Consider the following 56,603-nt stretch of genomic DNA (forward strand, 5'->3'; position numbering starts at 1 on the left):
CTTTCCACGGCATCTACACCTCCCGCAGAACAAAAGCGGAAAGTGTAACCCATGTGTCCGGTACGAACTGTCACCTATGTCTCGGGTCGCTCAGGGACTGCGGTGCGGATGGCCTTCGCCACAAACCCGAACCGCTCCGCGATACCACGAGTATTCCCATTCGCGAACGACCAAAATCCGTAAAAGTCGCCACAAAAACATCAAATGAAACATAGCCGCCGTCCGTTCAAAATTGAAGTGGACCCCATCCGCGGGGCCCGGGGGACCAATCTGTTAGTTGGATTCTTGGCCGCTCCGATCTCCTGATATCACGCTGCGAACAGCGCCGTCTGCTGTTGTTGCGGCTGTGGGCATGTGGGCGACGCGGCAGCGTTGTCCAAGCGCAGCGTCATGTCCACAGCCAGACCCGGCGGCCATGCCTTCGTGCCACACCGTCATCGGCGTGGCCAGGGCTTGGTGGGGGCGCACGGTGTTGTAAAACGCGAGCCATGAAGCGACCCCGGCATGAGCCTCGCGGCCGTCGGCGTAGCCTTTGAGGTAGATATCCTCATGCTTGAGCGAGCGCCATAGTCGCTCGATGAACACATTGTCCATCCAACGGCCACGACCGTCCATCGAGATGCGAATGCCGGCTGCCGCCAGCATGCCGGTGAAGGCCGCGCTGGTGAACTGGCTACCCTGGTCGGTGTTGAAGATCTCCGGGATGCCGAAGCGAACGAGCGCCTCCTCGAGCGCGTCGCGGCAGAACGAGACGTCCATGGTGTTCGACAGCCGCCACGCCAGCACCGCCCGGCTCGCCCAGTCTATGATCGCCACGAGATAGAGGAAGCCGCGGCCGATCGGGATATACGTGATGTCCGCACACCAGACCTGGTTCGGCCGCTCGATCGCAAGACCGCGCAGCAGAGAGGGAAAATCTTGTGCTCCGGCGCCGGCTTCGTGGTGCGCGGCTTCGGCCCGAGCGCCGCAATCCCGATAGTGCGCATCAGCCGCTGCACCCGTTTGCGGTTGATCCGCATGGACCTCGGCCCGCAGCATCGCCGTCATCCGCCGGAAGCCAAAAACGGCCAGGTGTGAACAGCTCGTCGATCCGCCGGAACAGCGCCGGATCGTCATCATCATTCAAGGCAGGTCGCAGCCGATAGATGCCGGAGCGGGCGAGTCCGAGCAGCTGGCACTGCCGGCGAACCGACAGTTCACTATGGCCGCGGTCAACGAGCGCGCGGCGGTCCGGGGTGCTCATCTTCCGGACCTCTTCGCTAAAAAATCCCGCTCCACAATCAACTGGCCGATCTTGGCGTGCAGCTTCTCGATCTCGCGCCCGTAGCCGGCTCCGGCATCGCCGCTGCCGCTTCAAAGGCCCGCGTAGCCTGCTCCAGCAGCTGCTTCTTCCAGGCATAAATCTGGTTCGGATGAACCTGGTAACGCTGCGCCAGATCAGCCACCGTCGCATGCTCGCGCAACGCCTCCAGCGCGATCTTCGCCTTCAGCGCCGCGTCAATCTTCCGTCTCGTCCTCTGCGTCATTCTCCGCTCCGTCTGTTGCGACGGAACGGCCCAAAATCCACTTAGTCAACCGGTCCGATTTTCGGGGTCCACTTCAAAATGTCGCAGACGCCTTCGGCGAGACTGTATCGTCGAACACTGCGGCTCTGGGAGCGCCCAAGCTTGCGTGGACCATTTCCCAAATCGAAAAACCATCGAACGTACCAAGCTGGGCGGTAAATCCGGCACATGGAACCAGGCGGGGCTTGCCGTAGCGCGGTGAATACGGGAGCGACTTGCCAAGGCTAACGCGAAATATTTTTCGGGTTAATTTATTTAATTGTTGTTATCATGTATTAAATGGCTTAGTTTTTATTTTGATATCGGGGTCCGACCCTGCCCTGCAGTGGCCAATCGTAACGGCAAAAGAGGTGTGCGTGACCATCCAGGATAGACTGGTTTCGGCCTGCTGGGGCCCTGGCTTCGATCATCTCGAGCTGGGTTCATCGCAGAATAGGTCAGCTTCTTCCGTCGGGTGCGAGCAGGCGATCGGCCTCAGCCATCGGCCGCCGAATGAGCAGATCGGTAAGTCCATTTAAGGCAGGGAGTGGTTGGTGAGCCGCGGCATTTACGGGGTTTCATCGCAATCGGCGTATCATCGTAGCGCCGACATGGTGATCGCCGCGTCGAATCCGCAATCGAGCCGTGCGAACACGCTCGTCGTCTGGTTGGTTCTGATCGGCCTCATTATCCCTGCAGCCGAAGTTCAGGTTTATATCGCCGGCGCCAAATTCACGGTCGCACGGTTGGCCATCATCCCGCTCGTTCTTCCTGCGCTTTTCATGTTGTTTGGGCGAACTCGTCGGTTCGTGTTGTCCGATCTTTTCGTGTGGGCTACGGCAATGTGGATTGTGGCCGCAGCTGTTTATGTAAATGGCTCGGAAGCGCTGTCTTCGGCGGGCGCGCAAGCCATCGAGATTATTGGCGGCTATATGGTGGCGCGCGCATATTTTTTTGGTCCCAACGGCCTGCAAGGCTTCTTGAGCGTGCTGAAAGTATTCACGTTAGCCGCGATTGTGCTCGCGATGGCAGACTTCGCCTCTGGACGACTGGTCACCCACGGTCTCTTCAGCTCGCTCCTGGGCGTTCCAGCGATCGTAAACCAGGCCAGGATGGGGACTATACGAGCCGCCTCCACATTCGATCATGCGATATTGTTTGGCGCATTCTGCGCGGTGGTCGCGGCGATGCTGCTCTACTCCGAGACCAACGTAGTCAGGCGCATCTTGTGGGTTGGGTTCTGTTTCTTCGGCGTTATGCTGTCGCTGTCGTCATCCAGCCTGATGGGATTCGCGATCATGTTAGGCACGTACTCGTACGGTGCATTGACGAAGCAATTTCCGTGGCGATGGTGGGTGTGCTGGATCGTCTTGGCGATATTCGTGCTGGCGGTGATGGGTGTCATCAATAATCCGCTGGGCTGGATTCTTTCGCACCTGACGTTGGAGCCTGAATCGGGATATTTTCGCCTTCTTGAGTGGAACTCGGCATTCTTCCAGATATCTCAATCACCATGGACCGGATATGCGTTTTTCGACTTCGGTACAGTCGAATTACATTCTATCGATTGTGTCTGGCTCGCGTTGTCCTTGAGGTACGGACTCCCGGTGATTGTATTTCTATTCCTGGCAAATGTAACTTCGGTGTTGCCGGTCAAAAATTCCAGGAATCGGACCGGAGATCCGTACATGACCAAGATGAGCACTGCATTCTCTCTCATCCTGGTGATGTTCATGTTTATCGGGCTTACCGTTCATTATTGGAACTACATGTGGATTTTTTGGGGGGTATGCATCGGCATACGCGCTTCGCTTCGAGAATATTCGATGGGCGCCGCCGCTCAACCAGTTAGGTATTCTCGATCAATGCCGAATGAAAGTGCGAATGGCCGATACCGCTCACCCGCACAAGCTTAACTGGAGAGCATGATGATTGCTGAGAAACTGGATAAGATGAATGTCGTCACCAGCGTTCGAGAAGGTGACTCGCCCGATGTTGCGTTGCGCGAAGTGCGCGAGTTTATCGCCGACAAGTGTCGCGGAAAGTCCGTCCGGATTTACGAGGCCGGCGGCGGATCGCTATCGGTATTGCCGTTATCATCGATGAACAAGCCTACTATTTCTGTCGTTGACATCGACGAAGTCCAGCTTCGCCACAATAGCTACGCCAACAATAAGATTCTCGGCGATATACAGACCTATGTGTTCCCTCCCAACAGTTTCGATCTCGTGGTCTGCTACAACGTCATTGAACATTTGCCGGCAGTCGATCAGGCGATCAAACAGTTTCATCACGCCCTTGCGCCGGGAGGTCTTGTTTTTATTGGTGCTCCAAATCCCCGATCATTCTTTGGTCTTGTGACAAAGTATTCGCCGCACTGGTTTCACGTCTGGTTCTATCGCGCCATCTTGCGACACAAGAACGCGGGCAAGCCGGGTCACCTGCCGTTCAAGACCTTTTATCACCCCATCGTCTCACCAAAAGCGCTGTTGAAGTTTTGTGAACAGGCCGGCTTCAAACCGATCTATTTCAATTTGTATATTGGAAGCAATTATGCGACCCTGCGGCAGACGAGGCCTTTCATCGGCTCGCTGGTGACGGCGGCAGTGGGCCTGATGAACGCGCTGACGTTTAACCGGTTTAAGCTTGCACATGGCGACTACCACGTGGTGTTGCAGAAAACGGCCTAAGCGCGAGCGCCGCAGTACGCAAATAGAGCGGGGCGCGCGCTAGACTAGGTCTCGCCCAGTTTGCCGGTGGCCGGCCTTGTGTCTGCGTTGATCCTCGGAGAGTAGCCCCGGATCCATTCTCGGCGCTCGGACCAGAGCGTGGCCCAGCCATCGGCCTTTGGCTGATTTGACCTCGGTCCGACTTTGGCGAGTAGGGCACGTAAGCCCACGCCTGCGATAAGTTCCAGGAGAACGAGATGTTGACGCCAACCGGAGAAATGGTCGCGCATAAGCGTCGCCTTGCCCTTGAAAAGCAATAGCAGCTTGTCGGCCCGGGTCGCGGAAGCCTTGCCGACGTCGTGCACGATGCAGGATTCGGGGCAAATGATAGGCCGAAACCCGGCCCGGCGAGCGCGAAAGGCGAGATCGGCATCCTCGCCATACATGAAGTAACGCTCGTCGAAGCCATTTAGCTCTTGCCAGACATTGTGGGGTGCCAGTAGTAGACAGCCGGTGACGATGCCGACCTCTCGAACGGTATCGCGACGCCAGTCGGCCATGGACTCGGGATCGAACCACGGTGAGTGACGAAAGGCCGTGGTTAGGCCGAGAGCGAAGCAGGTCATGCTCCAGACCGTAGGGAGCGCCCAGCAGGAGGACAGTTCGAGCGTACCGTCGCGCTTCACGGCACGCCCACCGTATAGCCCGTGCCCTGGACGCAGGCGGGCGAATTGCACCAAGCGCTCGATTGCACGGTCGAGCACGACCGTATCGGGGTTCAGTAAGAGTAAGAATTCAGCGCTCGCCCGAGTCGCAGCAAGGTTTACTCCCCGTGCGAAGCCGAGATTTTCTTTAGCTTCGATCAATTCGACTTCGGGGAAACGCGAGCGGATCAAATCTACCGAACGGTCGACTGAACCATTATCGACCACGATCACTTGCTGCTTGAGCGAGCCTCGCTGGTCGTACAAGGTTTGCAGGCATTCACCGAGCAAATGCTCGGTATTATAGGACACAATGAGGACGGCGACGTCGGCGGGCGCGGTGGTCAAGTGAGCGATCCTGCGGGTTTCGGACGTGGTTTGATCGGACGGGCAGGTACACCTCCGCAGATCATGTTTGCCGGGAGGTCGCGTGTCACCACTGATCCGGCACCGACGATGCAGCCTTCCCCTAATGTAACGCCCGCAGTAACAACTGCGTTGGCACCGATCCATACACCGTTGCCGATCACGACATCACGCTCGTTTTTGGGCTGGAAAGCCGGCGGGGTGCCTTCTTCCAAACCGTAATCCGACGCGGTGACAACGGCTCCGGGTCCGATCATGACGTCATCGCCAAGTGTTATGCGACCGGTCGCATTGCCCGCCCAGAGGCAAACCCGCTCGCCGACGTGGCACCGGTTTCCAAGGCTAATTCGCTCTCCGTTCGCGATCGACACATTGGGCCCGAAGACCTGGCCGGTCCCCATGGTCATCTTTCGCTTCTCCCGAACATGCGAGTAATTATAGTAATGGAGGATGCGCAACGAATGCAGCCACGTCATCGGGTCCAGCATCGATCTGGCCCCGTTGGCCATCTTGAAAAAAATGCCCGGCATTGGCTGCTCCTCTGCTACCGGCAGCTTGGGCACGGGAGCGGTGCGGCTGGTTTCGTCACGCTCCCACGCACGATCGCCCCGCAATTCCTTACAAGCGGCAGCGAAGGTTGCTGCCTTCGCTACGGCGGCAAAGACCATCAGATCCCATAGGCTCGCTCGTCGTTGCCGCAGCAGTTCGAAAAGGGACATGCGGCGTGCGCGACCGGGCAACTGGCCGAACCGTTTATCGAGTTCGCGCTGTCCGATCAGCGTGCGGGTACGTCGCTTGATGAGCCCTGCGAACGTGCGCGGCGGTCGCACGAGGAACTGGTGCGAATTCGCAGTTACGCGTTCGGGAGTCTCGAACAGGTCGTGCACGTATTGGTCGTCATTGGTGATATCGGGAAACGCACCAAGGCGAGCATGGCCGGCTGCGGATAACACGTATATGCCGGAGCCAACGAGATTGTCGGTGAACCAGGGCAGTTCACACCATATGCGGTAGAAGGATCGAACAATGGCTGGACATCCCTGGAAATCCATCACGGCCCGCGGCGCTCCAACCAAGGCGCCGGTGCGCTCCAACTCGGCCGCCACGGCCCGGATGGCGGCAGCGCCTATCGTGATATCTGCGTCCAAATATGCGCGGGGAAGGGCAGTTGCGGCGGCGTCGCCGGCATTGAGGGCAGCGTGCTTCGAGGCTTCGACAATCTCAACGACGCGAACCGGATCGCCGTAGCTGCGCGCGATTTCAATGGTACGATCGGTGCAGCCATTGGCGGCGACGATAACTTCCAGTTCAGCGGGGTCGGCATCCGCCAATAAAGCGTCGAGGCAACGCCTTAGCACGTTTTCCTCGTTATGGGCCGGGATGATGACACTGAACGCAGACGCCGACTTCGGCAGCTTGTCGGCAGTGTGGTCGGTCATACTTTCGTCGCGAGCGGATGGCCGTTCCTGTGTTGAAGATAGGTCGCCAGGACTCACACTAGGCCCCCGTTTGGTCACTTCGAATGATTTCACCACAAATAACCTGCGAGATCCCTGTTCACGCAACTCGATTGGCTGCTCTAAAATTGGTCGAAAAATGCAATACAGTCAATTGCTTAGGTTGTGATAGAAGAGAGTAGTTTAGTTATTCAATTCGACATTGTCAAAACATCGAAGGTTTAACATTGCCCTTGTTCAAGCTTACTTGGATATCGTTGTTGTTACCATACAGTGTGCCGCCACTTCCGAAACACAATTTAATTGGTAGGTGGGTTGGTAACCTTATCGGCAGGATGACTGCCGGCGCAGCGAGATCGACAGAACATGACGATAGTCTCACCCTTGAGTGCCGGCGAACCCGCCCCTTGGTTTTCCGCGAAGACCGGAACCAACGATTCCGAAGCGGCCACCTTTGACGAACTTGCCGGCCGCTACATTGTGCTGTTCTTCTTTGGCTCTGCCGCTCGGCCTGGCATCGCTGGAGGGCTGGACTCGCTTGGTCGTCGCAACGATCTGTTCGACGCAAAGCGCGCATTGTTGGTCGGTATCAGCAACGATCCCAGCGACTTCAGTCAAGGACGGTTGCAGCAGCATGGTTCGGGGCAGCTTTTCCTCCTTGACCCGAGCGGAGTTGTCGCGCGGCAATATGTTTCGGCAGACTCAGTCACGGGGCCGGTCCATATGGCAATAAGGCCAGTCGCCTTCCTGTTGAGTCCCGCCCTGCAGATCATCGAAATCATCCCTATGGCTGAGCCGACAGCTTTTGCCGGACGGATCACGTCACGGCTGGAGGGCCTTTTGGCCGGCCCGGCCGGTTTGCAGAGCGCCCCGGTGCTGGTGGTGCCCCAAATATTCGACCGCGCGTTCTGCAACAAACTGATCGAGCTCTATGAGGCGGCGGGCGGGCGCGAGATCGGCTCGATAGAGAATGCCGGTACGGTCGTCGAGCAATTTGACCCCAAATTCAGAAAACGGCTTGATTGGCATATCTCCGACGAACCGGCGCTGCTCCGGACAAGGCAGTTGCTTGGCCGTCGGTTGTTGCCGATGGTCTATCGTGCGTTTCAATTCCGGACCACCCGTATCGAGCGATACCTCGTAGGGTGTTATGATGCGCAAACGGGCGGATATTTTCGGCCGCACCGCGACAACACGGCGCCTATCGTGGCTCACCGCCGTTTTGCCGTAACGATAAACCTGAACGATGGTTACGATGGCGGTTATCTTTCCTTCCCCGAATTTGGACATCAGACCTATCGTGCTTCGCCGGGTGACGCGATCGTATTCTCGTGCTCGCTGTTGCATGAGGTAACGCCGGTGAAGCGCAATCGTCGTTATGCGTTCTTGTCCTTTTTTTACGACGAGCAGTCTCAACAGATGCGTGACGAGTTCAGGAAGCAGTGGGTCGAGTCTCAGAAATCCGCCGCCGGTTAGCGGGCGCCACCTTTCTTGGTGGAAGGGCGTATCGTCAACTGAAGTGATGAGGGCGTCGCCAGCGATCGAGCGGTTAGCCCCGCACCAGCACGCGCCTCAAATGGTCCTCGGTAAGGTACCAGGTGAATGTCCGCGGTCTTGGAGCAATTCCGCGAGTAAAGTACCCCTGCCGGTAGTCGTAGGGTCGATAGTGCCAACCACCGAGAAGCGTATCAACTTCGGGCGTTGCAAAGGCTAACATAAGCGCGGGCCGATATTGCTCGATAGTCGCCCGAGAGCCTTTCAGGATATCGAACTCGGCTCCCTGCGCATGCACTTTGACGAGGCAAGGGGTCAAGGCGAGTGAATCCAGGGTTCGGCACTCAACTGGGTGTTCCTTGACCGAAAGCTTCGCTTCATTGAAGATCAGCATGCGGCCAGGATCGCGAAGCCATTCCGTGGCGTCCTTGTAATTGGTGGCGGACATTCCGTCGCAGTCCCATTGCCCGTACTTCGGGACAAAGAAGGTCAATACACCAGACGCGGCGCCTAGGGCGTATCTATATGTGGTGACCCTTGAGTCGTGACCGTATCGTGCTTCAAGGTGGGTAGCGCATTGAGGCTCGGGTTCGAAAGCAACTATCCGTGACGCTGGAGCGAGCCGCTTGAATGCTTCGATGCTCTGGCCGCGGTTGGCCCCGATATCCACGATTAGACCATTACCGAGCGAGAGTCCGGGAATGCCTCCAAATTCGGGCTTCGCGAAGTAGGGGGCAGTGAAGTCCTTTGCAGCGAACCTGACCGCGGCCAGGCCGGGAATGCTGGCATAGAGGAAGCGTGCGAGCGCCTTTGCATTCATCATTTCGGTCCGGCGGCAATATTTAATTGATGATAATGTCGGGGGCGCTCAAACAAAAGGGGAGATTATGATTTGCCAATACGTTTCGGGCTTGTAGCTAGCGGTAATGTAGGCGAATATTAGCGAGAGCAAGCGGCGGCCGATGACCATTAGTCGGCGGGACGGATCTAAGGGTCTCTGCCGCGTCATCTTGGTGACGAGGTTATTAATTATCGCCTGCGAGGCGGCGGCGGAAAACGATTATCATGCGAAGCATTTCCTTGTTCCGGGCACCGGAGGCGGCGGTGGTGGGTACGAAGAGTATCGCGGAAGTCACGCTTCGGCTCCTGACGCATCACGCCCGGGAAGCTTCCTTGCGACGCTTGGGGGGCGTGCTGGCAGGGGTTAAGGGTGAAACGGGCCAGTCGACCTGGCACCGGAGGCCGTTATGAGGCGCCCGAGTTACCTATTGCGCTTGCATCAATTGGCGTTTTGCCTGTGTAGCCCATTTCTCCTGATTTCTGGAGTTGCAAGTGCGCCGGTCTCCGCCGACCCAGTAGCGAATGACAAGGGCGCGGCTGTCCCAGCTGCTGGTTCGTCTGAAAAGGAAAGTTGGCCGGATGCAACAAATACCGGTGTGCCGGCGGGTGTAACGTTGCGGCCTTCGGGCAAGCTAGTTGTGAGCGAGGCAGGCGCAGTGATCTCTGGTCTCAACATTCAGGGCACTGTAACCATCGAAGCACCGAATGTGACGCTGGAGAACTGCAAGGTCACGTCCGACAGCTACTGGATTGTCAATACTAACGGACAGACGGGGGCGGTCGTCCAGAATTGCGAAATCAACGGTCTCGGCGGCACATCCGGCAACGTCGGAATCAATGGCCAGGGCAGGTTTGTCGGCAACAACATCTATAATGTTGAAAATGGCATCAACGTAGCGGGCAGCAATTCCGGAAGTACGGTCATTCAGAACAACTATATCCACGACATGAAGGCGGCCGGATCGCCCCATTATGATGGCATCCAGATCGACGGCGGCGTGTCCAACGTAACCATCGAGCACAACACGGTCATCAATGAAAATGGATCGGTCTCCGCTATCATGATCGACAACTATTGGGGGCCGATCTCCAATATCAGTGTCGACAACAACCTGCTCGTGGGCGGCGGCTTCACGGTCTACAATTCGGCGCAATTCGACGGCGGTCCGGTGACGGGCGTTTCCTTCACAAATAACCGATTGGGCAAAGGCAGTTATGGATATAGAGCATTTACGAAGACCAATACTGTGTGGCGGGGAAACGTCGATCATATCACAGGCCGAGACCTCGGATCGAAATAGGGGCGTGCGGAGAGCGTGCACAAAAGCTTTGCTCGATCAGCAGGCACCTGCGTTGCATCGATAGCGGAAATATCGTTGGGCATGCTTGGTCCAGAGCATTCCTCCTGATCAGTGCGCCAGTCCCTCATGCGCTGGTGTCAGCTCTGCGCCGGAACCAAAACGAGCCCGGTTCTCGCCATGGTTCTTTCATCAGAATTGGACAGGCATCGTGCAACTTTTCTAGATGATTGTGAGCAAGCCAATTGAGAGCGCTTATCACTTCAAAGCATGAATTGAAGCTCAGGAAAGCCTCCAGGAGATATTGCTCGTTCCACATCCAACGGTCACGCAGCAACCATTCGGAGGGATAGTCGCAGGGCGTGAAGATATCATGGACATGAACGATCACATTGGGCCGTAGCAAGCCAAGCAGATGCAGGTATTCATACAAGACGTCGCCTTGCGGTCGAATAATATGAGATGAGTCGATAAACAGAATGTCATTTTCTGCCAGATCTTCAAAATGGCTGGTCGGGCAACATTCAACTCTTTTGCGCACGACATTCACCCCGATGGATTCAAGCCACGGCTGTTCGAAGGGCTCGATGCAGATATGTTCGCACCTATAGTCCCGGTCCTCTTTCCCGTTTTTTTCGATAGCGAGCCGAGCCATTAGAGTCGAATTTCCACTACCGACCTCAACGATACGGCGCGGCTTGAAGTGGCGTATCATGTTGTAAAGGAATTCGGCATCCCCTGGCTCAAATGAGCGGTTATGGTACGCAAACTTGGTTTGACCCGTCTGTTTAATGGGAATGGCGAGTAGTTCATCGCGGTATCTAAATTGGTTTATCAGGTCGAACTGACCCTGTTCGTTCAAATTTAGCCCGGTGATTTGTCGCGGCAAGCGAAGATCGCGTTTTAGATCCCCAGGAAAAACGATCGGTTCATAGTAGTGATGCCGGACGACGGCGACCTGGAACTTGTCGAGAATAGATCGGGATAGGGGAGCGCGCTGACGAAGGCGAGCCAAACCCGACGCAAGCGGCGCTAGGATCAACACGGCCGGAGCCAAAATAATATCGATGAATTTGAATAATGTTTCGCGCAAATGCTTCATTGATCAATATTTCCTGCGACCGGTGTAACCCGTGGGACATGCAGCCTAAGAGAGTTTAGTATTATGCGGCGCGGATCGCGAACTGACAACTACCTGCTTGGCCCGAGCGTGGTCGTCAACTTGCGTGCACAGACCCCCTCCGCTGTGATGACTACAAAAATGTCTGTTTGATTCGGTTTTCGATGCTGCGGTCGATAATAATAAGCTGATTGGCGGCGACTACACGGTATCTTCCGACAGGCAGTTCAGGGATGCGACGATTAGGTTGCTTCGTTAATAACGGATTGGCAAGGGGCTAGCGGCCTCCGTCCTTTGAGGAAGGACACCGGGCTAGCGCGGTAATGTTAATAATGATGTCACGGGCAAGCCACTCTGCCGAAATTGCCGCTCGGCCACTGAAGGCTCGCGCCCGTCCGACGGAGCTTCTGCCGGGTCAGGGTGCATAATCAAATAATCAGATAGGTTGCAACATGTCGCATCAGTCGATTTGGCGGCGCGCTCGCGGTTGGGCAACGCCCTGCTGAAATTGCATATTATCGTCATTTGAGTAAGCATACGCCATGGACCGCGTAATTGACTCGAGCGCGCGTAGCGGCGAAGAGCTATGGATCAGGCAGCCTGGGCGGCTACGGGTGTTCCTGCGGTATCCGGGCCCAGGGCAGGATCTCGTGCAGACGGGTCTGACGCCGATTGCTTAAACATCAGATATCTCGACGGTTTTTCAAGAGTGTCCAACGCAGCCCGGTTGAAACAAAGTAACCGGTATGAGCTTCCACGTCCGCGATGATCAGCGGTCGCGTGCGTATCGTCGGCATCCAGTACTGGCGCAGCGCCTCGGCGGCCGCTGGGATTTCGAGGTAGGCGTTACGGAGAAAATCCTCGGTTTCGCGACCGCTTTGTGGCGGTCCAAGCAGTGGACGGTCCTGATCGTCGCGACAGTGCCGCAGGATGGGCAGCAGCAGGCCGTGATTGACGTTGTTGGCGTCGAGCAACGGCGCCCCTGACATCCTAAGCCGCCCTGGAGGCGGTCAAACGCACGATGCCTCGGCGCTGGTTTTTCTGATTTAATTACTGACTTTGGCGAAGGCTGCTGGAAAATGACCTTAGCCAAGCCGCGGTGTCGTCTCAAAAAAGCCTGCCGCCATCGACCATTTTCAAACCTACTACAGTGCAGTTTTGGTGCTGCCGATGTCGCTCGGGGACAAATTTAAGTTTGAGCGCGAGTCGAAGTGCCAGTTTCTGCTGAACCCATAAGGAGAAATGCTTTTGGCTACAACGACTCCAAACGGTGGATGGCCCGATGCGACGAACACGGGTTTACCCCCAGGCGTGACGCTTACGGCGTCGGGAAACCTCGTGATTACACAAGCCGGAACGGTGATTTCTGGTCTCAACATTCAGGGCACTGTAACTATCGAAGCACCGAATGTGACGCTGGAGAACTGCAAAATCACGTCCGACAGCTGGTTTATTGTCAATACCAATGACCAAGCGGGCGCGGTCGTCAAGAATTGCGAAATCAACGGTCTCGGCGGCACATCCGGCAACGTCGGAATCAATGGCGAGGGCACGTTTGTCGGCAACAACATCTATAATGTTGAAAACGGCATCAACGTAGCGGGCAGCAATTCCGGAAGTACGGTCATTCAGAACAACTATATCCACGACATGAAGGCGGCCGGATCGCCCCATTATGATGGCATCCAGATCGACGGCGGCGTGTCCAACGTAACCATCGAGCACAACACGGTCATCAATGAAAATGGATCGGTCTCCGCTATCATGATCGACAACTATTGGGGGCCGATCTCCAATATCAGTGTCGACAACAATCTGCTCGTGGGCGGCGGCTTCACGGTTTACAACGCCGACATATTCAGCGGAGGCTCAGTTACCGGGGTTTCGTTCACCAATAACCACATGGCGTCGGGTCAATACGGCTATACCTCCTTTTATACGACCAACCCGACCTACACCGGCAACGTCAATGACGGATCGACTTTGTTGGGGACGCTCAATACGTCGGCGAATGCCGGTACGTCGACGGGCTCGACTGGCTCAACTGGTTCGACTGCCCCAGCCGCACCCGTCATTTCCTCGTTCTCGGCCGACAGCGGCGTCGCCGGTGACGGCATCACGAACGACAATACCCTCGACCTCAAGGGCACCGCTGCTGCCGGCAGCACGGTCAAGATCTACGACGGCTCGACCCAGATCGGTTCGACGACTGCGACATCAACCGGGAGCTGGGATTACATCACCCAAGTTCTGACTGATGCGAAGCACACGCTGACGGCGACCGCGACCAACTCATCGGGCAAGACCAGCGCCACATCGGCCGCGCTGGCGGTGACCGTCGATACCAAGGTGGCGGCCCCGACGATCTCCAGCGATACCGTCAACAATGCCAATCAGGTGGTGGCGTCCGGGAATGCCGAGGCGAACAGCACGATCAAGGTGTATGACGGAACCATGCAGGTCGGTACCGCAACGACCAGCACAAGCGGGGCGTGGACAGTAACAACCGCTGCTCTGGCGGCCGGCGCACACGCTCTCACGGCGACGGCAACTGACGTCGCGGGCAACGTAAGCGCCGTGTCAGCGGCTTTTGATCCTATCATCGGATCTTCCGGCTCGTCCGGGTCGGGTACGTCCGGATCGGGCTCGTCGTCGCCAACGCCGACTCCTGGTAAGCTAATCGAGTCGGCTGGTGCGACAAGTCTCGTTGAGAGCGGCGGTAAATATTACCTCAACGGCAGCACGGGATCAGGCCCCTCGCTGAAGAATCACGGTATTGATTTTGTCGACGGGACAGATGGCACCTGGGCGCCGATTGGTGCGGAGAAGACGGCGACAGGCTATGAGGTGGTCTGGAAGGAGGCGAGCACCGGTCAGTACACGGCCTGGAACACCGACAACAACGGCAACTACGTTTCCCATGTCAGCGCCCTGACCGGCTCCACGTCGGGCGGCTCCGTGTCGGGTACGAACTCCGGCCTTAAATTGCTTGAGACCAGCTTTCACCAGGATCTCAACGGTGACGGGCAGATCGGTACTTCCAGTGCTTCCACACCGACGTCGCCAACGCCAACTCCTGATAAAGTAATCGAGGCGGCTGGTGCGACCAGTCTCGTTGAGAGTGGTGGCAAATTCTACCTCAACGGCAGCAGCGGATCGGGCTCCTCGCTGAAGAATCACGGGGTGGATTTTGTGGACGGGGCAGATGGCACCTGGGCACCGATTGGCGCGGAGAAGACGGCGACGGGTTATCTGGTTGCCTGGAAGGAGGCGAGTACCGGTCAGTACACGGCCTGGAACACCGACAGCAACGGCAACTACGTTTCCCACGTCAGCAGCCTGACCGGCTCCACGTCGGGCGGCTCCGTGTCGGGTACGGACTCCGGCCTTAAATCGCTCGAGACGAGCTTTCACCAGGATCTCAACGGTGACGGGCAGATCGGTGCTTCCAGCGTAGCTACGTCGTCCACGAGCACCAGTCAGGTCGTTCCTACTTCGAGTTCGACAGGCAGCAACATCCAGACGAGCACTTCAGGCAATGACGTCTTGGTTGGCACCAGCAAGGCCGATACTTTCTCGTTTGCTGCGAATTTCGGCAACGATGTCATCAAGAGCTTCACTGCCAGCGGTCCTGCGCACGACACGATCGAGTTCAGCAAAAGTGTGTTCGACAGTTTTGCGAGCGTTCTCTCCCACGCAGCCCAATCAGGCTCCGACGTCGTGATCGCGACGGGGAGCGACACGCTCACGCTGAAGAACACCAAGCTGGATGCGTTGAACAGCCACGACTTCCACTTCGCGTAAGGAGCGGGCCAACCACACAGACTAGTACTCAACAACTGCCTCGGGGATCTCTTGGGGGATCTCCCGAGGCATGTTTTAAGGGCGGGTGCCATGACTGACTTTGGACGGCGGGGGGTGATCCCCCCGTCTGCGAATCTTTATCGAATCCCACTTATGCATTTGGCGGGACTATGGTCGGCCGGACGACAGTGGGCGAATGACGCCGAACTGCGGACGCCGCAACTGATCGGCTGGGCAAGGCGCCCGGTCGAAGCCCTGCGGCAGCGGATATTCACTGGTCGACCCCGGTCGGCGGAGGACTATCACGAGCCGCAGTCGGAGATGTCGGCTTTCCTGCGGTCGTGCCGCCGGATTTTCTGGGCTCTCGCGGCCTTCAGCGGCATGAGCAATCTCCTTATGCTCACCGGCTCGTTTTTCATGCTGCAAGTCTATGATCGGGTGCTGCCCGGGCGCAGCATACCGACGCTGATCGCCTTGATGGTTTTGGCCACGGTTCTTTACCTGTTCCAGGGTGGGCTCGACCTCGTCAGGAGCAGGATCAGCGCCAGGGTCGGCCGGTATTTCGATGAAAGGCTCAGCGTTCGCATATTCGACGCGCTCGTTCGCCTGCCTTTGAAGACCAGAGCGGATGGCGATGGCTTGCAGCCGGTGCGGGATCTCGATCAGGTCCGCAGCTTCCTGTCGAGCGGAGGGCCGACGGCACTCTTCGATCTGCCCTGGATGCCGATCTATCTCGGCGTCTGCTTCCTCTTTCACTTCTGGATTGGCGTGACTGCGCTGGCCGGCGCGCTGGTCCTGGTCGGCATTACTATGCTTACGGAAACACGCACGCGAGGGCCGGCAAAGGCGTCCTCGCGTCTCGCCGTCTCGCGAACTGCACTGGCGCTGGAGGGGCGGCGAAATGCCGAGGTCCTGCAGGCCATGGGCATGCGGCAACAGGCGGGCTTACGTTGGCGCGATGTCAACGCGAAGTATCTCGCGGCCCATGAGCAGGCCAGCGATGTCGCAAACGGACTCGGTGGCGCCTCCAAGATTTTCCGGGCGATCCTGCAATCGCTGGTTCTCGCCGTCGGCGCCGTCCTCGTCATCAATCAGGAATCGACGGCCGGTATCATCATTGCCGGATCGATCCTCACGGCGCGGGCACTGGCGCCTGTCGAAATGGCCATCGCGAACTGGAAAGGATTCGTCACCGCGCGGCACTCCGGGCAACGGCTCGATCGCTTGCTGAAGCTTCTGCCCAGCGAGGAGGAGCGGTTGGCATTGCCTCCGCCTGTCGCAAACCTCACGGTCGAAAACCTGTATATCGGCGCCCCAAACTCGGAGAGGCCCACCGTCAGTGAAGTGTCGTTCCATTTGCGGAGCGGGCAGGCGGTTGGAATCATTGGTCCGAGCGGATCCGGCAAATCGACATTGGCACGTGCGCTGGTGGGGGTGTGGCCTTGCGTTCGAGGCAGGGTCCGGCTCGACAACGCCGCGCTCGATCACTGGCCTTCGGACGCTCTGGGCAAGCACATCGGCTATCTGCCCCAGGACGTCGAGTTGTTCGACGGCAGCATTGCGATGAACATTGCACGGTTCGACCCGGAGGCAACGGCCGCCGCAGTTCTGGAAGCATCGCATGCCGCGGGCGCACACGACCTCATCCTCTCCCTTCCGGACGGCTACAGCACGAAGATCGGCGAGGGAGGGCTGGCGCTGTCGGCGGGTCAGCGGCAGCGTATCGGGCTCGCGCGCGCCTTTTACGGCAAGCCCTTCCTGGTCGTACTTGATGAGCCGTCGTCCAATCTCGACGCCGAGGGCGAGGAGGCCTTGACCGAAGCGATCCTGAACGTGCGCCGTCGGGGCGGAATTGTCGCCGTGGTTGCGCATCGTCCGAAGGCGTTGGAAAGTGTGGATCATGTCTTGTGCCTCGGGGAAGGCAGGGTGCAGTCCTTCGGTAAAAGAGAGGAGGTCCTCAAGAGAGTGTTGCGAAATCCCACACCGCTCAAAGTCGTCGCGGAAGCTCAAGGAGGCGGTCGATGAGCGGCCTGGTGACACCGGCGATGCATTCGATCCAGCGTTACATGATCGTCGGTATGATCTTGTTCGGTTTGGTAACCTTTGGGATCGGCGGTTGGGCGACAACGACCCAATTGTCGGGCGCGGTGATCGCCCAAGGCGTCGTTGTGGTGGATTCGAGCGTCAAGAAGGTTCAGCACTCCACCGGCGGGATCGTGGGAGAGTTGCGCGTCCGGGAGGGGGCCCGGGTCAATGCAGGAGATGTTTTGATCCGCCTCGATGAGACTCAGACGCTCGCGAATGCGACCATCGTCACGAACAGCCTCGATGAGTTGTTCGCGCGGCAGGCTCGTCTGGAGGCCGAGCGCGATGGCGCCGAGCAGACTGTCTTTCCCAAGGTGCTGCTCGACCGGGCCAAGGAGAGCAACTCCGAGGCGAGCCGTGCGATCACTGCGGAGCGAAAGCTGTTCGAGCTGCGTCGTCAGGCGCGAAGCGGCCAAAAGGCGCAGTTGCAGGAGAAAAGCGCGCAGCTGGAAAACGAGATCAAAGGCCTTACAGGGCAGACCGAGGCCAAGCAGAAGGAAGTCGAATTTATCCGGCAAGAGCTGGAGGGCGTGCGCAGTCTCTGGCAAAAGAATCTGGTGCCGATCACGCGGCTCAATTCCCTCGAGCGCGATTCCGCCCGCCTCGAAGGCGAGCGCAGCCAGCTGGCAGGAATGATTGCTCAGTCGAAGGGCAAGATCGCCGAAATCGGACTCCAGATCATTCAGATCGACCAGGACCTGCGGACGGAAGTGGGCAAGGATCTGATCGAAACGCGATCGAAGCTATCCGAGCTGAGCGAGCGCAAGACTGCGGCGGTGGATCAATTGAATCGGATCGATATCAGGGCACCGCAAACCGGCCGCGTCCACGAGCTGAGCGTCCACACGGTTGGAGGTGTAATCTCTCCCGGTGAGCAGATCATGCTGATCGTGCCCGATGCTGACTCGCTTGCGGTTGAGGTCAAGATCGCACCACGCGATATCGACCAGGTCTATATGGGGCAGACAGCGACAATGCGATTCGCGGCATTCAACCAGAAGACCACGCCCGAAATCGACGGAGAGGTCAGCATGGTCTCGGCAGACATCACCCAGGATCAGCGTGCCGGCACGAGTTACTACACGGGTCGCGTCCTGCTGAAACCGGAAGAGCTGGCGAAACTCGGGTCGGCCAAGCTGTTGCCCGGCATGCCGGTCGAGGTCTTCATCAAGACGGCAGGTCGGACCGCGCTATCCTACCTGCTCAAGCCGCTGCGGGATCAGGCGGGGCGCGCGTTCAAGGAACGCTGATTCTTCGCGGGAAGATGGTAGCGCTCGACTGCGCGAATTCGGGGCTGGCGCCCAATCCGTGGGCGCCAGCGTTGCGATTAGCCTCTGAAGGCACGGCTGGGCCGGATGCATCCGCCGCGGGCGTGGCTCGCCGACGAGTGCGCGTCACAAGCCAGGACAGAGCCCGCGGTCTGGTTTGAAGGCTCGGCCGCGCCGTTCTGGTGATTTCGGGTCGTCGCAAGAGATTTGGTGGGGCGAGCGCGGTGAGATCGACCCACCTCCTGATCAACCGCAATAGATCGCGCGGCTTTCGACGGGTCGACCGGAGCGGATGCCTGTTGTCTGTGGACGAGACTACGGATCGCTCGAACGACCGTCCGCTCAGTACGTCCATGCGCTTGGCGTACAGGGTCATCGCGGCGACGAAGACAAGTATTGAAGCTTCAGCCCCCAGGATGACGAGTAGCTCACCTGGCATATGAAACTGTCCTGCTCGAGGAAGCGCCGTTTGACGATCTGGCCTCGGTGAATAATTAAATCAACAATTAAAATCATGGTGCGACGTTAAATTGTTACTGGTGCTGGGGGCGCGAAGCACGTTCCGTGCGGCGCTTGACGGGCCTCTCCACGGCGACACCCGCGCCGACCGTTCTTCCCGTCCTCCCGCGGCAGCGCCCTTGGCGCGACGACGGCTCCTTGCAGGCGAGTTCCGCATCTATTTAATTGTTTATTTTATTGTTGCGGACCGAATTAAATATAAATAGGATTAAATATTAATAGGAGAGACGATCGTTCCCGCGGCCGCGGCGGCGGCGCTGGGCGGTGAATCCGGGGCCCTCAATTTGGCGTTCGCAGGGGAATCGGCAGATGCAACGAACCTCTGGGCCAGTCGTCGCAGCAGCCATAGCTGTGATCATAGGAGGCGTTCAGTGGGCGCGTGCGGCATTGTTGACCATGCCGACGGCCCCGCAAGCGGCTCTTGCGCACATCGAGCTGGGACGCCCGACGCTTCCGCCGCTCACTTACACGGTGTTTTGCCTGCGTTATGAGGCCGAATGTCGCCTGCGGCGCTTCTTCCGCGGCGGACCGGTCCGGCTGACGGAGAAGCGATGGACGGACCTGCGGGAGATCAATCGCGTGGTCAACCTGGCGATCGCGCCAGTTCGCAACGAGCTCGGTCTTGCCGGCGAGGCGTGGATCATCAACCCCGCTCAGGGCGATTGCAGCGGCTACGCGGTAAGCAAGCGCCACGAGCTGCTTCGGCGCGGGTGGCCGGCGCGAGTCCTGTTACTGAGCGAAGTCGTCGTCGGTTCCGGAGAGCATCACTTGGTGCTTCTCGTGCGTACCAGGAACGGCGATGTCGTCCTCGATAATCTCACGCCGCAGATCATGCCATGGTCGCGGACGCCCTATCGCTGGGTTCGCGTGCAGAGCCCGGGTCGCGATGGGCTGTGGGCGGCGGTTGGGCGGGAAGGGACATGAGCGCCGGTGCCCTGAGCCTCCCGCCGCCGCAAGGCGCGAGCTACGCCTCGGCGCACTTAAGCTGCTCGATAGCTGCTCGATCGAAGCGAGCCGGTCTGCGAGCACATGATCTAGCCGAGGGGATCCAGAGAGGAACAGGCCAAGTCACAGGGGGAGGGCGCCAACATACACCGCTAACGGCTCGAACCTGGTCGGTGACGACGTCTAGCGAGATGGCCAATTGGCGCGGCAAAAAGGGTGAAGCAAGGGACATTCAATGGCTTTCTTTCGCTCGGTCGAGCTGAGAAATCAGGAGCCTCACAATACTGAGGCCGCTCCGTTCTCAAAAAAGAGTCGTGCTTCACCGGTTGAGTTCGTTCACCGCGTCGAGGCTAAAGTAGAACCGGGTAGGCGCGAACGGCCGTCGTCGCGGTATGCGGTTTTGTGGTACGCCACTTGTGTTGCGTTGCTTTTCCTGTCGCCAGCCTTCAATTTCGGCGTCCCTCCGTGGCAGGTCCCCGCTGCCAAATTGCTTCCCCCGGGTTGCCTTGTGGCGGCTTTCGTCCTAAGCGCCGGCTGCGCGCTTTCCATGCGGCCCCCGCGAGAGTCATACGTGAGGCGGACAGTGGTGTCCACCATGGCGATTTTTGGCGCGGTCTTCCTTGGATTTGTGCTCGCCAAAACCACCTATTCCCGCGCCATCACGTTTGGCGTTTTCACGTCCGCGTTGGTCTTTGTCCCGGCCCCGTACCTCGTAGGCGCGTCGGGGCTGCGTCAGGCCCTGGCACTTGTCGGCCTGATAGCTTCAGCGCTGGCGGGTTTGGCGGTGGTGCGCTTTACGCCCGAGGTGCCGGCTAGCACGTCGGGCGTGATAAAGACTGAGTTCTACAACCTCGATGTCCACACTTACTCGAGAGCTTTCCCAAAATCTGCGGTAGCCGGCGGCTCGCTGGCACGGATCGAGGATCGTTATCTTCTGTTGAGTGGAGATGGTCATCTCCACCTCTTCTCTCGGGAAGCAGGTGACAGCCTGACCATCAAGACGCTTCCGTATCGCGTGCCGATTAACGGCGATGCATTTTCTGCGGCTGCCGGGCGCCCCTGGAGCGCAGGAGTCGGTTGGGGGCCGGAAGAGGCGCAGAGGAGGCAGGCCGGACACGAGATTCTTAATCCGGAGTGGTTCCGGACGTATGGCTTACTGGTTCAGGAGGTCGGGGCGAGCACGCGCATCTTTGTTTCGCACGCTTTCTGGCATGTCGCTGAGGAATGTTGGACGGAGCGGATCTCCGTCCTGGAGTCGAACCGCGCGGCAATTCTTCGCGGCGAAGTGGGGCTCGAGTGGAGAGCCCTCTACGAAACGACACCGTGTCTACCGGTGCGCGGCGAATACCGTCGCCGCGGCATTCCGTTCGTCGGTTATTTTGGGGGAGGGCGGATGGCTCTCCTCAATGCAGATACGTTGCTGTTGACCGTTGGTGACTTCGGTTTTGACGGGCTCGCCTCGGTTCACGCCTATGCGCAGGATTCGTCTGCCTCTTATGGTCAAACGGTGGCGATCAATATTGCTGATGGGCGAGCCAGGACTTTCACCATCGGTCACAGGAATCCCCAAGGCCTCTACATCGATCCGTCTGGGACAGTATGGTTGACCGAGCATGGCCCCCAAGGCGGCGATGAGCTGAATCGACTGCTCCCGGGCGCAAATTACGGTTGGCCATACGCGACCTATGGAACGGACTATGGTGCATTCGCGTGGCCGCTGAATAAGCCTGAACCGGAGCAGAAGGGCTATGAAGCTCCTGTGTTCGCTTGGGTCCCGTCGATTGGGGTTTCCAATTTGCTCGTCGTGGAGCGCGGATTACTTCCGGAATGGCGAGGTGATCTGTTGATCGCTTCCCTCAAGGCTGCGGCGTTGTTTCGTGCGCGCGTGCGGGACGGCCAGGTCAAATACCTCGAGCCCATAGCGATAGGAAGCCGCATTCGCGACCTCGTCGAGGGGCATGATGGCACCCTGATGTTATGGACGGACGATCAAGAGATGATTTCGCTTCGCCCGAAAGAGGGTGTTACCGGTGAGACACTTTTTGCGGAGAAGTGTGGTGGCTGTCACCAGTCGAGCTTGACCAACGGCAATCGGATCGGCCCAGATTTGCTCGGTATCATCGGTCGTCAAGTCGCGTCCGTCGGGAGCTATCCAGATTATTCCCCGAGTTTGCGTCGGCTGGGGGGTATATGGACGGAAGAGCGCCTGGAGGAGTTCCTCAGAGCCCCAAGCAATTTCTGTCCCGGGACTATGATGGATTTTGCAGGTGATGCCAGCGCGACAGAGCGCCGGGCTATACTCAGTTATCTGCGTACGCTTTGACAAAGGTTTCGTGGCGCGAACCGGGCTTTGAAATTTTGCCATGCGTTTGCCGCGTATGGTATTCGGCCTGGTCTTCAAACTCAGGTGCGATCCCGATCATGTCAATGCGGCGCAGCGCGGCTTCAACGGCCTTTTGCCGATAGACCTCGAGAAGTTTGTGGCGCAACACGCGGCAGCGCTGGATCTCCCAAGAGAGTTCGGCCACATCGATCGCGAGCAGCCATTCGATGGCCGATCTTGGCGCGAGGTCGGCGAAGACCGCCTGCCGCAGCGCCTGGTAGTGGTCGAGATTCTCGCCTGGCAGCAGCAGGGGCGGTGCCAACACCTCGAACTCGATCGGCAGCGCGGTCGCGGTCGGCTGCTGCGCCGTTTGGAATGGCCCGTTCATCGCGGTGAGGCCTCCGATCCAAGGTTTGCGGGCAAGGCCGCGCGCATCAAGTTGGCCGTATCGTGGACGGGGCTCGCCGCCCACAAGTCCTGCGCCACCAGCAAGGGCGCGATCTGCAGGTTGGACCACCACGCGCGCTCGTTACCTTGCCGGTGCAGTTCCTGGTGATGCGCGCGGCACAACGGGATCGTGAACTCGTCGCTGACCTTGCGCCCGAGCGCGCGGGGCTGGGCAAACTTCAGATGGTGGGCATCGCACGGGGTTTGCTGGCAGACCAGGCAGGGCTGCCGGCAGACGAATAGCAGGTGCGCCTTGCTGCGCTTGCGCGGCGGCTCCTTGGGATAGGCCAGTCCAGTGTCCTGCACCGCCGGTTGCAGCGGAGCTTCGGCAGCCGCTCCCGCGAGCGGCTCTGCCGACAGGCTTGGCTCGGGATCTAAGGGCGCGTGTTCGCCCCTGCTGCCCGCGAGCCGGCCGACCTCCTCCCGGCGGGTCTGGTAGGCGGCCTCGACGATCCGGGCGTCTGCCGCCGGCAGGGTGTTCTTGAGCGGCAGGCTGGCCTTGGTCCAGGCAAGCAGGCCCTCACCCTCGTGCAGGGCGGCGAGCTGGCGCAACAGCCGCTCCCGGAGCTCCGCGGACTCTGGCGGCCCCAGCACCGGTGCGCGGTTGAGAACGTCCTTGGCGAGCTTGGCTTTCGCGCCAGAGGCTGCGTGCGGCGCCGCGGCCGGCGGGCCGGCGACCACATCGGGGGCGTCGAGATCATCCTCGCCGGTAATCCCGACCAGCGCGAACAGGGCATAGCGCCTTGCGTAGGTCAGCGCCGCGCCCATGCGGTGCGGCGCCTCGACGTCCTTGAGTGCGCAGACCGGCCAGTCCGAGGAGATCCATTCGCCGGAGGCATGCGCGAGCAGGGTGGTGAGGTGAATGATGCCGGTGGCCGGCTCGACCCGGGTGGTCTGGATGGTGGCGATCTCCTGCGCGCTGAGGGTCTTGCGCACGATGTCGAGGCCCGAAGCCAGCGAGGCGTAGCGAAACGTCCGATCGTCATCACGCAGAAAGGGGCGAGCGGATCTGAGCCGTTAGGGTTTTCTCCGGGTTGGTCAGTTCGGCCTGGGCGCGGGCCAGCGCCGCTGCGATCGCCCCGATATGCTCACTGGCCTGGTGCATGGACGGCCTCCATCTCCACCGGATCAAAGCTGATGGCGCCGGATTTGGCGCGCTTGGCGCGAAGGCCGTGGCCGATCGCCTCTTTGGCGTCCTCGGGCAGCAGCTTCTTCAGCTCGGCCTTGGCCAATTCGTGCTCGCCATGGGCGGCGCGGGTGCGCAGATAAGGTCGCCGCGCAGTCGGCCCAGAGATTGGACGCGGTCATGTCGACGACCTTGACGGCGGCCAGCCGCGGCCGCGGCGTCTCGATCCCGAACAGGAGCGGCGGCTCGCCCCTCTGCACGCAGCGCCAGAACTTCTTTTCGGCCGTGAGCAGCAGGTGCTGGTAGAGCGGATCGGCATGCACCGTGAGCTCGACCCATTTGCCGCCGCCGGTGATGATCGACAGCACCGCCGAACGGGCGGCGATCACCCACATGTTGTGCTGCAGCTGCGCCATGTGTTTGTCGGCCGCGGCCTCCTCGGTGAAGGCCCAGGGCAGCATGAACTTGGCCTCGAACACCGCGCCGGTTTCTGCGACGATGCCATCGAGGGTGACCGCCATCCAGCTGTGGACGGGATGCCGTACCCGTTTCTGAATTTCCGTAATTGTCATACCCGACGCGCGCTGGTACCAGCTTCGGTTGAGGTCTTCGGTGACGGTGCCGAGCTGCACGATCAGGTTGTTCGAAAGATCTTGCGGCGCGATCTCGCCGCGCTTTTCCCGCCACAGACGCGTGAGGTCGTCCTGATCATTGCCCATGATGATGCGGGCATCCGAGCCGCCGATAAAAGCGCGCCGGTCGTTGGGGTCGAACTTGATGATGCGATGTGGCGCCTCGGCGCCGTCGGTTGCAATCGGGATCACCGGTCTCTCCTTGGTTTGGCAAACGTGGCTTGGCGCCGCACCACCAAAAGCCCCGCAGCTGCGAGGAGAGAAACCGGGGCAACGGCCCAGGCCCGGTCCGACTCAGTAACGCTCCGTTTGCGCGCGAAGGCCAGCGCTTTCTGCAGCAAGATTCTTGCTCTTTTGGCCGCCGGCGTGCGGCGGTCCTTTGCGGCTTTGAATCGGCGCGCTGCCGCCTTGATGGGGCAACACCAAACTAGCGTCGGCAGATGAGATCGAGCTGGATGCCGAGCACGAGGCCGGCGGCGACCAGTTGAGCTTCAAGGTGACCGGTCACAGCCGTGAGAAACGGATCGTCGTTGCAATCGGCGCGAAAGGCGCGCACGCGGCCCCAGAGTTCGGCCAGCAGCTCCGCCGCCGCTTGGTAGCGCTCCGGCGGATCGCAGGCGGGACTAAGATGGGCAAACTCGAAGGGCGGCTCCATCGTTGTCTCCGGGACAAAGGCGGCTCAGACTTGGCCAGTAACGCTCCGTTGGCGCGGCAATGCCAGTGCTTTCTCCAGCAACATTGTTGTTTTTGACCGGCGACCTGCTGCGTGGGTCCGGAGTGGTCCCGGTGCGCGCGGTACATGATGGCGCGACGCCGGTTTGGCTCTCGGCGCCGTGGCCTAGTATCAGTATCCGAACGGGTCTTTGCTGACGGAACTACAGCCCATATCGGAATCGTTGACCATTGCACGCGTGGCCGCCCAGTTGAGGAATTGCGAGGTGCTATCGACCTGGTCATCGTGCCTTCCATATGGAAAGGCAAGAAGCTCCGACAGATATTCATCGAGCCAAGGAGCATCGGACGGCAGAGCCCGAGCTGCCGGGCGGCTACGACCAGCGCCCAGCCGGATACCCACCCGGCGTTTGGCATCAACGACGATGGGAAGAACGAATCCGAACTCCTGCAGGCTCGCCGCGAGCTTGCCGATCTGGGCCGTCGCGTGTCGGCGCGTCTGCTGGCCCAGCGGCTTGAGTTCCTCGATCCGCACAGGAACGGGGGTGAGGTCATGTCGCAGCGGATAACCGTTGGTCCGCACATCGGAATGTTGCATCGGATCGCCTCGCAAAAGCTAAGAGAGGAGCCGAGCCAACTAAATTGGACTACGGTTAACGATTCATCCCAGCGCGCGGACGCCGATCTTGCAACAGTGGTTATCCACAGAAGGAATCGCGCGCGCACCGACGCCCGCCTCAATAGCGTGGCGCAAAACCATTGCCGACGCGGTGCCTGCGCGTCTGCGTTATTCCGTGCTCAAGGCAACCAGATTCCCTGTTCGCCCGCAAAAAATTCGCTGTTCCGGAATGCCGGAGCGAGACGAGACAGTTTGATTTGCGTTGCGATTCTACGGGCATTGCGCAATGTGCGGACCAGATGACGGCTCTGCAACGCGCGCTTTTCCCTGTAAAATTCCCTGTTCGCAGGGAATTCGGGCGCACTTGGGATGTGCGAAACCCTGAGTTTCCGCGGCATGCCCCGGCGACGGCTGTGCGCTGGGTTCGCGTGCAGAGTCCGGGCCGCGATGGGCTGTGGGCGGCCGTTGGGCGGGAAGGGGCGTGAAACGCCGGCGCACGGAGCCTTGCTTGGCCAGAACGGGCGAGCTACTCCTGAGTGCATTTGAGCCGCTCGAGCGAAGCGAGCCTGTCCTCAAGCGCAACGATCCGGCGGAGAAGGTCAAGGCGTGACAGCCCAAGGGTAGCTCGCGTCGATCCAATGACGAAAGCGGCAGCACATGGCCGTTCGGAATTGGCAGTGAGGACGCTGGATACGCGCAGGACGCCGTCGCCGGTCAGCACATCCACCCAACCTTCGGAGGGTGACCGGCCCACGATCCGGCCCGGCACGCGGCCGATATAAGAGGGGGCATCAAGCCGCGGCGAAGCGTTGGCGATGATAAGCCGCTGAGCGTCAAGATGGGTGAAGGCACCAGGAAAAGGCGGAGTTAATCCGCGGATCATTCGATCAATGACGTCGGTCGGCTGTCGCCAATCAATCTCGCCATCGTCCGGCACGCGGGTGCAGCCATAGGAGGCCTGATCGGTATTCTGGCCGGTGCCCTGATAGCCGGCGACGACTCGCAGAACTACCCCGCCGAGCTCACGCTCCTGGATGGCATTGAGACGATTGTACAGGCACGCGACCGTGTCGTTCGAGCCGATCGGGATCGCCTGCTGAAACAGCAGATTGCCGCCATCGAGCTCCGGGACGACAAGGTGAATGCTGATTCCGGCGGTCGTCTCGCCATTGATGATTGCCCAGTTCACGTTGGCGCGGCCGCGATAATGAGGCAGAAGCGAATAGTGCACGTTAACAAAGCGACACAATGCAAGAATTTGCGGCGGGATTATCCGATCGAAGGAAGAGATCACGACGGCAGCGGGACGCAAGTCGGCGATCGCTTTCCGAAGCTGGTTCAATTCCTGCAACTCCGTGACCAGGATACCTTGGGCTTTCGCAAATGCCTTTAGCGCGCTGGCTTCGGGTTGGTCCGGCTTCCGGAAGACCTGGGCCACGCGGCACTGCGCAGCCAACGACCGAAGGGCAGTGAAGCCTGTCGGTCCGTCCGCGAGAAGGAGGACATCGGGCTGCAGCCGCTCGGTCATGTCATTCCTGCCATGGTACGAGCTGGGCAAAGCCGTCCCGTGTCACGGCACCGCCGCGCCACACCCATTCGGCTGCCCGCAATCCTCCAGTCTGCAATCGTACGATCGGCTCGGGGCCAATCTCCGACAGCAGGATGCCCATATGGCCCTGCCCGACCGGCTGCGTGGGCCAGAGGGAAAAACCATTTCGGGCCAGCGCCGCTCGATCGACGTCGCCCCAGAACTGTACCACGACGGCGCCGGCGGGCGCGCATGCAGCCAGATGCGCAGCTTCCGCTTGGCCGATACGCGGCGCTGCCGCTGGCTGCAACGCGACAACGAACGCGTCCCATCCTTCGGGATGGACCGCCGCAGCACTGTCGAACGTCGTGACGCTCGCCCCCGAGCTTGCTAGTCCAGTGCGCAACGGGACAAGGAAGTCATTGTCGCAGAGCAGACCGATTCTGTTGCCGAGCACCGCCAAACCGCAGTCGTGGAGCTGTTTCACGGCAAGCGGTCCGAGGAATGAGAAGACGTCCACGGCGGGGTGTCGCTCGTTGACACCGACCACCGGGATTTTGCGCATTGCACACGCTTCGATATCCAGGTCCTCACGACGAAATTCCCACGCCTCGAACATCAAGGCGATCACGGCGTCGTTGCGCAAATGTGCAATCAGCGGAGCCATCAGGGGGCGAAGGTGGCCACTGTTGGTTATGATGTCGACATTGCAAAGCACCTCGGGGCTGATCTTCTCCAGAATTTCGATGCGATCAGCGACGCCCAAGGGGGCAGCGAGCTCCAGAGTCTCTTGTTTGGCATCGGCCACGGTCCCGTGGCGGCCAGGTTTTGCAAACGCGTAGACGTGCTTGGCTCCGGCCATCGCGGCGAGGACGGCAGTCACGGCGTAGGCGCCAGTCGCCGCTTCGGTCAGCACGGTCAATTCCGAAAGATCTAGCCCTGTTCGCTCGACGGCAAGCTTCATCAATGTTCGCAGCCGAACAGGCGAGAAGCCCGGCCTGGAAGGAATTCGCTTGTCGATATCGGCTGGTCGCGGTTGGGTGAAGGCAGTTCCTGCCTCAATTCCGGTCGTGGAATGGGATCCCGCCATTGCCGCTGCAAATACTGGATTCATGATGCCCTCGACCTGCGCGCTCTGGATATCCGATCGCGTGCCGCCCGGAGCACGTTATAGAGCGGATCGGGTATGAGGGCGCGGAGATGATCCTGCCAACTCATTCGCTCAATGCAGTGGTCTTCGCCGGGACGCGCGGCCCAATACCGGACGCGGCGTTCGCCCGGCGCCGGGACGCGGCGCGTCGTCGTGTAGTAATACGATGCGACGGAAATGCGCATTCGACCAGGCGGACATGTGACCGGATCAGGGAGGCCGTGAAGAGTGGCGCCGTGTGTCTTCCACAGGATCATGGTGTTGAACTGCGGGAAGATACGGCGTCCGAGAGCTGACATGTCGGCAGGCCACAATTCGAGGCTGCCGCCGTAGGCTTCGGGCCAATCCCGATTGAGATAGATGAGGAGATTGACCCGGTGGAACAGTCGGGTCGTCGAATGAACCTCGAAATCGCGATGAATCTTCGTGAAGCCTCCCGGAGGCGTTCGATGTACCCCCGCAAATTTGTGGGTTGGATCGGAGAGAAGATCGCGAACTCCAGTGATGGCCGACACGAATTCACGGAAACGAGCGCTGTCCACCAGGCTCAGCAGATGTTGAGTGGCTGGCCCGAGCCCGTGAGAAATCTCCTGCTTCACTAGGCGATCGGTGTTTGTGGCAATCAGGTTGGTTTCTTCGAGCGCGACGCATTCGGCCGCAACCATATCCAGTAATTTCTCGGGAAATGCGTCGTGGACGACAATGTGTGGCCAGGGTTTTGCACTGGCGTATTCAGAACGCAGGGCATCGCCTTGGGCGAAGAGGCCGCTTAGCGAGTGAAGTTGTACGTCGACATGCAATTTCGCGGACTCCCGCTGCGGCGGCTTCGAGCTGCCCCCTTCCAGGCATGCTGCCTACAAATTTAATTCTATGATTAAAACTGCGCGAATTAAATGTCAAATTAAATAACAGGAGGGTGTGTGCTGCGCACGGGTGGAGATTGGGGGATCTTCTCCGAGGCAGATGTCGTTTCAATCTGTTGCTCCGCGAAGTCGAATACGCCTGTGACCAAATTTAAATCGTTAAATTAATATACATCAGTTGCCACGGGATGATTTTGGTCTATTCTGCAAGATGGGCTGGTGTTGCAGGATGATCCCCATGACCCATCTTGATACCGACGGCGAAGATCGTCGTGAGTTCTTGAAGAGCTGCGGAAAATTTGCCGCCGTCACCCCTCCTGCCATGACGCTGTTGCTGTCCACCTCTCTTACTTCAGCCGCGATAGCCAGTTCAGGCGGTCATATTGTGCACGGCAACAATGGCTACGGCAACGGCGGCGGTGACGGCAGTCCGAACAATAAAGAGGATCGCGATCGCTAGATGTTGCTGTGGACAGCCGCGCCATAGCGGTGTCTACGGCGTCGCGCCCGTCGCGGGGCTCAACCGGTGCGGCGGCGCTTGCGGCTGGATGAACGGTTGATCAACAAATCGTCCAGCTTCTTGCCGGCTCGGAGCTGCGCCTTCAACCAGCGGGGTTGCTTGCCACGACCGGACCAGGTCTCGGACGGGTTTTTCGGATTTTGATACTTCGGCAGCACTGGCGGGTAGGGGCGGCGCGCACGTTCGCCGTTGGGGGCCCCGGAAGTTCCCTCGATCCTGCGAAGCCGCTCTTCGAGCTTGGCTTTTTCCGCAATCATTCTCCGACTAAGAACAGTCGTCACTTCATCGTAAAGCCGCCAAAGCTCGGCTGTGGCCGCGGATGCCCACTCGTCGTTCCCCATGGAAGCCGTCCCCACTACTTCCGATTTGAAATAGGAGGGGGGCTTATCAGGTCGAAGCCCCGTCGGGCAAGCCTGATCGGCCTGCCCACAGAACTCTAGTGTGCAGTGCGGTACTTCTTGGGGCTACCAGCCGGGCCTGTGCCTTCGACCGGCCGGTCGCCTCCCAGCCGGTCTCCGCCGGCGGACCCTTCGCATCGGGCCGAGCAAGCGCTGCTCGGCCATCGACACACGACTACGTAAATTCTGCAATTCAGTGAATTGAACGATCAGAGATTCATGCGTTTGCCGCAAAACAGCCGAAGAATACATGTGACCACCTACTCATTACCAGCGATGACCCGTGACCGCAGATTGAAGTTTGCCGGGTTAACGAAAATGTCGCCCGAACTTTGCTGACCAGGTTTTCATCGGTGCCCCTGCCGAAGCAGCCGTTATCGTTCGAGACGTCTGATTAATGGTTAGAAAATTTCCACTCCTCATATTGATGTTGGATGAATAGTCTTACTTTTTGAGCCTCCTCCGTGTTATGGGTCGAGGCTTTTCAGCCGCCTCGCTCCGGTCAAGTTTGTCGAATGTTAGATTTGAATCATGAATGTGACTATATATCGTTCGTAATAAGTGGTCGGTGATGAGCTTGATGGCTGTTAACCAATCCTGACAAGGCAGCCACATACTGGACCGCCAGATCTGCGGGAGAGTTTTGCAGATCATAGCCAGCTGAGAAGGCGCTGTTTTGTAGATGAATCGGCTGCTTCGGATTTTCCGTGGAGGACCGCAATCCTACGGTGCTGCATGCATTCTCAAAGCGAGTTACAGTGGTGTGGCCATCATGCGTTGCCGATACGCGCCGCGACGAATCGACAGTGCGGCGTTTTGGCAGAACGGATTGGTTGTGCTTCCCGCGCGTCTTGAGGTGAATGCAGGAATAAAAACTGCCGCGCGGGGTATCAGGGATAGGCAGGGGAAGCATGCGCCGCATCAGAGTCGTCATCGCGGATCGGCATCCGATCGTCTTGCAGGGGATCAGCAGCGTCCTTGCGGCGCAGCGCGATTTTGCGATCGTGGCCGCCTGCGGCGATACTGCAAGCTGCATTGGGGCCATCCGACTTCTGGTGCCCGATATTGCACTGGTCGATATTGCAATGCCCAGTATCAGTCGACCGGACATTCTGGCGATCGCAAACACCGCTGGCCAGGGTACCCGGGTCATTTTCTTCGCTGAAAAGGCCGGCGATCAAAGGTTGCAGACGCTGGCCGCGGGCCGTGCCTGCCTCGTCCTCACGAGGGATGCTGAGCCGGAGATGCTGGTCGCGACCCTGAGGAAGGTCGCGGAACGCCAGGGACCGGCATCGCGGTCGCCGTGCACAGGTGGCGAGGTCCGTGGGGAGTCTCACACCGGTGAGGAAAAGGCTCCGACGCAGCTGACCGACCGGGAGCGGCAGATCATGAGACTTGTATCGGAGGGGCTGTCGAACAAGGAGATTGGGCGTTTCCTGAACATTACCGACGGTACGATCAAAGTCCACCTTCACCACATCTTCCAGAAGCTCGATATCAGCAATCGAACAGTTCTCGCGGCATTTGCAATTTCGCAAAACGGGAAACATGCGGCCGCACGTGAACTCGCCTCTTCCGGCCTACTACAGCAGGATTCGGCGGTTCGAAACGACGAGGACGTTAAGCGAAGCAATGTCCTTCCGGAAGGTACGCGTTAGCTGGACACCGCATCATGCTGGGCGGTGAGCATCGGTTGCGGCGCGCAGATGCTCGGCCATGTTGCGGCAGGCTCCTTCGGCCTCAGCCAATGTTCGGAAGGGCGACCCGCTGATCTTGATCGCGCCATTGTTCTCGTAGAGTGGTCGCCAACTCGCCAGGTATCCGGAGCGTCCGTGAAAGCCTGGACCGGTAGGGCTCTCCAGGCTGATCACAAACGAGAAGCCATCGCCGCTCGCGCTCCAGATCTCCATGTTTTCGATGGGCCGGTGAAATTGCAGTGGCATGGCAATCATCCGTCGTGCGCTGCCCTTAATCAAGCTAATCAGATATATGCATATTAAATATCAGTTTGACACTCCAGATTGGGGTCCCGGCGCCGGGGCGAGCAAGCCCGAGGCCATGGAAATGCTGGCAATCTGCTGGCGGCGCACGCTTCGCAATCTCCATCTTTCAAACAAAATTCTGGTTGAAAGTCTATTTAATATATAATAGGAATAAAGCAAATTTAAATCAAGGGGAGCGCATCGTGAGCCAAAGTGGCAATGAAGATGACGACCGGCGGGCGTTCCTGAAAACCTGCGGCAGATTCGCGGCCGTGACACCCCCCGTCATGACGCTGCTGCTGTCGACATCGCTGACCTCGACGGCCATCGCGCGTTCAGGCGGACAGAACGGAGCAACGCATGGCGACGACAGGGGCCAGTCGTTCCTCGACAACGACCGCCCGTCCTCTGCAGCGTCGGGGTCCTCTGGCGGCGGGGCACCTGGAGGCGGTGGCGGACCTGGGGGGCGGCGTGGTGGGGCATCTGCTACTGGAGGGCCATCCGGCAGTGGCGGCGGATCCGGCGGAGCGGCCGGTGGCAAAGGACCTTTCGCGACGGGAGGGAACTCCGGAGATCCGACCGCATATGGAGGGGTCGATTGTGCAGATGAAGAAGACGACGAGCGGAGGCACAAGCCCGAGTGCGAGCGATCCGCCACTCGACTTTCGAGCGCAACCCGCTCCGAGCATTAACAACGGTTCGACCCGCTGTTGTTGCATGCTGAGCAGCCTGGCCCAATGGAGCGTGCCGCGCCTGGGCACATGAGTACTCTATTAACGCGCCGCCGCATCGTTATCGGCAACGCAGCATCCGAATGTTAGTCGCGTTTTTCTCTGATTGCATATTTTTTTGTCCACCATCGAAGCTGGCGGAATTCTCGCGGACATATTGCCAGGAGACCTCACATGAAAATCTGCGCTCGAGTGGACAACCCCGCTGCTGTTCTTCGCCAGCGTCTTGAAGCGCTTGCCTCCCAACTCGCGGAACTTGAGAGTCTCAGGGACCGAGTGGATCGAGAAGAGAACCATCAGCGCGAGCTGCGCCGGTCGGGCTATCTCGGACGGCGCGCGAGCTCAGAGCGCAACCCTGCAACGTCGCAGATTTAAAGCTTATGCCTGCTCCGCCTGGTCGCAACCCATCAAATTATTCAGCGAGAGTCCGAAAGCGAACGGATGGTTCGAATTTAATCGATCATATTTGGCTCGGCGGGGGGCGAGCGGTTCATCCGCAGCAGCATCCCGTCACGCCGAGAACAGGGGCGCTAGTTTTCTGGCGCAGTACGTGCGGGGAGCGGGGGGTCTTCAATCTACTAACTAGTTTCGCTTGAAAGGATGAAAGCTCGTGAATGATGCCAATGTGAAAGTCGAAACGCAGGCCGATCCGGTGAATGAGAACGCGAATGGTGCAAAACCAAGGTTCGATTTCCCGCTTTTGAATTTCCAGGAACTCCTCCGTGGCTTCGCCGAGCAGGGCGCCGCACAGACCAAGAAAAATATCGCGAGCATGAAAGCGACTTCCGAGGAGATCAGCGACATTCTCCGTGAAGCCTGCTCTATGAACGCCAGAGGGGCCGTTGATTACGGCGCCAAGGTCATCGAGATTTCCAAAGACAATACCAGCGCCACCCTGGAGTTTTTATCCCGGCTCGCTGAGACCAGGTCGCTGCTGGATATCGTGCATCTTTCGACCGCCCGAAGCCGCGAGGCTTTCGAAGTTGTCTCCGCACAGAATCGGGAGCTTTGGGAGCTCGCGCAGAAAGTTGCGATCGAGACGACCGAGCCCATCAAGACCAGCTTCAACAGAGTGCTGCACAAGACCGTCTGAACCGAGGCTACCGGCCGCGCGGATCGACTGGACAGGCGTTTCCGCGACGAGGGGACGCTCGGTCCAGTCGATGGCGGGCCAGCGTGCTCAGGGTCCGCAACAGATTGCAGGAAACGAAGATGGGTGTGGTAATGATCAAATGCCCGGAAACGGGCGACGCTATTTCGACGGGTATCGAGACTGATCGCGAAAGGTTTCGCTGCAGCGCGGTATTCTTCTCGCGCACCTATTGTCGGGTCTGCGCGGCTACACACGAGTGGTTCGCGCGAGAGGCCTGGGTCTACGAGCCTGCCCTGGATAGTCGGTCGCCGGGCGGCTGGCGGGCGTCTCGCGCCGGCGCGGCTTGAATAAGTCCTGCTCCGCCACGCGAAATTATCCGATCGATCCTGCGGCTCATCACCTTGTAGCACTCGCATGCCACGGCTTCGAGCCGCGGCCGGTCAATCTCGAGCTGACCGCGGCGGTTGGATTTCAACGCTCTTGACGCGCGCAACGCCCTCACAACATGCGTGACCGTGGTGCGTCGGACGCCCAGTAGCTCCGACATAGTCTCCTGGGTCAAGGGGAGGAGATTGCTGCCATTCGCCCGGTCGTGAATTTGAAGCAGCCAGCAGGCCATCCGGGCTTCGACGGAATGCAGTGCATTGCAAGCCGCGACGTGCTGAACCTGCGTCAGCAGCGATCTCGTGAAAATCTGCACCATGGATGCGATCGCGGCGCTGCGCCCCAGAGCTGACAAAAATTGCGCCGCCGGAATCTGCAGCACGGGCCCCGGTACGCGGACGACTACCGTCACGGATGAGTGGGATGTGCCAAGCGCCAACGTTAGACCGATCGCACCTTCACGACCGATCACCGCTATGGCGGCAGTCTGCCCGTTCGGCAAGTCCACGATGTAGGAAATCGCGCCGCCACAGGGGAAGAGAAGGTGCTCGATTCGATCTCCCGATCGGACCAGTACGGCGTCGCGCTTGAGTACGACTTTCCGCAGGTGAGGCGCAAGCAAAGCGAAATCCGCCGCCGGCAACGCTGCTAACAATCGATTACCAACTCTTGTCGCGTGGTCCATCATGGGATTCGTCCCCCACGGAGGTCCGGCGCTAGGTCTCCTGCCGGCTGGTGCCGGCTGGTCTGCACTACTCAACAGCGCTCCAATCGGTCACCGGAGATATGGTTCCAATTGGGAGTCGTGCGTGTGCGACGGCACCGCCACGCACGATCCCGCTAGATCCTGCGATTGGCTCCAACTGGAGACCGGCAGGCTCGCGGGCATTGCAGTTGATGTCGGCCAAGCCTATCGCTCGTCCGCCTTCTCGGGAACCGGAAAGAGTGTCATCGAAGCGGACGCTCTATGCCTGTGCGACGGATGCCAATTTTCGGCCGAATATGCTCAGGCGGCGACCGCCTAATCATTGAACGTTCTTAACTCGTGGCTGACTCTTAATCAGCGGGTCCCAGGTTTGGGCCCCGCCCACCGCACCTCGCAAAGCCTTAGGCCGATCCACGGTTTGAGAAGACCGAACTAAAACGGTTTTTCAAACGGTGCTTTTTGGATCCTACCGGACGGTTGCTCCCGACAACGTGATCGGCGGTGCCGGTGACAAAGCGGCTCGCCGAGCGGCTTCCCCACTAAGTCACCATTTGCCGAACGAGTGTGCCGCAAGTTCGAACGACCCTGCTATTGAGCAGATCGGCCCTTGGTGCGGCTTCCTATTTTAGGCGAATTGCTTGTGACGTTCACGGAGGGAATCCATCCACAGGGTGAGATCCTGCACGTGCTTGAACATATCTTCGGGAGGCGGCGAAGCGGCATTTCGCCCGCGGGAAAGATCGTGAGCGTCCGTGATATCGCAACAAAGTTTGAATCCTGCCTCCCAAGCGGTGACGTCAGCGGCTTTCGGGTGCGGCGCTTCAGCGCCTGCTGGAGACGCGCGACGCGCTGGCGCGTCAATCTCGTCGCCAAGGCCTTGCGAGAAAGCAACCAGATCAACGACGAAATCAGCCGCGCTCTTGGTTGTGACTCCGCATCCTCGTTTTCGCAGGCTTTCACCCGTCACATAGCTGGGCGCCTGGCCCGTGTCGCAAAGGCTTTCACCTGTCAGACGTGGTCCAATGATTGCCTGTCGCGTATGCTTCTGACACAAATTTACAGGCCGAATCTACCGAATGCGCAACGTCTGGAACAGTCTGACGATCCGTCCCATCGGTATGAATTGCCGGCGGTTCGTCTCAAAGTATTTGATTAGCTCGTCGAGTTCGTCTTGCGTGGGCTGTCGGTTACGCTCTTTGCTCTTTCCAACCAAATTGAGGTGACTTAACGCGACGCGTGCGAGGCGGGCTTCCTCGGCTGAAACCTCGACACCGTGCACGGCGGCGGCGTTCGTTATGATTGTACGGAGAAGGACAAATCGATTGCCAGTGTCGCGGGGGCCAGCGCCCAGCTTGGCGCGCTTTCTTCCGAACTCGATCAGCGACTCTCTGTTGAGAGCGGGCAGCTTCACACTGCCGAGTTCGGTCTTGAGCTAGGCCATCACAGCAGCTTTTGATCGGCGAGGGGGCTTACCGACCTCGCGCATGTCTTGGTCGTGCAAGTCAATCAGATCGCCAAACGTGCGAACGTTCCGGACCACGCGTGGCTTCGACGATCCATTACGGTCAATGTTGCGCTCCATTTCGAGCGCCCATTCTTCCTTCGCCATCCTTGCGTCTTCGGAACGTCTCGGCCACATAACGGGTCTTGCGCCGGACTTGGACGCGCCGGTTTCCGGATGCAATTTGTGTAGGTCGCCACGCGTGTGCACTCCGGCTTTCGTGTGCACGACGTGTGCACCGGGAGATCCAGAAAAATCCATTAGGCGCAAGCCTGCAGGGCCCGCCCTTTCATGCCAATGAATCAGCCTTGACGTTCGGAAGCTTTTGACGCGAAGCAGGCCTGCGAACGATGCTACTTGCCTTCGTTCCAGATATCGGTGGCGAGCTTCCAATCATTTCCGACCTTTTCCCAAACCACGACATATTTTCCAGTCACTTCCTGTGGTGTCGGTCCCTTGGTCTTCAGCACGAAGGTGCCGATCTCGCGTGCCGCCATAGGGCCAAGCGGCTTAACGTCAACGGTGGTAAGTTTCGGATCGCCAACTTGCTCCGCCATGCCTTTCCACATTGTCTCGATGGCTGCTCGGCCCTGCACCATCGCAGAGCCGGGCGGGAATGCAGTCGCATCCGTGCTGTAGAGTGACCCAATTCCAGAGAAGTCGCCCTTGTTGAACATTTCAATCCATTTGGCGTTGATCACTTCAATTTCGGCCTTCTGAGCCGATGCTAGGCCGGTCAACGAAATCACGAATGCGATCACCAGTGCTATGCTGCGCATGATCATCTCCAATTCTGATGTAGATACGAATGCGAGCGGCAATTGTCCTGACGTCGAGTGGATGCGCTGAACGCCGCATCCCAGACCGCGTTTGGCGCAACAGCAACTCCGGAGGACTACCGTCAACAACATTGACAGGTAAGAACAAGGCCGCACCGGGTGCGATCGAGCGACGAGGTTGATTGCTCGTTATCGAAGGTTCACCGATAGAGTGACAGGCCGCAAGCCACCGGTCCAACAAAGAGCGTTCCCATGTTGCTGAACGTCGTACTTCGACTGAGAAGGGAGAAGTGCCACTCTTGATGTGCCTGATCGCATTATGCCCTTGAGGCGCGGTCGATACTCCGACAAGGGGATCGCTTTGTAGCGATGTCATGGAAGCCCGCGCCTCACCTCGTGGAGATTAGTAGCCGAGCATCAAGCGGCCACCCCGGCGCGTCTTGTGGCGGGCAGTCTTACAGGCGGACACCGGTTGTAGCAAACGCTTGGGCAACTGGTTTCTGCACCTGATCCAAGAGCGCCATTGCTGCAATTGCGATCACAACGGCAGCAGCGCAACCGAGCAGAAAAGCCTTCATGCGCGAACTCCATCATTTACAACCGTACTCATCTTACGATGCCGCTTCCTGTGAGTAACTGTGGCGAACGATCTCAAGCTCGCCCGCAGTTGCTGCCGGGTCTAGGGGCTCTTAAAAACCGGGTCGATCGAAAATGCATCGCTCATCAACCCCAGCGATTGAAGGTTGGCGCTTTGCAAGTCCACTTCCAATATGAGGAGGAGCAGCATGAGCACGACAACCGTAAAAGCGAGCAGAGGCGAGGCTTTTCGGGTAGCTGGCTCTGGAGCGATCAAGAACACGCGCATGGCGCGTAGCCATGAGATCATCCGCAGCAATGGCCTCGATTGCCCCAGCATGCCTTCTTCCTTGACATGACGAGCAAAAACCAAGGCTAGGACTCGCGCTGCCGCGATTCAAGGGAAGATTGCGGGCGGCGGGCGAACTGACGCAGTGCGCGTCGAGGAACGGATACCGATCCTTCCTCGTTGAAGCTTGCGCCCCAGAAGGAGGATCTGGCCGTGAAGGCACTGACATCCATACTATACCTGGCAGCGGTCGTGGCCTTCGATAGTGCGCTCGCCCAATCCCGTCAGACGGGGGCGCCTGCGCCACAGACGGTTCCCGAAGAGAGGGGCCAGCCGCAGCCACAGGGCTGGACCGGCCCGGTTAATACGGGTTCGGGCGGCGCGCCCGCCGAGAGTCCGCAGGGCCAGAGCCCGCCCGGGATGCAGGCGGCGCCCGAGGGCTCGTCCAAGAAAGTCGTGGCGCCGAAGAAGTAAGTGCGGTGCCGCGGACACTTATTTCGGGCATTCTTGACGGCATAGAGTGACCATGGCTGGCAGTGATTGATGCGATGGGCTTCGTGCGCCCGGGTTGCCGCAACCCTCCTGGAGATTGTTGCTGCGTCAGCGGCGCACGCGCAGCTTGCGGGTCACGGCGGCCCCGTCCGTGCGCTCGCCGTTTCGGCTGATGGCGACAGCCTGTTGTCGGGCAGCTTCGACACTTCCGTCATCCGCTGGTCGCTTAAGACCAACGCGGCGGGCGAGGTGCTAAGGTATCATGCGGACGCCGTTAACGCCGTTGCTTTCCTGCAGGACGGCCGCATGGTCACCGCGGGGTCCGACGCCCGGCTGGCGGTATGGACAGCCGGCCGCCAACAGCCTGATCAAGTCCTCGAGGGGCATACCGCTCCCGTCGTGGCAATCGCCGTGGCGTCGGACGGATCGAGCCTCGCCTCGGCCTCTTGGGACCATAGCGTGCGCCTTTGGTCGTTGGCTGATGGCGCCGCCCGGGTGTTCGAAGGTCACGCGCAGAATGTGAACGGTGTGGCCTTCGCTCCAGACGGCATGTCGCTCGTTAGCGTCGGCTATGATCGTGCGTTGCGCATCTGGCGCTTGCCCGAGGGCCGGCCTGAGACGGTGGAATTGCCAGCGCCATTGAACGCCGTCGCCATCGCGCCCGATGGCGAGATCGTCGCGGCAGGGGCTGACGGCAAGCTGCGCATGTTGACGAGGGACGGGGAGCTGGAGGGCCAGGTGGCCGCGGGCTTGGCACCGATCGTCGCTTTGGCGCTTTCCGATGATGGGATGCTGATCGCCGCCGCAGGCATCGACGGCACGGTTGCCATTGTGCAGCGCAAGCCGCGGAGAGTGTTGCGGACGCTCGTGGGCCCCGTTTTCCCGATCTGGTCGGTCGTGTTTCTGCATGATGCAGCAACGCTCGTGACCGGAGGTGCGGACGGAAAGATCCGGCGCTGGAACGTGTATACCGGTGAGCCCGTCGATTCGAACCTGTTCGGGACATCAGCGGATCCGCTGGCCGCTTATGCGGGCGATCATGGTGCCGATATTTTTCGCGCTTGCGTTGCCTGCCACACGCTGTCGGACAAGGAGCCGCAACGTGCAGGGCCAACGCTTGCCGGATTGTTCGGACGGAAAATCGCCTCGCTCTCGGGCTATCGGTTTTCCGAGGCGCTCAAGACGATGGATATCGTCTGGAGCCCCGAGACCGTCGCAAAGCTGTTTGAAGTCGGGCCCAACGCCTACACGCCGGGAACGAAGATGCCGGAGCAGCGCATCGGATCGGCCGAAGACCGCCGCGCGTTGACCGACTTCCTGGCCCGGGCGACCTCGCAATAGGCGAGGCCCTAACCTGGACGAGGGACGTCGCGCCTACGTCTTGCTGTCCGGCCGGCGCAAATAATCCTCGGTGGTTCGGGGCGGCGCGCGTTCTGGCACGCCCTCAAACGGATTGAACCGCTGTTCGCTCATCACGATCACGCGGCAATCCGCGCACATCCTGATGGCGTCGAGGCGCTGGTCGCCCGCCGGATACATCCAATGATTGCCCTCGAGCTTGACCGCGATGCGATCAATCGTGCTCTTCACGCCGAATGCCGTGCCGCAGCGGATGCAAAGGGCAGGCTCTTCCTCTTTGATCACAATCGCGGGCGCGCGGCCTGCGCGGAAATCGATCTGCGGCTTCAGCGTTATGACCTTCTCGGGACAGGTGCTCTGGCAGAGACCGCATTGCACGCAGGCATCCTCGACGAATTTGAGCACTGGACGGTCGGGATCGTCGCGGAGCGCGCCCGTCGGGCAAACGGAAACGCAGGACAGGCACAGCGTGCATCCACCGGTATCAACACTCACCGCGCCAATCGGAGCGCCCTGAGGCAAGGCAATGACGTCGACCTGCTTCGGTGCGAGCCGATGCAGTTCGCTCAACGCGAAGCGAAGCAGGTCGCGCCGCTTGCCGACGGTCTTGAAGGTCGCAGGCGTGTTCACCGCGGCAAGTCGCTCGATGCCCCTCAGGTGCTCCAGCATTGACTCCGGATCGTCAGTTTCGATCACAGTGACCCGGCGCCCTTCAAATCCGAGGCCCGCAAGGATGGTCTCTGCCATGTTGGTCGTTTGGGTCAGTCCAGCCACGTCATGCCGCGGCTTGCCGCGGAGCAAAAGCCGGAACGCGGTCGCTCCGTAGGCAAATGCGCCGATGACAGCCTCAATCCCGATCTGCGTCACCTCGTTGACGGCCAGAGGGATGACGTGGGCAGGCAGGCCATCGCCGTGCCGCGCCAGCGCGTCGATCAACGGCGTGCCGTGTTGGCGGTCGTGTAGCAACAGGACGGGGTTCGATCCGCCCGCCTGATGATAAGCGAGCAGCATGGCGCGGATGGTCTGAAGCTGGGTGTCCGCGGGCGGCAACGCGTAGGACGCGGCGCCCGTCGGACAGGCGGCGGCACATTGGCCGCAGCCGGCGCAAATCTCGGCATCGATAGCAACATGATTGCCGGCTGGCGTGATCGCATTCGTGGGGCATAGATCAAGACAGCGATGACAGCCGGTCAGATTCGAGCGCGAATGGGCGCAAAGATCGGGCGTGAACTCGACATATTTAGGCTTATCGAAACGCCCGACAAGTTCACGCGCGCTCAGGACGGCGCGCAGCATGGCGCCCGGCTCCTTGGGATCGGCCCGCAGGTAACCGTCGCGCAGATCATGCGCCTGAAACAGCGGTCTCTCTCCCGATAGGTCAATGACGATGTCGCAACGCGAGGTGGCGCCGTTGCGTGGAGTTTCAAAGACGTAGTGGTCGCGCGAGGAGGGGCGCGGGGGAGCGTAGTCGTTGACGGTGAGCTCGAAAGCGCCAAAATGTCCTCTGGCGTTACGGATGGTTCCTTTAACGACCGGGAAGGGCGTTGCCACAGGCGAGATGATCGCGCCCGGCTCCCTCAGCATCACGGTCACATCGAGGTGATCCGAAAGGAGCAGCCCGGCTTCGATCGCCGCCTCGTCCCGGCCATAGATCAGGATGACGCCGTCGCTGGCAAGCGTGACAAGTGGATAATCGGGCGCCTGCACGGCGCTGGCTGCGAGCAGCGCTGCCATTTTGGGGCCCGCATGCGTGCCTTCGGTCGACCAGCCTGCCGTCTCGCGAATGTTCACGAAAGCAATCGGCGCGGAACGATCGCCGGCTTGCTCCGCAAACAAGGATTGCTGATACGTGCAGGCAACGGTCAGAGGGCCCTCTGCCTTTGCGCATGCGCCAAAGTGGTCGAGCTCGGCGCCGCACAGGTGACGAAAACTCCTGATGTCGTCATTGTCGCATCCGCGCTTGATCGCGGCCACGTCAAGCCGCATCGTGTCTTCACACGAACAAATCAGGATGGTCTTCGCTGGCTGCTCCAGGTTCATCCCTCCGAGAAGGCGACGAATGACGGGCTCGCTCCGATCCTTCGCTTCGTATAGATATTGTCAATTGGGGAAAAGGAGAAATTGGAGGAAGGCCTGCGGTCGATCCCAACCAGCCTCGCTTCCACGGCGGAATGGATCCAATTGCCGCCGCCCTTTGCCTTGGTCCGGTTGCGCGAGAGCGGAGACGCGTTCGCCCATGCATGCTGCATTGCACCCGAAAGCGGTGCCGGCACGCTGGTCTATGTAGGGCGGTTCGACGTCGCCGAGTTCGCGGTGGTGCTGGAGCCCACGGAGCCGCTGATCACCGCACGCCGCGCCTTTTACGCCGGCATGGTCGCCCTGACCGACGCCCTGCGCGCCTATGCGCCGCCGGCCAAGGAAGTTGCGATCGGTTGGCCCGATGCGGTGAGGATCGACGGTGGACTCGTCGGAGGGGGACGGCTTGGCTGGCCTGCATCCGCGGACGAGGATGAGCCGCCGGATTGGCTCGTATTTGGGGCCATGATTCGAACAGTCATGATCAACGATCATGATCCCGGTGTTCGCCCGCTTGCCTCCGCCCTCGATGAGGAAGGGTTCGGCGAGGCCGGCGCAGTACAGATGACAGAGAGCTTTGCACGGCACCTGATGCGGGCGATCGACAGTTGGCAGGTCGATGGATTTGACAGCGTCGCGCGCGAATATCTCAGCCGTATCCCTCGCGAGCGGCAAACGCTCCGACGCATCGATGATCGCGGCGATCTGCTCACGCGCCACACGGGTCGTGATACGACCGAGCGGGCAGCTCTCGTCGACGCGCTGGCCTCGCCATCCTGGCTCGATCCGACGCTTGGAGGGCCGAGGCGGTGAAAAAGACTATCAAACTTCTACGCACGATCGCCCTGGATCCCTCCGACACCTTCGTGTTCGACGTGCCGGCAATGCCAGGCGAATGGGCCGTCTCCGGCGCCTTCCGCTTCTGCGGTCAGGATCCGGCGGAGCTGAGCCGAAAGGCACGTGCCGCCTTCCGCAGCGGCTTTCTTGGCGTGCAATCCTGGGGATGGTCGACGCTCGCGCAGATCGTCCCGGCAACCGAGGACGATTGCCAGGTGCTGATCGAGCTCCTTGCCAGACAACTTGTCGATCGGTTCGGCGCACCGGACATGGCAATTGCGAGGGCCGCTGCGGAAGAGGAAGTCACCTTTGCACAGTCGCTCTGCTCGCATCCGGTCAGCTCGCTCATTGCGGTCCACCGCTCGGGCGGCGACGGCGACGTTCACGAGAGCTTCCGTAAGCTGCAACTGCGGGAAGGGCAGCGTCATGGCAAGGCATTCTCGTTCATGGAAATCGAGGATGATGTCAAAGCCGACAGCGATCTTAACTATTCTGATGGGGGCCAGGAGCGGCTCCTCCGATGAGTGATTTCTGGATCGCATGCGGCCATCATCTGCTCGATCGCGACGAGAGCGGCGGGCTTCGTGTCACCGACGAATTCTTGAAGGCTTATTTTGCCCGTCCCGAGCTGATGCCGCCGAAGGACGCGTGCCCGGTCGAACGAAGACTGCATCGTGAGATGCTTGCTGATCCGCGCCGGGCGGTCGCAGCCGACGAGGTCGCTGCGATCGCCGATGAGGACGCGCGGGAGAACTGGCGCTTCGTGGTGGAGTTTCGCGATCTTATGTTGCGGCACCCGACGCTCGAAGCTGCGTATCTCGCAGTTCTGAGTTCGTCGTCAAACGTCCTGCCGCCGCTGTTCATCAATCAGCTCGTGCATGTGATCTTGCGCAATGCGCTTGACGCCAACGACGATGTGTTCGTGCTGCGCGCCGCCGAGCTGTTCTTCCGGCCGCAGCGGATCCTTCCACATGAACAGGCCTTGCTGCTTGGCGACGAAGAGGTTGTCGGCGATCGCAGCCCGACGCCTATCTTGTCGCTGATCTCGATGCTGGGCACCAAGACTGACGCCCAGCTCGATGTGCTGAGCGAGGAAAATGCCGAGAGTTATTGGCAACGCAGCAACCAGTTCGATATGGCCCTCGATCTCACCGCGGGTGGGCGAGGCCCTCGCGCGCTGGCACAGGCGATGACGCGCTGGGTCTCCCATCTGCTCGGGATCGATGTTCGCATTGAACCGCTGACGGAACTACGCGAGGTAAAGCTGGCCTGGTATATCGGGTTGGACGCTGACGCCACCAAGATGGGCGATCGGCTTTGGCATGGCGAGGAGCTCGACGGGCTCAGCGCAGGGCGAGTTCTTTCGCTGTTTCGCCTCACCTTTGCGGATCCTCAACTCGCCCTAGAGACCTTGCGGGGCGAGCCGGTCTATCTGATCCTAGCGATGACAGCCGATCGGAAGCTCCGCATGAAACCGCAGAACCTGTTGAGGGGACTCCCGATCAGGCGCCTGGAGGCGATCTCATGAGTGTTGCCCTGCCGCTCCAGCGTATTCCCGTCGGTATCGTCGTCGAACTGCGCAAGGCGGATTCGCCGTGGTGCGATTTTATCTGGCGGAGCGCCGCCGTGTTGCCTGACATACCGGACACGGAGCCCTGGACAATCTTGCGCGAACAGGGCGGCACCACCTGGTTCTATGCCGGCAGCGCAACGGTTGATCTGTACGTGTCGGAAACTGCGCGTTACCGCGACAATATTGCCTCCGGCACGCCGAGCCTCTGGGTGGTCTTGAGCCCATCCGAGGGAGCTTGGCCTTATGCGATCGCCGCCACGACCGCTGATCCCGCCGAAGGAGAGGGGTTTACCGGGGCCGCTGACAATCTGGTTGAAGCCGTACCGATGCCCGAGGTAGTGCGCGAGCTGATTGAAAGCTTCATTGCCGAACACCACGTCGAGCGAGAGTTCGTCAAACGCGAGCGCCGGCGCGCCGACCCCGAGGCTTTGGCGCGTCGGCAGCATGAAGGCGGGCAAGAATGACCGAGGAAGAGTTTCTCGCACGTTGGTCGCGTCGCAAGCGCGAGTCGAATTCGAATGCTCCGCCAGCGGAAACAGCCGGGCCGGCCGGTGCAGCCGCGGTGCCATCCGCCGCGGCCGAGCCCGAACCGGACGTGGATCTTGGCAGCTTGCCGTCGATCGACGCGATCGCGGCGGGAACCGACATCACCGCCTTCCTGCGCAAAGGTATTCCGCCCGAATTGATGCAAGCGGCCCTTCGCCGCGCCTGGACGGCCGATCCGGCGATCCGCGATTTCGTGGGGCTCGCCGAGAACGCCTGGGACTTCAACGATCCGAATGCCATGCCCGGCTTCGGACCACTCGATTGCTCGCAGGCGGAGCTGGCAGCCTGGGTCGACCGGATCGTCGGGGGTCTGCGTGAAGCCGCAGAGACTCAGCCTGACACGCCGACGCAATTGCAGGAGTCCTCGGCCGTTCCGAATGGCGATATTGTGCACTCCGTTGGGCTTACCGAGACGCCTGATGAAACCGGTCCCACAGAGATCGCGACTCCCGTTGCATCGCAATCGGCCATGGAGCCCGATACTGTTCCGCGCCGCGTACATGGTAGTGCCCTGCCTCAATAGTGTTGCTACCAAAGGCGCTATAGCCTCAACCTATTGAGCGGCGATTGACCGTCTGCGGAACTAGGTCTAGATTTGCTAGCGCTTTGTTGCGCAAGTAAAATTGGTCGCTCGAGGGTCTCAGGCAACGGAGGTCCATGTGCGTGACGCCGGGCTCTATCGCGCCATTGACGCCGCAGGCGGCGTGGCCCAGCTTGCGCGCAAAATCCACATCAGCCAGCCCTCGATTTCGAACTGGAGCAAGGTACCCGCTCAGCGGGTGATTGCGGTCGAAGCTGCAACAGGTGTTCCTCGGGCCGAGCTGCGGCCTGATCTCTATCCCGATCACCATCACGAACACACGGCATCGCAAGACAGCATCGATCCGATCGATGTCGCGCGAGCGCAGGAATATGTCCTTCTCGCCGCCTTGCTCGCAGCTGCGCCGTCCAAGCGCTTGCTCGATCGGCTTACGGGTTTGAGCGGAGACGGCACGCCACTCGGTCAGGCTCACGCCGGCTTGGCGGAAGCCGCTTCGCACACGACCGCAGCTCAGGTCGAACGTGAATATTTCGACCTTTTTGTCGGTCTCGGCCGCGGTGAGTTGCTGCCCTACGCCTCCTACTATTTGACCGGCTTCCTCAACGAGCGGCCGTTGTCACGTTTGCGGACGGATCTCGCGGAGCTCGGCATCGCGCGCGCCGAGGGCAATTCCGAGCCTGAGGATCATGCCGCCATTCTCTGCGCGATCATGGCCGGAATGGCTGATGGCCGCTGGGAAGCGCCGTTCGTTGCGCAGCGTGCGCTGTTCGAGAAACACGTTTCGTCCTGGATGGGACGTCTGTTTGGCGACATGGAGCAGGCGGCGAGCGCAAGGTTCTACCGCGCGGTCGGCACGTTCGGCCGCCTGTTTATCGAGATCGAGAGGCAAGGATTTTCGTTCGCGAAGTGGCCATGCGAGGCTGGTCCGGGAGAGGTGCGATGAGCGATGAAAAGAAAGCGATCGTCGGACGGCGCGACTTCCTCCGCAGGGTTGGCATCGGCACGGTAGGCGCTGGGGCCATGCTGACGACGCCACTCGTCGGTTCCGCGCAGGCCGACAGCGAGAATGACGATGAGAAGCGCAAGTCGCGCTACAAGGAATCCGATCACGTGAAGGCCTATTACCGCGTCAACCGCTATCCCGCCTGAGGGAGGCCGCCCGTGCTTATCAAGCGAACACAAGAGCATTCCGGATCCGACCGCCGCGGCTCGGTCGCGGACGCCATGGCAAGGCAGACCGGCGGTCTCGATCGCCGCGCCTTCCTGCGCCGGTCCGGTCTTGCGGGTGGCGCGCTCGCGGCACTCGGGACCATGCCGATTTCCGGCGTGCGCAAGGCGGAAGCGGCCGTGGCGGGTCCGCTGACCGCCGGGGCCACCGTCAAGAAAAGCATCTGTACGCATTGTTCGGTCGGATGCACCGTGACCGCGGAGGTGTTGAACGGGGTCTGGATCGGCCAGGAGCCGAGCTGGGATTCCCCCATCAATCGAGGATCTCATTGCGCGAAGGGAGCTTCCGTACGCGAGTTGGTGCACAGCGAGCGGCGTTTGCGCTATCCGATGAAGCTCTTAAACGGGCAATGGACGCGCGTCTCCTGGGAGACTGCGATCAACGAGATCGGCGACAAGATCATCGAAGTTCGCGAAAAATCGGGTCCCGATTCCGTTTATTGGCTCGGCTCGGCCAAGATGACCAATGAAGGCGCTTATCTGTTCCGCAAGCTCGGGGCGTTCTGGGGCACCAACAACACCGACCATCAGGCACGCATCTGCCATTCGACCACTGTCACCGGCGTCGCCAATACTTGGGGCTATGGCGCGATGACCAATAGCTACAACGATATCCGCAACGCCAAGACCCAGATGATCATGGGCGGCAATCCGGCCGAAGCGCATCCGGTTTCGTTGCAGCATCTGCTCGAGGGCAAGGAACTGCAAAAGGCCAACTTCATCGTCATCGACCCGCGCATGACACGCACCGCTGCGCACGCCACGGAATATGTGCGGATGCGTCCGGGCACCGACATTCCGGTGCTCTACGGCATCATGTGGCACATCCTTCAGAACGGTTGGGAGGACAAGGAATTCATCAGGCAGCGCGTCTACGGCTTCGACGATCTCCGCAAGGAAGTGGAGAAATGGAATCCGAATGAGGTGGAGCGCGTCACCGGCATTCCAGGCGAACAGCTCAAGCGGGTCGCCAAGCTGTTCGCCACCGAGAAGCCGTCGACCTTGATCTGGGCCATGGGCCAGACCCAGAAGACCGTCGGCACCGCCAATGTGAGGGCGAGCTGCATCCTGCTGCTCTTGACCGGCAATGTGGGCGGACCGGGCATGGGTGCCAACATCTTCCGCGGCCACGACAACGTGCAGGGGGCGACCGACGTTGGGCTCGATATTGTGACGTTGCCGTTCTACTACGGTCTCGCCGAGGGCGCGTGGAAGCACTGGTCGCGGGTCTGGGACGTTGACTACGAATTCCTGAAGTCGCGCTTCGATTCCAAGCAGATCATGGAGACTCCCGGCATTCCTCTGACCCGCTGGTTCGAGGCAGTAACGCTGCCGAAAGATCAGGTCGCTCAGAAGGACAACGTACGGGCAGTGTTCGTTCAGGGGCACGCCAGCAACAGCATCACGCGCATTCCGGAGTCTCTCAACGGCCTGAAGGCGCTAGACCTGCTTATCATTGCCGACCCGCATCCCACGACGTGGGCGTCATTGGCGGTCGAGGCCGGCCGCAAGGATGGCGTCTACATTCTTCCCGTGGCCACGCAATTCGAGTGCAAGGGATCGCGCGTCGCCTCGAACCGCTCGCTGCAATGGGGCGAGCAGATCGTCAAACCGATCTTCGAATCCAAGGATGATCTCGAGGTCATTTATCTTGTGGCCAAGAAGCTCGGATTCGCAGACCAGATGTTCAAGAAAATCAAGGTCGAGAACAATCTGCCTGAAGCAGAGGATGTGCTGCGCGAAATGAATCGCGGCAGCTGGTCGACCGGCTATTGCGGGCAATCGCCTGAGCGGCTCAAGGCGCACATGAAGCACCAGGCGAAGTTCGACATGCTGACGATGCGTGCCCCAAAGGACGATCCCGAGGTCGGCGGTGACTACTACGGCCTGCCGTGGCCGTGCTGGGGCTCACCGGACGTCCGGCATCCGGGCACGCCGCTGCTCTACAACACCAATCTCGCGGTGATGGATGGCGGCGGCACGTTCCGGCCGCGCTTCGGTATCGAACGCGAGGAGAAGCTGCCAGACGGGTCCACGCGCAAGGTCAGCCTGCTGGCCGACAAATCGTACTCTAAGGATTCCGAGATTCAGGACGGCTATCCCGAATTCACGCTGGCGAGCCTGAAGAAGCTTGGCTGGGACACGGATCTCACCGAAGCGGAGATGGCCACGATCATGAAGATCAATCCGACCAATCCGGATTCGGTGTCCTGGTCGCTCGATCTCTCAGGGGGCATCCAGCGGGTCGCGCTCAAACACGGCTGCGTGCCGTACGGCAACGGCAAGGCACGCATGAACGCCTTCGGCCTGCCCGATCCGATTCCGGTCCATCGCGAGCCGATCTACACGCCACGTGTCGATCTTGTCGAGAAATATCCGACGCTGCCCAATGCCAAGCAGTTTCGCATGCCCAACATCGGCTTCTCGGTGCAGAAGGCTGCTGTGGAGAAGGGGATTGCCAAGCAGTTCCCGCTCATCCTCTCGTCGGGCCGTCTGGTCGAGTATGAGGGGGGTGGGGAGGAGACGCGTACCAATCCGTGGCTTGCCGAACTACAGCAGGAGATGTTCATCGAAATCAACCCGGCCGATGCTGCTGATCGCGGCGTCAAGGATGGCGGCTGGGTCTGGGTCACCGGCGCAGAGAACAATTCCAGAGCGAGGATGAAAGCGCTCGTCACCGAGCGTGTCGGCAAGGGCGTCGCCTGGATGCCCTTCCATTTCGGCGGCTGGCTGGCAGGGAAGGATCTTCGCAGCGCCTATCCGAAGGGGACAGATCCGATCGTTCTCGGCGAAAGCGCGAACACCATCACGACCTACGGATATGATCCCGCGACGGGCATGCAGGAACCGAAGGTCACTCTTTGCCAAATCGCGGCGGCATAAGGAGCAACGACGATGGCCCGTATGAAATTCCTCTGCGACGCCGACCGTTGCATCGAGTGCAATGCCTGCGTCACCGCCTGCAAGAACGAGCATGAGGTGCCCTGGGGTATCAACCGGCGCCGCGTGGTCACCATAAATGATGGTAAGCCAGGCGAGCGTTCGATCTCGATGGCCTGTATGCACTGCACCGACGCGCCCTGCGCAGCCGTGTGCCCCGTGAACTGTTTCTACACCACCGCCGATGGCGTGGTGCTGCACTCCAAGGACCTCTGCATCGGCTGCGGCTATTGCTTCTACGCCTGTCCGTTCGGCGCGCCGCAATATCCCAAGGTCGGGAACTTCGGCTCACGCGGCAAGATGGACAAATGCACCTACTGCGCCGGCGGCCCCGAGGCCGATGGCAGCAAGGAGGAATACGAGAAGTACGGCGCGAACCGGCTGGCGGAGGGCAAGTTGCCGCTGTGTGCCGAAATGTGCTCGACGAAGTCATTGCTCGCCGGCGACGGGGAGATCATCGCCCAGATCTACAAGGAACGCGTGATGAAGCGCGGCTACGGCTCCGGCGCGTGGGGCTGGAAGACCGCGTATCGCGAGACGATCGAGTCCTGACGCGGACGACAGTCAAGGACGCGATACCGGGAGGCGCAGATGGCGTCATTTGGAAAACTCGTTCGCCTGGCATTTGGCGCATGCGCGCTGCTTCTGGTGATCATGGCGGCTCCAGCGAGCACCCAGCAGGTCAATCCGACCGCAAGCTCCGTCAAGGAGCAGCAGTTGCTGCAGGAGCTGAACCGAATCCAGGGCCGTGTCAGCATTCCGGATCAGAGATCGGGCGTGCTTGAGCAGCCACAGGGACGCGAATGGCGGGAGTTTCGCAATGTCACGCTGCGCTGGATCGGGGGCGTCGCGATTATCGGCATGCTGGCTTTGCTCGTGATCTTCTATCTCACCCGCGGCATGGTGCGGCTTGAAAGCGGGCGATCGGGCCGCACCATTGTGCGCTTCACGCTGTTTGAGCGCTTCGTGCATTGGATGACAGCGACCTGCTTCATCATCCTCGCCATCTCGGGTCTGAACATCACCTTCGGGCGGCCGTTGTTATTGCCGTTGATCGGTTTTGAAGCGTTCTCCGAATGGTCACAATGGGCGAAGTATGCCCACAACTATCTGAGTTTCCCGTTCACCGTCGGCGTCGTCCTGATCTTCCTGATGTGGATCGCGGGAAATCTCCCGAACAAGGTGGACGTCGCCTGGATCAAGCGGGGAGGGGGCATTGTCGGCCATGATCATCCACCGGCCTATCGCTTCAACGCCGGCCAGAAGATGATTTACTGGATCGTCGTAATCGGGGGCGGCCTCGTTGCAGCGACGGGATACGAGCTGATGTTCCCGTTCTACGTCAGCGGCATTGAAGGCATGCAGATGGCCCAGATCATCCACTCCGTGGTTGCCGTGCTATTCGTGGCCGCAATGATAGCGCATATCTACATCGGCACGATCGGGATGGAGGGGGCTTTCGAGGCCATGGGTTCGGGTGAGGTCGACCTCAACTGGGCACGCGAACATCATAGCCTCTGGCTCGACGAACAGAGTGGGCGAACCGGGCCGAACGATCAAAAGCCGCAACCAGTGACCGCTGCGGCGGAATGAGGGGGAGCGGCTGAAGAGGGCCGGTCAGGTGTGCTCTATTGCGTGCGCCCTCTGGCAAACAGAACGGACCGGTCCTCGATCTCCTGCTCGGCCAGCGTGCTCGCCTGGGCTGTCTGCAGCTCTTGAATGTTTGGCATGCCGCTCTGTGCAGAGTGAAGAAGTGCATGCGGTCTGAGCACGCTGGTCGCCGCACCGATGACGAGCAGGGCCGTGACGAGCGAAAGCATAAGGCGTTTCATTCGACATCTCCGTCCGGTGTTGTATCCGCCAAGACGGCGTAGGCTCTAATTGGTCCCGGTGATGTGAGCCGCCTCACATCCTTCGAGCCTTTTTTCCGGTTCCGACGGCTGAACGAAGGTCGGGCAGTCCATCGATGGTTTGCGCCGCCAAACAAGAAGTATGGACCGCGCACGTGTTCCGGAGCTTAGAAGGGCCGAAGGTCCAACAATGGAAGACAGCTGCGAGTTGCCGACCTATATCGCCATCTCATCTTGCCCTGTCACGACACCTGGAAGGTCGCAATCATGTCGGACGGGCAGCAAGATGCGGGGAGGTGATCGGAGCGATCGTGGGCCGGCTGCGCACCGAGTACGACTTGAAAAAGCTGAACCAGCGGCTTCACGCGTACTCAGGTCGTCCAGGACCTCGCCAAACTTCCGTATCACGGTTGCGTCTCCGAAGTGGCCCATCGCCGCATCCCCGCTGCGGCTGAAGGCGACCGCGCTGAGAGCTTTCGATGAAGCTCGGATCTGCAGCTTGACCGAGGCCGCCTTTTCGACGGGCGGTTTCGAAGTGCCTACTTGGTCAATTCGGGGGGACGGTCGCGCGGACGACGAACGGGCCGCGCGAGTAGCCGGCGGAAACCGAGGCTCGCAATCCTCGACCTGCGCCTCGAGGAGCCCGTTTGCGACAATGAGCGCCTTGACCGCCTCCCGGGTGTCTCGACCGCAGGCAGCGATGGCCTGGTCAGCGGCAGCCTCCAATTCGAACGGTGCCGATCGGGATGGCTCCCGATCCCGATTCACTAACCCAAGTCTACCTAAGTATGGTCACTTCATACCTGCGCGCGATGGCGCCGACCAAGCGCTAATGTTACCGATACATCCAGACTGAAAAGCAACGGAACCGGCCCTGCGAGCCGACAGTTGCGGGACGAGACCGGCGGCGTAGCGCCCGCCGGCCCTTCTCCCGATCTAGCGGTGCTTCGCCGCTCAACTGACGCTTACGGCCGTAGTTAGTGCAGAGAGTCCGCCATGAGAAACATCGCCGACCTCCTGATGCGGTTCAGACGGGGAAGCCAACGCGTGTCCAATACTCAGGTTGCAGCTATGGCTGAAAACCAAGATCGATCCAGCATGGCTGATTTTGTCCGGATCCTGCAGGCCTACGATCAAGCCCAGTAGGGCAGGGGTTTGGTGCGAGCGCGTCAGTCCGTGATGCGGACGTCCGAGCAAACCAAAGCCAAGACCTCACACCACACCGCGTCCAGCTGTTTATGCCTAGCATGTCCGTTCAGGGTCAAACGGCGACAAGAGCAGAGGACTCTGATTTGCAGCTTCGGGCAAACTGCGGAAGTCACTCGGCTCCAGCCTTGGTTCAGTTCGGCGCTGATGTCAGTCAGCCCCAACGGTTCGGGCGCCGCATACAATGAAACGAGCGCGGGGATTCTGCTAGGCCCGGGCCGGGCCCAGCAACCGCCTGCTGAGACATCCAATGACTTCGCACCCTTGCATGGCCCCCGCGCCGCGCTGCCAGCAACATGAACCGCCTGCATGTCCTGTCCCTGCAGGGCACCCGCCGCATTGACAACGACATCAACGTCGGCAAGAGCGTCCTTCCATTTCGAAGCGTCGGTGGTCCGACCATATCGAGGGTGATGTGGTGCGTATCAGGTGCCGCCGGGTGGCGCGACACCAATACGCATTCGGGCCCTTCGGCGGACAGTCTGGCCTGGATTGCCGATCGAATAAGCCCCGTGCCACCAACGAGACGGATGCGCATTGACTGGTCCTTCGATCGGCGGCGGCGGCTTTCGCAAACTGTTGATCGAACAATTAAAGGTGCGGACGGCTAAAGCACGGCTGATGCAATCGTTCCTTGCGGCGGAACAGGTGAGTTGGCCGCAAGCAGCGCCTTATCGTTTGCAAGATCGCTTTTCGAGCGCACGACGATCGCCATCGACGTTGCGGCGTCACCGATATCGACGGCAGGTCATTCAAGGGCCAGATCCGGCATTACGGCTTCCACTTCAGACCGCTTAGCCGAAGATCTCTTGAATCGGTGACATGTCGGTTTTGGCGGCAAACCACAAGTAAGTTCAGCCTAGCATCTACCGCTGCTTTTGACTCCAAGCAGATGAAGTCTTGGGATGGGTATACGACTGCCGAACCCGTCGAACTCGGCCAGGGACTTGCGGGAGCACAACCACATCTTGGTGAGCTCTTAGCCAGTGTTTCTGACCGCCTCTGCCAGCATGGAGTAGAGCTGCTGCTTGCTGAATTCCTTGGGCGGCTGCCTCTGCACTGTGTTCCGCGACACCTTCCGTGCGACTGGACGGGCGCAGGCCGCCGACGAGGTCGGCCTCAGCTTCGGGCGCGGCCTTATCTTGGGCCTTGCTGTGGGCGGCTTGTGGCCGCGCTTCAAGCCCAGACGGGTCAGCATGCCGCAGACCGCGTTACGACTGCACCCGAGACGACGCGCAATCTGCGCCGCGCTCTGTCCTGCGGACCAGAGCCTGTTGAGGAGCGCTATGTCTTTCGCATCCCAGCCCATGAGAGATATTATAGCGCCGACTGCCGAACACGCCAGTCTAGTCTTCGTCCGGCTCGCGCACGACCGGCGGGTCGTCAGCGTCATCTTCCTCTTCGTCGTCCTCGTCGTCTTCATCGGGATCTCTTGGCGGCATCGCGGTGCCCATAAGCACAAGCGGTGTCCAGCAGATCGCGGTGGTGGAAAATGCTTCGAAGGTATGTTGCTTCATGTGGCTGCTACTCCTCGAAAACACGCGTAGTCCCATATTCATGGCGGACGGCACGCGCGTCCAGGGCGCGATCGGTGCAAACGAGATGGGAACGTCAAGTCGACGACATGAGCAAAGGAGAGCAACCGCCACGCAAATGGTGGCGTTTTTAGCTACTTTATGCCCGAAAACTCATTCGGCTCTATGTTCACCAAAACCTCGCCGGTGGTGATTTCGGGGACTCCAAGATCGAGGTCATGTAGACTTGCTTGAACAAACGCGAGTATCTTGGCGTTCGCTGCATTGGCGCTTTCGCGATCGTCAAATATCATCACGGCGATACCAACGCCGTCGCCCGCATCCAGAACTTGGTAAGACCTGAATCCGTGCGATTGCCTTAGGATCTGGCCGACGCCGCTCTTGGCGCGGCGAGCGGCGTCCGCTACCGAACGAATCTTGGTGTACTTGCGAATGACCATGTACATGAGGCCACCACGCGCCACACGCCTCGACGCATCAAAGCATATCGGTCCCGGTCGGACTAGGGCCAACTTCCGAGGCCGGGCCACAGTGTCCGGCTAGGCGAACCGGGCAACGCGCCTTTTCCAATGAGTCCTCCTCGCCCTGCGCATCGGGCGAGGTGCTGAGGCTCAGGAGCCCTCGAACTTGAACGATACGTTGAGCTTGGCGCGATAGGCCTCGACCTTTCCCTTGTCATCGAGCTGCATATCCAGCTTGACGACCTCTGCAATGCGAAGATCTCGGAGAGATTTTGCAGCTTGCTCGACCGCATTCGCGGCGGCCTTCTCCCACGAGTCGTTGCTGGTACCGACCAGTTCAATGACCTTGTAGACGCTATCAGGCATGTCGTCCTCCTGTCCGGGATGACGAAGGAAATCTAGCATCAGGATCTCGACCCCGATACGGGGATGCCGTCCGGAGCCGGAAAGGGACAAAAATTGCATTTGGCGGGGGCAGCTTTGGCCGGAGCCAACCTGCCGGGCCAGCGCCATCATGTCCGCTCCTAGCGAGCAGACGGAAAAACGTCCGATTGCCTGTCACTTTCCTGTTTGACCCGGTGCCGACCATTTCAGTCTCGGGTCACTCGATCGCGGCTGCTGAGACTAACCAAAAATACGGACCGGCTAAGCCGTCCAAGCCCCTCGCTCCGGCGCTTGCCACGAGGCAAGGATTCGCATCCGTGCAGGCTTGCCCTTGTCCACCTGCTCTAGCGACGGTCTGTAGATAGCTATCGCTCAGATCTCATGACTTGCCGCGGAAGCACGAGCAGCGCCAATCTGGCCGCAGCCGTGCCGGGCGCCAGTCCTACGGACACCGCACCCAACAGGCCCTCGCCGGCGGCGTTCATGTCCACTTTCGCCTGGTCGCACTGGCGCAGGATGAGCTGGGCGTGTCGGTAGAGCACCTTGCCAGCTTCCGTCGGTGTTACCCCGCGTTTGGTTCAGCAATTGCTGCTTGACCTCGCCCTCGAGCGTCGCCAATTGCTGGCTGAGCGCAGGCTGCGCCACGTGCAGGATGTCGGCGGCTTGTGTGAGACTGCCGATATCGACGATTTTCACGAAATATTGCAAGCGCCTCGGGTTCACGGATTACTCCCACCGGGCCGTTGCCATCTTCTGGTTGCTCGGCCGGGCCTCGGCGCCAGCAAGAACTCTGCCACGTTAGCCGAAATCGCCATCATCTATAAGAAATTCATATCGAGGAAGACCGAACTCGTCTTGGCCTTACCCCGCGCCGAAAGATAGCGTCGCGACCCGACAGTATGATCGAGGTTCATGGTGAACTCATCCCGCATCGCAGAGCGCGTCCGGCGAATTAAACCTTCACCCAGCACGGCGGCCGCCGACCGCGCCAACGAATTGCGCCGGCAAGGCAGACAGATCGTCAGTCTGGTGGTCGGCGAGCCCGATTTCGACACGCCTGCGCACATCCGCCAGGCAGCGGCGAACGCGATGGAAAAGGGTGCGACGCGATACACCCTGATGGCTGGCACCGTGGATCTCAGGC

54 protein-coding genes and 4 pseudogenes (1 of these 58 running past the window's edge) are annotated in these 56,603 nt (G+C 60.0%); 29 read left to right on the forward strand and 29 right to left on the reverse strand.

Annotation, left to right across the window (positions count from 1 at the left end):
- Positions 1-273: 273 nt before the first annotated feature.
- Both ABIB91_RS34035 and ABIB91_RS34040 read right to left on the reverse strand, forming a co-directional pair.
- Entirely contained in the window at positions 274-1,122 is an 849-nt protein-coding gene (locus ABIB91_RS34035; RefSeq protein ID WP_354171062.1) for an IS3 family transposase, read from the reverse strand.
- A gap of 158 nt (positions 1,123-1,280) precedes the next feature.
- On the reverse strand, positions 1,281-1,526 hold the full coding sequence (locus ABIB91_RS34040) for a transposase (protein WP_354171064.1): 246 nt from the start codon (positions 1,524-1,526) through the stop codon (positions 1,281-1,283).
- A gap of 572 nt (positions 1,527-2,098) precedes the next feature.
- Between ABIB91_RS34040 and ABIB91_RS34045 the strand changes: the two genes are divergently transcribed.
- Both ABIB91_RS34045 and ABIB91_RS34050 read left to right on the forward strand, forming a co-directional pair.
- Positions 2,099-3,460: a hypothetical protein gene (locus ABIB91_RS34045; RefSeq protein ID WP_354171066.1), complete on the forward strand. Its 1,362-nt coding sequence runs from the start codon at positions 2,099-2,101 to the stop codon at positions 3,458-3,460.
- 12 nt (positions 3,461-3,472) lie between these two features.
- The gene (locus tag ABIB91_RS34050) at positions 3,473-4,234 is read left to right on the forward strand and encodes a class I SAM-dependent methyltransferase (protein ID WP_354171068.1); all 762 of its coding nucleotides are present in this window, start codon (positions 3,473-3,475) and stop codon (positions 4,232-4,234) included.
- A gap of 44 nt (positions 4,235-4,278) precedes the next feature.
- On the opposite strand, the gene ABIB91_RS34055 is transcribed toward ABIB91_RS34050, so the two are convergent.
- Complete coding sequence (locus ABIB91_RS34055; RefSeq protein ID WP_354171070.1) at positions 4,279-5,265, reverse strand: glycosyltransferase family 2 protein; 987 nt, start codon at positions 5,263-5,265, stop codon at positions 4,279-4,281.
- Positions 5,262-6,722: a glycosyltransferase gene (locus tag ABIB91_RS34060; protein ID WP_354171072.1), complete on the reverse strand. Its 1,461-nt coding sequence runs from the start codon at positions 6,720-6,722 to the stop codon at positions 5,262-5,264. The genes ABIB91_RS34055 and ABIB91_RS34060 overlap by 4 nt, the downstream gene beginning before the upstream one ends.
- Before the next feature lie 384 nt (positions 6,723-7,106).
- Here ABIB91_RS34060 and ABIB91_RS34065 point away from each other — a divergent pair, with 384 nt between their 5' ends.
- Complete coding sequence (locus ABIB91_RS34065; RefSeq protein ID WP_354171074.1) at positions 7,107-8,216, forward strand: 2OG-Fe(II) oxygenase; 1,110 nt, start codon at positions 7,107-7,109, stop codon at positions 8,214-8,216.
- A gap of 73 nt (positions 8,217-8,289) precedes the next feature.
- Here the strand turns inward: ABIB91_RS34065 and ABIB91_RS34070 are convergent, their stop codons facing one another.
- Entirely contained in the window at positions 8,290-9,057 is a 768-nt protein-coding gene (locus tag ABIB91_RS34070) for an FkbM family methyltransferase (RefSeq protein ID WP_354171076.1), read from the reverse strand.
- A gap of 445 nt (positions 9,058-9,502) precedes the next feature.
- Here ABIB91_RS34070 and ABIB91_RS34075 point away from each other — a divergent pair, with 445 nt between their 5' ends.
- On the forward strand, positions 9,503-10,375 hold the full coding sequence (locus ABIB91_RS34075) for a right-handed parallel beta-helix repeat-containing protein (protein ID WP_354171078.1): 873 nt from the start codon (positions 9,503-9,505) through the stop codon (positions 10,373-10,375).
- Positions 10,376-10,499: 124 nt separating this feature from the next.
- On the opposite strand, the gene ABIB91_RS34080 is transcribed toward ABIB91_RS34075, so the two are convergent.
- Both ABIB91_RS34080 and ABIB91_RS34085 read right to left on the reverse strand, forming a co-directional pair.
- The gene (locus tag ABIB91_RS34080; RefSeq protein ID WP_354171080.1) at positions 10,500-11,474 is read right to left on the reverse strand and encodes a class I SAM-dependent methyltransferase; all 975 of its coding nucleotides are present in this window, start codon (positions 11,472-11,474) and stop codon (positions 10,500-10,502) included.
- Between the two features lie 701 nt (positions 11,475-12,175).
- Positions 12,176-12,466 carry a hypothetical protein gene (locus ABIB91_RS34085; RefSeq protein WP_354171082.1) on the reverse strand — a complete coding sequence of 97 codons (291 nt, stop codon included), beginning with the start codon at positions 12,464-12,466 and terminating at the stop codon, positions 12,176-12,178.
- Between the two features lie 364 nt (positions 12,467-12,830).
- On the opposite strand from ABIB91_RS34085, the gene ABIB91_RS34090 reads away from it, so the two are divergent.
- The 5 genes from ABIB91_RS34090 to ABIB91_RS34110 all read left to right on the forward strand — a co-directional run bounded on the left by ABIB91_RS34090 (position 12,831) and on the right by ABIB91_RS34110 (position 22,436).
- Positions 12,831-15,296, forward strand: a complete 2,466-nt coding sequence (locus ABIB91_RS34090) for an Ig-like domain-containing protein (protein ID WP_502917053.1) — start codon at positions 12,831-12,833, stop codon at positions 15,294-15,296.
- Positions 15,297-15,386: 90 nt separating this feature from the next.
- Positions 15,387-17,321 (forward strand): type I secretion system permease/ATPase, encoded by a 1,935-nt coding sequence (locus ABIB91_RS34095; protein ID WP_354202499.1) that lies wholly within the window; start codon positions 15,387-15,389, stop codon positions 17,319-17,321.
- Positions 17,318-18,631 (forward strand): HlyD family type I secretion periplasmic adaptor subunit, encoded by a 1,314-nt coding sequence (locus ABIB91_RS34100; protein ID WP_354171086.1) that lies wholly within the window; start codon positions 17,318-17,320, stop codon positions 18,629-18,631. The genes ABIB91_RS34095 and ABIB91_RS34100 overlap by 4 nt, the downstream gene beginning before the upstream one ends.
- An 846-nt stretch (positions 18,632-19,477) precedes the next feature.
- On the forward strand, positions 19,478-20,092 hold the full coding sequence (locus tag ABIB91_RS34105; protein ID WP_247475343.1) for a transglutaminase-like cysteine peptidase: 615 nt from the start codon (positions 19,478-19,480) through the stop codon (positions 20,090-20,092).
- 616 nt (positions 20,093-20,708) lie between these two features.
- Positions 20,709-22,436 (forward strand): PQQ-dependent sugar dehydrogenase, encoded by a 1,728-nt coding sequence (locus ABIB91_RS34110; RefSeq protein WP_354171088.1) that lies wholly within the window; start codon positions 20,709-20,711, stop codon positions 22,434-22,436.
- Here ABIB91_RS34110 and ABIB91_RS34115 read toward each other — a convergent pair.
- From ABIB91_RS34115 to ABIB91_RS34150, 8 genes and pseudogenes are all read right to left on the reverse strand, one after another.
- Positions 22,414-22,824, reverse strand: a complete 411-nt coding sequence (locus ABIB91_RS34115) for a hypothetical protein (protein ID WP_354171090.1) — start codon at positions 22,822-22,824, stop codon at positions 22,414-22,416. The genes ABIB91_RS34110 and ABIB91_RS34115 overlap by 23 nt on opposite strands.
- Positions 22,821-23,988, reverse strand: a pseudogene (locus ABIB91_RS34120) (ERF family protein). The gene ABIB91_RS34115 and the pseudogene ABIB91_RS34120 overlap by 4 nt, the downstream one beginning before the upstream one ends.
- Positions 23,972-24,728 (reverse strand): annotated as a pseudogene (locus ABIB91_RS34125) (YqaJ viral recombinase family protein). The pseudogenes ABIB91_RS34120 and ABIB91_RS34125 overlap by 17 nt, the downstream one beginning before the upstream one ends.
- A gap of 340 nt (positions 24,729-25,068) precedes the next feature.
- Positions 25,069-25,296, reverse strand: coding sequence for a hypothetical protein (locus ABIB91_RS34130; protein WP_354171094.1), 228 nt, complete (start codon positions 25,294-25,296; stop codon positions 25,069-25,071).
- A 189-nt stretch (positions 25,297-25,485) separates the two neighbouring features.
- Positions 25,486-25,911, reverse strand: a complete 426-nt coding sequence (locus tag ABIB91_RS34135) for a ParB N-terminal domain-containing protein (protein ID WP_354171096.1) — start codon at positions 25,909-25,911, stop codon at positions 25,486-25,488.
- A gap of 547 nt (positions 25,912-26,458) precedes the next feature.
- Positions 26,459-27,460 (reverse strand): methionyl-tRNA formyltransferase, encoded by a 1,002-nt coding sequence (locus tag ABIB91_RS34140; RefSeq protein WP_354171098.1) that lies wholly within the window; start codon positions 27,458-27,460, stop codon positions 26,459-26,461.
- A gap of 1 nt (position 27,461) precedes the next feature.
- The gene (locus tag ABIB91_RS34145; protein ID WP_354171100.1) at positions 27,462-28,574 is read right to left on the reverse strand and encodes a hypothetical protein; all 1,113 of its coding nucleotides are present in this window, start codon (positions 28,572-28,574) and stop codon (positions 27,462-27,464) included.
- On the reverse strand, positions 28,571-29,410 hold the full coding sequence (locus ABIB91_RS34150; protein WP_354171102.1) for a 2OG-Fe(II) oxygenase: 840 nt from the start codon (positions 29,408-29,410) through the stop codon (positions 28,571-28,573). Before ABIB91_RS34150 ends, ABIB91_RS34145 begins: the two co-directional genes overlap by 4 nt.
- A gap of 292 nt (positions 29,411-29,702) precedes the next feature.
- On the opposite strand from ABIB91_RS34150, the gene ABIB91_RS34155 reads away from it, so the two are divergent.
- Complete coding sequence (locus ABIB91_RS34155; RefSeq protein ID WP_051058403.1) at positions 29,703-29,933, forward strand: hypothetical protein; 231 nt, start codon at positions 29,703-29,705, stop codon at positions 29,931-29,933.
- Between the two features lie 59 nt (positions 29,934-29,992).
- Here ABIB91_RS34155 and ABIB91_RS34160 read toward each other — a convergent pair whose 3' ends face one another.
- A complete protein-coding gene (locus ABIB91_RS34160) occupies positions 29,993-30,334 on the reverse strand; it encodes an H-NS histone family protein (protein WP_007592797.1) in 342 nt (113 codons plus the stop codon).
- A gap of 968 nt (positions 30,335-31,302) precedes the next feature.
- Between ABIB91_RS34160 and ABIB91_RS34165 the strand changes: the two genes are divergently transcribed.
- On the forward strand, positions 31,303-32,049 hold the full coding sequence (locus ABIB91_RS34165; RefSeq protein WP_354128789.1) for a LuxR C-terminal-related transcriptional regulator: 747 nt from the start codon (positions 31,303-31,305) through the stop codon (positions 32,047-32,049).
- 12 nt (positions 32,050-32,061) lie between these two features.
- Here the strand turns inward: ABIB91_RS34165 and ABIB91_RS34170 are convergent, their stop codons facing one another.
- Positions 32,062-32,334: a hypothetical protein gene (locus ABIB91_RS34170; protein WP_166517484.1), complete on the reverse strand. Its 273-nt coding sequence runs from the start codon at positions 32,332-32,334 to the stop codon at positions 32,062-32,064.
- A 239-nt stretch (positions 32,335-32,573) separates the two neighbouring features.
- Between ABIB91_RS34170 and ABIB91_RS34175 the strand changes: the two are divergent.
- A pseudogene (locus ABIB91_RS34175) lies at positions 32,574-32,870 on the forward strand (hypothetical protein); the annotation flags it as partial.
- Between the two features lie 844 nt (positions 32,871-33,714).
- Positions 33,715-34,197: a phasin family protein gene (locus tag ABIB91_RS34180; RefSeq protein ID WP_354171106.1), complete on the forward strand. Its 483-nt coding sequence runs from the start codon at positions 33,715-33,717 to the stop codon at positions 34,195-34,197.
- Between the two features lie 280 nt (positions 34,198-34,477).
- On the opposite strand, the gene ABIB91_RS34185 is transcribed toward ABIB91_RS34180, so the two are convergent.
- Positions 34,478-35,269, reverse strand: coding sequence for a Crp/Fnr family transcriptional regulator (locus tag ABIB91_RS34185; RefSeq protein ID WP_035992968.1), 792 nt, complete (start codon positions 35,267-35,269; stop codon positions 34,478-34,480).
- 625 nt (positions 35,270-35,894) lie between these two features.
- Between ABIB91_RS34185 and ABIB91_RS34190 the strand changes: the two genes are divergently transcribed.
- Entirely contained in the window at positions 35,895-36,443 is a 549-nt protein-coding gene (locus ABIB91_RS34190) for a helix-turn-helix transcriptional regulator (RefSeq protein ID WP_198288336.1), read from the forward strand.
- A gap of 276 nt (positions 36,444-36,719) precedes the next feature.
- Here ABIB91_RS34190 and ABIB91_RS34195 read toward each other — a convergent pair whose 3' ends face one another.
- The 4 genes from ABIB91_RS34195 to ABIB91_RS34210 all read right to left on the reverse strand — a co-directional run bounded on the left by ABIB91_RS34195 (position 36,720) and on the right by ABIB91_RS34210 (position 38,516).
- Complete coding sequence (locus ABIB91_RS34195) at positions 36,720-36,896, reverse strand: hypothetical protein (protein ID WP_245285875.1); 177 nt, start codon at positions 36,894-36,896, stop codon at positions 36,720-36,722.
- Between the two features lie 245 nt (positions 36,897-37,141).
- Entirely contained in the window at positions 37,142-37,567 is a 426-nt protein-coding gene (locus tag ABIB91_RS34200; RefSeq protein WP_007592779.1) for a YybH family protein, read from the reverse strand.
- Between the two features lie 455 nt (positions 37,568-38,022).
- Positions 38,023-38,145 (reverse strand): hypothetical protein, encoded by a 123-nt coding sequence (locus ABIB91_RS34205; protein ID WP_007592777.1) that lies wholly within the window; start codon positions 38,143-38,145, stop codon positions 38,023-38,025.
- A gap of 101 nt (positions 38,146-38,246) precedes the next feature.
- Entirely contained in the window at positions 38,247-38,516 is a 270-nt protein-coding gene (locus tag ABIB91_RS34210) for a hypothetical protein (RefSeq protein ID WP_354171109.1), read from the reverse strand.
- A gap of 168 nt (positions 38,517-38,684) precedes the next feature.
- Here ABIB91_RS34210 and ABIB91_RS34215 point away from each other — a divergent pair, with 168 nt between their 5' ends.
- Positions 38,685-38,906, forward strand: coding sequence for a hypothetical protein (locus tag ABIB91_RS34215; protein ID WP_354128785.1), 222 nt, complete (start codon positions 38,685-38,687; stop codon positions 38,904-38,906).
- A gap of 69 nt (positions 38,907-38,975) precedes the next feature.
- Entirely contained in the window at positions 38,976-40,265 is a 1,290-nt protein-coding gene (locus ABIB91_RS34220; protein WP_007592772.1) for a c-type cytochrome, read from the forward strand.
- Positions 40,266-40,298: 33 nt separating this feature from the next.
- Here ABIB91_RS34220 and ABIB91_RS34225 read toward each other — a convergent pair whose 3' ends face one another.
- The gene (locus tag ABIB91_RS34225) at positions 40,299-42,269 is read right to left on the reverse strand and encodes a 4Fe-4S binding protein (RefSeq protein ID WP_354171112.1); all 1,971 of its coding nucleotides are present in this window, start codon (positions 42,267-42,269) and stop codon (positions 40,299-40,301) included.
- A gap of 135 nt (positions 42,270-42,404) precedes the next feature.
- Here ABIB91_RS34225 and ABIB91_RS34230 point away from each other — a divergent pair, with 135 nt between their 5' ends.
- From ABIB91_RS34230 to ABIB91_RS34275, 10 genes are all read left to right on the forward strand, one after another.
- Positions 42,405-43,172: a biotin/lipoate--protein ligase family protein gene (locus ABIB91_RS34230; protein ID WP_007592767.1), complete on the forward strand. Its 768-nt coding sequence runs from the start codon at positions 42,405-42,407 to the stop codon at positions 43,170-43,172.
- A gap of 8 nt (positions 43,173-43,180) precedes the next feature.
- Positions 43,181-43,720: a DUF6505 family protein gene (locus ABIB91_RS34235; RefSeq protein WP_354128839.1), complete on the forward strand. Its 540-nt coding sequence runs from the start codon at positions 43,181-43,183 to the stop codon at positions 43,718-43,720.
- Positions 43,717-44,724, forward strand: a complete 1,008-nt coding sequence (locus ABIB91_RS34240) for a DUF6352 family protein (RefSeq protein ID WP_354128783.1) — start codon at positions 43,717-43,719, stop codon at positions 44,722-44,724. Before ABIB91_RS34235 ends, ABIB91_RS34240 begins: the two co-directional genes overlap by 4 nt.
- Entirely contained in the window at positions 44,721-45,233 is a 513-nt protein-coding gene (locus ABIB91_RS34245) for a DUF3305 domain-containing protein (RefSeq protein WP_354171115.1), read from the forward strand. Before ABIB91_RS34240 ends, ABIB91_RS34245 begins: the two co-directional genes overlap by 4 nt.
- Complete coding sequence (locus ABIB91_RS34250) at positions 45,230-45,838, forward strand: DUF3306 domain-containing protein (protein ID WP_354171117.1); 609 nt, start codon at positions 45,230-45,232, stop codon at positions 45,836-45,838. Before ABIB91_RS34245 ends, ABIB91_RS34250 begins: the two co-directional genes overlap by 4 nt.
- 136 nt (positions 45,839-45,974) lie before the next feature.
- Positions 45,975-46,799 (forward strand): molecular chaperone TorD family protein, encoded by an 825-nt coding sequence (locus tag ABIB91_RS34255; protein ID WP_354171119.1) that lies wholly within the window; start codon positions 45,975-45,977, stop codon positions 46,797-46,799.
- The gene (locus ABIB91_RS34260) at positions 46,796-47,005 is read left to right on the forward strand and encodes a twin-arginine translocation signal domain-containing protein (RefSeq protein ID WP_007592759.1); all 210 of its coding nucleotides are present in this window, start codon (positions 46,796-46,798) and stop codon (positions 47,003-47,005) included. The genes ABIB91_RS34255 and ABIB91_RS34260 overlap by 4 nt, the downstream gene beginning before the upstream one ends.
- 12 nt (positions 47,006-47,017) lie before the next feature.
- Entirely contained in the window at positions 47,018-49,966 is a 2,949-nt protein-coding gene (locus ABIB91_RS34265) for a formate dehydrogenase subunit alpha (RefSeq protein WP_354171120.1), read from the forward strand.
- A gap of 12 nt (positions 49,967-49,978) precedes the next feature.
- Entirely contained in the window at positions 49,979-50,575 is a 597-nt protein-coding gene (gene fdh3B, locus ABIB91_RS34270; RefSeq protein WP_007592757.1) for a formate dehydrogenase FDH3 subunit beta, read from the forward strand.
- A gap of 39 nt (positions 50,576-50,614) precedes the next feature.
- Positions 50,615-51,616, forward strand: coding sequence for a formate dehydrogenase subunit gamma (locus ABIB91_RS34275; protein ID WP_007592756.1), 1,002 nt, complete (start codon positions 50,615-50,617; stop codon positions 51,614-51,616).
- A 35-nt stretch (positions 51,617-51,651) separates the two neighbouring features.
- On the opposite strand, the gene ABIB91_RS34280 is transcribed toward ABIB91_RS34275, so the two are convergent.
- Positions 51,652-51,855 (reverse strand): hypothetical protein, encoded by a 204-nt coding sequence (locus tag ABIB91_RS34280; protein ID WP_007592755.1) that lies wholly within the window; start codon positions 51,853-51,855, stop codon positions 51,652-51,654.
- A gap of 1,014 nt (positions 51,856-52,869) precedes the next feature.
- On the opposite strand from ABIB91_RS34280, the gene ABIB91_RS34285 reads away from it, so the two are divergent.
- Entirely contained in the window at positions 52,870-53,019 is a 150-nt protein-coding gene (locus tag ABIB91_RS34285; RefSeq protein WP_198288232.1) for a hypothetical protein, read from the forward strand.
- 1,039 nt (positions 53,020-54,058) lie between these two features.
- On the opposite strand, the gene ABIB91_RS34290 is transcribed toward ABIB91_RS34285, so the two are convergent.
- From ABIB91_RS34290 to ABIB91_RS34310, 5 genes are all read right to left on the reverse strand, one after another.
- Positions 54,059-54,502, reverse strand: coding sequence for a GcrA family cell cycle regulator (locus tag ABIB91_RS34290; RefSeq protein ID WP_354171121.1), 444 nt, complete (start codon positions 54,500-54,502; stop codon positions 54,059-54,061).
- The gene (locus tag ABIB91_RS34295) at positions 54,426-54,596 is read right to left on the reverse strand and encodes a hypothetical protein (protein ID WP_354171122.1); all 171 of its coding nucleotides are present in this window, start codon (positions 54,594-54,596) and stop codon (positions 54,426-54,428) included. Before ABIB91_RS34295 ends, ABIB91_RS34290 begins: the two co-directional genes overlap by 77 nt.
- Positions 54,597-54,748: 152 nt before the next feature.
- The gene (locus tag ABIB91_RS34300; RefSeq protein ID WP_035992959.1) at positions 54,749-55,060 is read right to left on the reverse strand and encodes a hypothetical protein; all 312 of its coding nucleotides are present in this window, start codon (positions 55,058-55,060) and stop codon (positions 54,749-54,751) included.
- Between the two features lie 165 nt (positions 55,061-55,225).
- Positions 55,226-55,591, reverse strand: coding sequence for a dodecin family protein (locus tag ABIB91_RS34305; protein ID WP_354171124.1), 366 nt, complete (start codon positions 55,589-55,591; stop codon positions 55,226-55,228).
- Positions 55,592-55,831: 240 nt separating this feature from the next.
- The gene (locus tag ABIB91_RS34310; RefSeq protein ID WP_354171140.1) at positions 55,832-56,113 is read right to left on the reverse strand and encodes a hypothetical protein; all 282 of its coding nucleotides are present in this window, start codon (positions 56,111-56,113) and stop codon (positions 55,832-55,834) included.
- Here ABIB91_RS34310 and ABIB91_RS34315 point away from each other — a divergent pair.
- Positions 56,003-56,341: a hypothetical protein gene (locus tag ABIB91_RS34315; RefSeq protein ID WP_354171142.1), complete on the forward strand. Its 339-nt coding sequence runs from the start codon at positions 56,003-56,005 to the stop codon at positions 56,339-56,341. The genes ABIB91_RS34310 and ABIB91_RS34315 overlap by 111 nt on opposite strands.
- Positions 56,342-56,371: 30 nt before the next feature.
- A pseudogene (locus tag ABIB91_RS34320) lies at positions 56,372-56,603 on the forward strand (aspartate transaminase) (it continues 978 nt past the right edge of the window).

It is taken from the genome of Bradyrhizobium sp. JR4.3, assembly GCF_040547695.1.
Lineage (GTDB): Bacteria > Pseudomonadota > Alphaproteobacteria > Rhizobiales > Xanthobacteraceae > Bradyrhizobium > Bradyrhizobium canariense.

Excerpts from the sequence above, each read along its gene's own strand:
- ABIB91_RS34140 (WP_354171098.1), bottom strand. The coding sequence starts at position 27,460 with ATGACCGAGCGGCTGCAGCCCGATGTCCTCCTTCTCGCGGACGGACCG.
- ABIB91_RS34250 (WP_354171117.1), top strand. The coding sequence starts at position 45,230 with ATGACCGAGGAAGAGTTTCTCGCACGTTGGTCGCGTCGCAAGCGCGAG.
- ABIB91_RS34245 (WP_354171115.1), top strand. The coding sequence starts at position 44,721 with ATGAGTGTTGCCCTGCCGCTCCAGCGTATTCCCGTCGGTATCGTCGTC.
- ABIB91_RS34160 (WP_007592797.1), bottom strand. The coding sequence starts at position 30,334 with ATGGGGAACGACGAGTGGGCATCCGCGGCCACAGCCGAGCTTTGGCGG.
- ABIB91_RS34110 (WP_354171088.1), top strand. The coding sequence starts at position 20,709 with ATGGCGATTTTTGGCGCGGTCTTCCTTGGATTTGTGCTCGCCAAAACC.
- ABIB91_RS34145 (WP_354171100.1), bottom strand. The coding sequence starts at position 28,574 with ATGAATCCAGTATTTGCAGCGGCAATGGCGGGATCCCATTCCACGACC.
- ABIB91_RS34225 (WP_354171112.1), bottom strand. The coding sequence starts at position 42,269 with ATGCGGCTTGACGTGGCCGCGATCAAGCGCGGATGCGACAATGACGAC.
- ABIB91_RS34035 (WP_354171062.1), bottom strand. The coding sequence starts at position 1,122 with ATGATGATGACGATCCGGCGCTGTTCCGGCGGATCGACGAGCTGTTCA.
- ABIB91_RS34290 (WP_354171121.1), bottom strand. The coding sequence starts at position 54,502 with ATGAAGACGACGAGGACGACGAAGAGGAAGATGACGCTGACGACCCGC.
- ABIB91_RS34260 (WP_007592759.1), top strand. The coding sequence starts at position 46,796 with ATGAGCGATGAAAAGAAAGCGATCGTCGGACGGCGCGACTTCCTCCGC.
- ABIB91_RS34155 (WP_051058403.1), top strand. The coding sequence starts at position 29,703 with ATGATCCCCATGACCCATCTTGATACCGACGGCGAAGATCGTCGTGAG.
- ABIB91_RS34295 (WP_354171122.1), bottom strand. The coding sequence starts at position 54,596 with ATGAAGCAACATACCTTCGAAGCATTTTCCACCACCGCGATCTGCTGG.
- ABIB91_RS34275 (WP_007592756.1), top strand. The coding sequence starts at position 50,615 with ATGGCGTCATTTGGAAAACTCGTTCGCCTGGCATTTGGCGCATGCGCG.
- ABIB91_RS34130 (WP_354171094.1), bottom strand. The coding sequence starts at position 25,296 with ATGGAGCCGCCCTTCGAGTTTGCCCATCTTAGTCCCGCCTGCGATCCG.
- ABIB91_RS34240 (WP_354128783.1), top strand. The coding sequence starts at position 43,717 with ATGAGTGATTTCTGGATCGCATGCGGCCATCATCTGCTCGATCGCGAC.
- ABIB91_RS34300 (WP_035992959.1), bottom strand. The coding sequence starts at position 55,060 with ATGTACATGGTCATTCGCAAGTACACCAAGATTCGTTCGGTAGCGGAC.
- ABIB91_RS34105 (WP_247475343.1), top strand. The coding sequence starts at position 19,478 with ATGCAACGAACCTCTGGGCCAGTCGTCGCAGCAGCCATAGCTGTGATC.
- ABIB91_RS34195 (WP_245285875.1), bottom strand. The coding sequence starts at position 36,896 with ATGGCGAAGGAAGAATGGGCGCTCGAAATGGAGCGCAACATTGACCGT.
- ABIB91_RS34050 (WP_354171068.1), top strand. The coding sequence starts at position 3,473 with ATGATTGCTGAGAAACTGGATAAGATGAATGTCGTCACCAGCGTTCGA.
- ABIB91_RS34100 (WP_354171086.1), top strand. The coding sequence starts at position 17,318 with ATGAGCGGCCTGGTGACACCGGCGATGCATTCGATCCAGCGTTACATG.
- ABIB91_RS34095 (WP_354202499.1), top strand. The coding sequence starts at position 15,387 with ATGACTGACTTTGGACGGCGGGGGGTGATCCCCCCGTCTGCGAATCTT.
- ABIB91_RS34080 (WP_354171080.1), bottom strand. The coding sequence starts at position 11,474 with ATGAAGCATTTGCGCGAAACATTATTCAAATTCATCGATATTATTTTG.
- ABIB91_RS34280 (WP_007592755.1), bottom strand. The coding sequence starts at position 51,855 with ATGAAACGCCTTATGCTTTCGCTCGTCACGGCCCTGCTCGTCATCGGT.
- ABIB91_RS34060 (WP_354171072.1), bottom strand. The coding sequence starts at position 6,722 with ATGACCGACCACACTGCCGACAAGCTGCCGAAGTCGGCGTCTGCGTTC.
- ABIB91_RS34070 (WP_354171076.1), bottom strand. The coding sequence starts at position 9,057 with ATGATGAATGCAAAGGCGCTCGCACGCTTCCTCTATGCCAGCATTCCC.
- ABIB91_RS34285 (WP_198288232.1), top strand. The coding sequence starts at position 52,870 with ATGAGAAACATCGCCGACCTCCTGATGCGGTTCAGACGGGGAAGCCAA.
- ABIB91_RS34205 (WP_007592777.1), bottom strand. The coding sequence starts at position 38,145 with ATGAAGGCTTTTCTGCTCGGTTGCGCTGCTGCCGTTGTGATCGCAATT.
- ABIB91_RS34305 (WP_354171124.1), bottom strand. The coding sequence starts at position 55,591 with ATGATGGCGCTGGCCCGGCAGGTTGGCTCCGGCCAAAGCTGCCCCCGC.
- fdh3B (WP_007592757.1), top strand. The coding sequence starts at position 49,979 with ATGGCCCGTATGAAATTCCTCTGCGACGCCGACCGTTGCATCGAGTGC.
- ABIB91_RS34170 (WP_166517484.1), bottom strand. The coding sequence starts at position 32,334 with ATGCCACTGCAATTTCACCGGCCCATCGAAAACATGGAGATCTGGAGC.
- ABIB91_RS34165 (WP_354128789.1), top strand. The coding sequence starts at position 31,303 with ATGCGCCGCATCAGAGTCGTCATCGCGGATCGGCATCCGATCGTCTTG.
- ABIB91_RS34200 (WP_007592779.1), bottom strand. The coding sequence starts at position 37,567 with ATGCGCAGCATAGCACTGGTGATCGCATTCGTGATTTCGTTGACCGGC.
- ABIB91_RS34220 (WP_007592772.1), top strand. The coding sequence starts at position 38,976 with ATGCGATGGGCTTCGTGCGCCCGGGTTGCCGCAACCCTCCTGGAGATT.
- ABIB91_RS34065 (WP_354171074.1), top strand. The coding sequence starts at position 7,107 with ATGACGATAGTCTCACCCTTGAGTGCCGGCGAACCCGCCCCTTGGTTT.
- ABIB91_RS34115 (WP_354171090.1), bottom strand. The coding sequence starts at position 22,824 with ATGAACGGGCCATTCCAAACGGCGCAGCAGCCGACCGCGACCGCGCTG.
- ABIB91_RS34040 (WP_354171064.1), bottom strand. The coding sequence starts at position 1,526 with ATGACGCAGAGGACGAGACGGAAGATTGACGCGGCGCTGAAGGCGAAG.
- ABIB91_RS34135 (WP_354171096.1), bottom strand. The coding sequence starts at position 25,911 with ATGCAACATTCCGATGTGCGGACCAACGGTTATCCGCTGCGACATGAC.
- ABIB91_RS34185 (WP_035992968.1), bottom strand. The coding sequence starts at position 35,269 with ATGATGGACCACGCGACAAGAGTTGGTAATCGATTGTTAGCAGCGTTG.